Here is a 56,665-nt window from a genome sequence, read left to right as displayed (position 1 = left end):
CCTCTCGCTGACCCGCCGGCTGGACGGCTACCGCACCGCTCCGGCGGTCAGGCCGCTCACGAGATTGCGCTGCAGGAACACGCAGATGATGACGATCGGGATGATCGCCATCAACGCGGCGACCGCAATCGATCCCCATTCCGGCCCTGAGTCGGTCACGAACGAGCTGATCAGGATCGGGTAGGTCCGCGCGTTCTGGTTCGTGAAGATCAGGGCGAAGAAGAACTCGTTCCACGACAGGATCGAGCAGAACGCAGCCGCTGTCGCGACAGCGGGACGTACCAGCGGAACGGTGACGAACCACAACGCTCGCAATGGTCCTGCGCCGTCGACCGATGCCGCCTCCCGGATCTCGGTGGGCAGTTGCGCGATGGAGGGCGTGATCATCCAGATCGCGATCGGCAGATGGAAGGCCGTGTAGACGAGGATCAGCGCGAACACGGTGTCGATCAGCCCGAACTGGCGCAGCATGACGAAGAGCGGCACGACGACGGCGAACGCCGGCAGGAATCGCAGCAGCAGGAATCCGAGACCGATGTGGCGTCCGACGTCGCGCGGGAACCGGTGCACGTTGAGCGCATAGGCGGCGGGTACGGCGAGCAGCACCGTCAACACGGTCGAGACCGCGGTCGCGATGATGCTGTTCCCGAAGAACCTCAGCGTCGAGGCGTCCGTGAAGAAGTGCACGAAGTTGTCGAGCGTCGGGTTCAACGGGATCACCTGCGGCGGGAAGACGAGGATGTCGCTGTTCGACTTGAACGCCGTGCTGATGACCCAGACGATCGGCAGGAGTGTCATCGCGAGGAGGATGAGGATGGCGATCGTGCGAACGATCGCGAGTGAGATCCGGGCGCGAGCGGTCATTGTCCGGCCTTCCTTTCTGCGCGGCGCATGATGGCGAGGTAGACGAGGGCGAACAGTACGAGCGCCACGGTGAAGACCACGGCGAGTGCGGAAGCATAGCCCTGCTGGAACTCCGCGAATCCCCGCTTGTAGAGGAAGATGCCGACGGTTGTCGTGGCATTGCCGGGTCCGCCGGAGGTGAGTGTGTAAGGCACGTCGAACGCCTTCACCGCGTCGATGGTGCGCAGCAGGATCGCGACGAGGGTGACGGGGAGCATCAGCGGGAGCGTGATGTTCCAGAAGGCGCGCACGGAGCCTGCGCCGTCGAGCCGGGCGGCCTCCTTGATGTCGTCGGGGATGGCGAGCAGGCCGGCTGAGATCATCATGAACACGAAGGGCATCCAGGCCCAGATGTCGACGAAGATCAGCACGCCGAGAGCGCGGCTCGGGTCGCCTGTCCAGTCCATCTCAGGGGTGCCGAGGATCGCGTTGACCCAGCCGTACTGCGGATTGAACAGGAAGCGCCAGACGATGCCGACGACAACGGGGCAGAGTGCCATGGGGATCGCGATGACCACTCGCAGCACGTGACCCATCCGCGAGATCGGGCCGTGCAGCAGGAGTGCGAACGTCCAGGCGAGCACGACCTCGACGGCCACTCCCACGACGGTGAAGACCAGGGTGACGATGACCGAGTCCCAGAACAGCTTGTCTCCGAAGAGCCGCACGTAGTTCTCGAGGCCGATGAAGTCTCCGGTGCCCGCAGCGTTCAGGTTCGTGAGGCTGTAGGTGATGGTGCGCACGATGGGGTAGCCGGCGAAGGCGATGAGCAGCGCGAGGCTCGGTGCGAGCATCCAGAAATAGGCGGTCGGACGCAGTCGCCGTCGCTTTCGCGCAGTTGGGGGAAGGGTGCGGCCGGAGCCGCCAGGGGGTACCTGGCGGCTCCGGGTCTCGATGGTTGTTGTCATGACGATCAGCGCATTCCTGACTCGAGTGTGCTCTTCGAGCTACTGGTTGACGAGTTCTTCGTACCTGTCGGCCATCTCCTGCGCGGCGTCGTCCGCGCTGCCCGCCTGACCCGCGAGGAACCGCGAGACGGTTTCGTCCATCATGCCGTTGATCTGGGCCGCAGTCGCGCCGCGTGCCTTGCCGATCGAGCTCGACAGCGCATCGAGGATGCCCTCGGTCTGCCAAGCGGACTTCACCTCGTCGTTGTCGTACGTCGCTTGTTGCACAGCGGGCTTGCCGTACTCCGTGTAGCAGCCGAGGTCGGCGTCTTCGGAGGTGAGATACGTGGCGAGTTCGTACGCGGCATCCTGGTGCTTCGAGGTGTTGTTGACGGCGAGTCCCCAGCCTCCGGCCTCGCCGTGCCCGCCGGGCACGGTCGTCGCGCCGATCTTGCCGAAGACCTTGTTGCTGTCGCCTTCGGTGTCGACCAGTCCGAGCACGGTCGTGGGCATGAGCTCCGCCATCGCGACGGTGCCGCCGGCGAGCTGCGCCGAGACCTCGGCGAAGGTCGCTGCGAGCGCCCCCGGAGGCGAGTAGACGGTCGCGTCGTCCTTGAGTTGCTGCAGGGCCTTCGCTGCGGCGGTCACGTCCATCTCGCTGCCGGGTTCGCCGAGCGCTTCACCGCCCAGGCCGTAATAGCGGTTGTCGAACATCGTCTGCGCGTGCGATGAGGCCGCCTTCACAGAGATACCGTAGACCCCGGGATAGTCGGGGTTGTTCGTGAAGAACTTCTCGATGTCGGCCACGTCGTCCCAGGTCTTGGGCGGCTCGAGGCCGGCCTGCTCGAACAGGTCGGTGCGATAGAAGAGCGTCTCGGCCTGTGCAGTGAACGGGATCGCGTACTGCTCGCCGTTGAAGACATAGGTGTCCGTCGAGGCGGGCAGGATGCCACCGAGCGCGTCGGCATCCGCCGCGACCTTGTCGGTGATCGGAACCATGAACGGCGCGAACTCGCCCGTCCACTGGTAGGCGATCATCGTCAGGTCGTAGGTGTCGGATCCGCTTGAGAGGGTCGTGAGCAGTTTGTCGTGGTATCCAGAGAAGCCTTCGGATTGGATGTTGACCTTGATGCCGGTCTCCTCCGTGAACTTGTCGATGTAGTCCGTCACACACGGGGTGTAGACATCGGTGTCGAGGAAGAGGGTGTTGAGGGTGATGTCCTCGTTGCTGTCGCTCGAGCCGTCGCCGCTGTCGCCGGAGGCGCAGCCGGTGAGGGCGACGGTCCCGACCGCGAGGGCGGCGAGAGCCGGCAGAGCTCGGCGGGTTGTCTTGTTCATGGTGTCTCCTGTCTTCGTTGACGCGAGGGGTGGTGGATCGGTCGTCAGACGGCGGTGGCCGCCGTGCGTGCTCCGAGTGACTTCGACTCGGCGAAGCGCCGATAGTCGGCGATGTTGTCTTTCGTATAGAAGGCGACGGGGGGATAGATCGCGTTGTTCGCGAGGTTGGCAGGATCCATGCCGAATGCGCGAAGCGACTCGAGCGTTCCGGTGCGGGCGATCGTGTTCGCGAGCAGGGCCGTGTAGTAGCCGAAGTAGTACTCCTGGATCCACACGGAACTTGCGACGGCGCCGCTCTCGACGAGGTCCACCGTCTCGGGCAGCATGTCGAATCCGACGATGGTGAGGTCGGTTCGTCCGGAGAGCTCCGCAGCTCTCGCCTGCACGATCGGGTGGTAGCCGTAGACACCGTACATGCCGACAGCTTCGGGGTTCTCTCTGAGGAGCCGCTGGGCGATCTCGAGCGAGAGCGCGACGTCTTCCCCGTCGCTCTCGCCCACGGCCACCCGGTGGCCGTGCTCGTTCATGGACTCCAGAAAGCCGGCGAGCTTGGCGCCTGCTCCGGGGGCGTGATTGGAGCCGGTCTGCGCGATGACGGTCGACCCGGCGGGGATGCGATCGGAGAGGAAGTCCCCGACCTCGCGGCCGACCCGGTGGATCGAGGGCATGCCGACGAAGGTCAGCCGGCCGCTCTGCGGCGCGTCGAGATCGAAGGCCACGACCGGCACTCCTCGGCGACCGGCTTCGGCGACGATGTCGCCGAAGCCGGTCGCCTGCGTGCCGACGAAGGCAAGGAGGTCGACGCCGTCATCGAGCTGCTGCCGCATGAGACCGATCTGCGCGGCGACATCTTCACTCGGCGGGGCGTCGATCCGCAACTCGAGACCCAGCGCCTCCGCGGCGTCTCGCCATCCGGCGTTCACCATGTCCCAATAGGCGTGCTGGTTCTTCTCGGTGATCCCGATGCGAACCGTGCGGTCGAAGGGAATGGGCATGATCAGGCCGCCTTGCGCGTCGCGCGCACCTTGTCGAGATCGAGCCCGTCGATGCCGAGTCCCGGCTTGTCGTTGACGAAGGCCGCACCGTCCTCGATCCAGACGCCGCCCGTCGTGACGACGTCCTGCTCGAGCAGGAGGTGGCAGCAGACGCCGGTGTAGAGCGGACGTTTCGATGCGAGCGCGAGGTGCGCGACGGCTGTGTTCGCGACGCGCATCTCGTTGATCTCGTCGACGATGTAGGTGATGTTGGCGGCCTCGGCCATCTTGATCATCTGTAGGCAGCGCTGGATGCCGCCGACCCGGCTGATCTTGAGGCTCACGATGTCTGCCGCACGCGCGTCGATGATGTTCCGCAGATCGGAGACGGTGCGGATGCCGTCGTCGAGCATCAGCGGGATACGGGTCGCCCGGCGGATCTCGGCCGCTCCGGCGAGGTCGTAGCCGTCGATCGGCTGCTCGAGGATGAGGTTGCGCGGGAAGGTCTTCCGGCGCTCGAGCACACCGGCGATGTCGAGTGTCTGGTTGACGCTCCAGCCCTGGTTGACGTCGATGCTCAGCACGACGTCTTCGGGGATGTTGTCGAGGATCGAGTTGACGAGCGCGATGTCGTAGTCGGTGTCGCCGCTCATCTTCTGCTTGAAGGCGCGGTAGCCCTGACCCATGAGCGCGAGCAGGTCGGAGGTCGTGTCCTCGTAGGTCGCGGGGGTGATGTGCGTGCGCACGGATTCGTGCACGCGTCCGCCGAGCAGTTGGTAGACGGGCACGCCGATGATCTTGCCGGCGAGATCGTGGAAGGCTATGTCGAGGCCGGCCTTCGCCGCGATGTTCCCGACGGGGGAGTATCGGTCGATCTCGATGTTGAGGCGGTTGATCTGCAGAGGATCGCGGCCGATCAGGTGAGGCTTGAGGTACTCGATGCCCTCGATGGTCTGCCAGGCCGTCTCGCCGTAGACGCCCGGCGAGTGGGCGGCCTCGCCGATTCCGACGAGGCCGGTGTCGGTGTGGACCTCCACGATGACGTTCGTCTGCTCGGGCGACTTCGGATAGAAGCGCTTGTCGGCCTGGTATTCGGGCCGATAGTTGATCTCGACCGGGGTGGTGACGATGTCGGTGATTCGCATGAATGCCTCCGCGTTGAGGGAACTGTGACGCGGACCAGTTAACGTTAACTCTCGGTCGGTGTCAACCGTTTCGCACATGGATATTTTGTTGTTACGTTAACGTTATCGTTCCTGTGGTCATGCTGAGGTTCACCGTGTCGGCGATGAATCGAATCACGCGCTCTGGGCTCAGTGCGCGTAAGGCCCCGTGCTCGATCGGACGACGAGTTCGGCGGGCAGGGCTGTCACCTGGGCGGGTACCCGGGTGCCGGATTCGATGAGGTGCTGGGTGAACTCGAAGGCTCGACGGCCGATGAACGCGAAGTCCTGATGCACGGTCGTGAGCGGCGGTGTGAAGAACTCGGAGCCGGGCTCGTCGTCGTAGCCGATCACGCTGAGATCATCCGGGATCCGCCGTCCCCGCTCGCGTGCGGCGGCCATGAACCCGAGCGCCATCTGGTCGTTCGACAGGAAGACCGCGCTCACCTCCGGCTGGGAGAGGATGTGCTGCCCGGCCTCGTAGCCGCTCGTCGCGAGCCAGTCGCCTTGGAAGACCGGCGGGATCTCTCGACCGGACTCGGCGAGGGCCGCGTGCCAGCCTCTCACGCGCAGGTCGCTTCCCGTCCAGCCGTCCGGACCGGAGACATGCCACACTGTCGGGTGCCCGAGGTCGAGCAGATGCCTGGTCGCGCGCGCGGCGGCATCCACGTGGTCCATGCCCATCACGGGCATTCCGAGCTCCTCCGGGCCCCAGATGGCGACGACGGGGACATCGGTGGGCATCGACCGCAGGGCTGCTCCCGTCGAGCGGTGCGGTGAGATGACGATGATCGCCTCGATCGCGAGCTCGCGCAGTTCGGCGAGAGCGAGCTGGATGCTCTCCTCGTCGAGCACGTTGAGGGTCACGACGTTCACGGAGAATCCGGCCGCTCTGGCCGCCTGCTCGACCGAGAACAGCAGGCTCGCCGGTCCGTGGAACGATGTGGCGAAGCACACGACCCCGATCGAATGCGTCCGGCCGGTACGGAGGGCTCGCGCCACGACGTTCGGGCGATAGCCGATCTCATCGATGATCTTCTGGATGCGTTCCCGGGTCGCGTCTCCCACTCCCTCGCGACCGTTGATGACCCGCGAGACGGTCATGTATGACACGCCGGCGGCCTCGGCGACCGCTGCGATCCCGGGCTCCCTGCGCGTGCTGCGTCCTGTTGCCCCGTTCATGCTCGCCACCCTATCGATCGTTCGTCAATGATAACGTTAACGCAGTTTCATGATGTGGCCACGGGCCGAATCCCTCCGATATCGGCGTGTGCGGGCATCCGAGCCGCACTTGATGGCCGCAGTCAGTGCCGGCCGCCGTGCAGCGCTCTCGCGATCGCCAGCGCCGTCATCTGCACGGCCGGTGCGAAGAGTTCCGCTTGCGAGTGCGCTCTCGCTCCGGTGACCGAGATCGCGGCGATCGGCTCATCGCGTGGCGACAGGATCGGCGCCGCCACGCAGAAGAGACCCAGCTGAGACTCCTCCAGGTCGTAGGCGATGCGCAGCCTGCGCACCGTCGCGAGTTCGGTGAGCAGGGTCTGCGGATCGCTGATCGTGCGCGGCGTGAGCGCCGGAAGCTCGCCCTCGAGCACCGCTCCCACGGTCGCCGCATCGCTGAATGCCAGGATGGCCTTGCCCAGCCCGGTCGCGTGTAGGCTCAAGCGTCCACCCAGCCGCGAGTGCGGAACGCGCAACGATCGTGTGGAGATCTTCTCGACGTAGACGATGTCGCTGCCCTCGCGCACCGCAAGGTTCACGGTGAGCTTGGTCACCTCGTTGAGATTGTGGGCATAGGGCAGAGCCACGTCTCGAAGGCTCGCGGGACTTGACACTCGTGCGCCGAGCTCGAAGAGCTTTACGCCCAGGCGCATTCCCGAGCGGCCCTGTTCGAGCGCGCCCCACTCCATCAGCTCCTGTACGAGGCGGTGGGTCGTCGAGCGCGGCACGCCGCTCACCCGGGCGAGCTCGCGGATGCTGAGCTCGTCGCGATCCGCTGTGAAGGAGTCGAGCAGCACGAAGGCTCGCCGGAGCGAGGAGTAACTGTCCTGCGGGATGGGACGGGGCATGGCCTCGAGCATAGACGGCCTGGCAGCATGACCGCATGCTGAGCGAAGACGCACGATGAACCCGCCCGCAAGCGGCGCATCGCCGACGGTGCGCGTGAGCGCCTCGGAGGAGCGTGCCGTCATCGAGAACGTACTCATCGCCGCGGGCGCGGTAGCGACGGATGCCGCAGTGCAGGCGGAGATGCTGGTCGAAGGCGATCTGCGCGGACACGCCTCTCACGGTGTCCGGCGACTGCCGGTGCTCGTCGAGCGCCTTCGAGCGGGCCTCATCGTGAGTGGCGTCGACGCTGAGCACGAATGGACCGCTCCAGGCGCACTCGCCGTCGACGGTCGGCGCGGTTTCGGTCCGGTCGTCGCCCGGAAGGCCGTCGATATGGTGCTCGACCGTGCTCGCACTCAGGGCATCGCTCTCGCCTCGATCCGAAACTCCGGCCATGTCGGTATGCTCGCGCCCTACGTCGAGAGTATGGGCGCCGCCGGATGCATCGGCATCGCCTCGACCATCAGTGAGGCACTCGTGCATCCCTGGGGCGGCATCAGAGCCATGGTCGGCACGAACCCCCTCGGCATCGGGGTGCCGACCGGCGGTGAACCGCTCGTGCTCGACATGTCGACCGGCGCCGTGTCGATGGGCAAGATCATCGACCATGCGGCCCGGGGCGAGGCGATCCCGCTCGGCTGGGCCGTCGACTCCGACGGACGGCAGACCACCGATGCCGCAGCCGCGGTGTCGGGCGCGATCTCGCCGTTCGGAGGCGCAAAGGGCTATGCGCTCGGCATCGCCCTCGAGGCGCTCGTGGCATTGCTCAGCGGAAGCTCTCTCGGAACGGACGTCATGGGAACCCTCGACACCGTGCACCCGCCGACGAAGGGCGATGTGTTCATCGCGATCTCGGTCGAGGCGCTGGGTCTGCAGCCCCGCCTGCCTGCGATCGCCGCGTATCTCGACGTGGTGCGGGGAAGCGGCCGGGCGGCCGAGGACGGTGGCGTGCCCGCCGTCTCCGTTCCCGGAGACCGGGCCCGCCAGGTTCGCGAGCGCCATCTGCGCGAGGGCGTGCCGATCTCGGCGGAGCTGTGGCAGCGAATTCTGATGTTGGAGAGAGGAAGCGCATGAGCGAGTCGACCGGAGTTCTGAGACTGCCCGAGGCCGTGCAGTTCGGGCGGGGCGCACGGGCCGGCATCCCGGTCGCGGTCGCCCGCTTCGGGCGCCGTGCCTTCGTGGTCGTCGACCCGTTCCTCGCCGGAACCGCGCCCTTCGCCGAGACGTTGAGCGGTCTGGACGCCGCGGGCGTGACCGCCTTCGTCTACACGGGAGTCGTGCCGGAGCTGCCGCTCGACGGCATCGACGCAGCGGTCGCCGTCGCTCGCGGGTTCGGCCCGGATGTCGTGCTCGGCTACGGAGGCGGCAGCGCGCTCGACCTCGCGAAGCTCGTCTCGCTGCTGCTCGTGCACCCCGGCCCGCTGTCGCGATACTACGGGGAGAACGCGGTGCCGTCGCCGATCCTGCCTGTCGTCGCCGTGCCCACGACCGCGGGCACGGGCTCCGAGGTCACCCCCGTCGCTGTCGTCTCCGATCCGGAGCGGGAACTGAAGGTCGGGGTGTCCGATGCAGCACTCGTTCCGAGGGTGGCGATCGTCGACCCGGAGCTCACGGTGGGTGCCCCACCGACCGTGACCGCGGCGTCCGGGATCGATGCCCTCGTGCACGCCGTCGAATCGTTCACAGCCGCCGAGCGCGCGCCGGAGTGGGGATCGACGCTGCCGATCTTCGTGGGTCGCAACCGTCTGAGCTCGGTGCTCGCACTCGATGCCGTGCGGGCTCTCGGCAGCTGGCTGCCCCGCGCGGTCGCCGACGGCTCCGACGTCGAGGCGCGTGAGCAGTGCGCTTACGGCAGCCTGCTCGCCGGCATGGCGTTCGGAAGCGGAGGCACCCACCTCTCCCACGCACTCCAGTACCCGATCGGCGCGATCACGCACACCCCGCACGGCGTCGGCACGGGCATGATGCTCCCCTACGTGCTGCAGGCGCTGCGGGTGGCGAGCGAACCCCAGCTGGCTCAGATCGGCGAAGCACTCGGCGTCCGAGCGGATGCACAGGCCGCGATCGACAGGATCGCCCTGATCGTCGCGACCATCGGCATCCCGCGCACCCTGGCCGACATCGGCATCACCCGAGACCAGCTGCCCCGGATCGCCGAGCTGGCCCGGGGCGTGACACGTCTCGCCGGCAACGCGGCGCTCCCGCCGACACGAGAGCTCCTGCTCTCGATCCTCGAGGCCGCCTACACCGGCGACCGTTCCTCCCTCAGCTAAGGACCATCCCATGGACTACCTCTCCGATCTCCACATCGACGGCACCTGGCGCGCGGGCGCCGGCGGTGCGACCTTCCCAGTGCTCGATCCCTCTGACGGCAGCGAGCTCGCCCGATTCGCGATCGCGACCGAGGCCGACTGCCTCGCCGCGGTGGAGGCCGCCGACGCCGCCTTCGACGGGTGGGCCGCAACCCCGCCGCGTGTGCGGGGCGAGGTGCTGCGCCGCGCCTACGAGATCCTCACCGAGGAACGGGAGATCTTCGCCGAGATCATCGTGCGCGAGAACGGCAAGGCGTTCTCCGACGCGCTCGGTGAGGCCGACTATGCGAAGGAGTTCTTCCGTTGGTTCTCGGAGGAGGCCGTGCGCATCGGGGGAGACTTCCGCCTCTCGCCCAGCGGCGACAAGCGCATCGTCGTGACCCGGCAGCCCATCGGTGTGTCCGTGCTCGTGACCCCGTGGAACTTCCCGGCCGCCATGGCCACCCGGAAGATCGCACCCGCGCTCGCCGCCGGATGCACGACGGTGCTGAAGCCCGCGAGAGAGACCCCGCTCACCGCCGCGTACATTGTCGGGGCGCTCGAGCGCGCGGGTGCGCCGCGGGGCGTCGTGAATCTCGTCACCCCTGTACCCACCGGTCCCGCGGTCGCCGCCATGATCGCACACCCCGCAGTGCGCAAGCTCTCGTTCACGGGGTCGACCGAGGTCGGCCGGGTGCTGCTGCACGAGGCGGCCGACACGGTCGTGAGCGCCTCGATGGAGCTGGGCGGCAATGCACCGTTCCTCGTGCTCGAGGGAGCGGATGTCGACCTCGCCGTCGAGGGCGCGCTCGTCGCGAAGATGCGCAACGGCGGTTCGGCCTGCACGGCGGCGAACCGCTTCTACGTGCACGACTCGCTGCACGACGAGTTCGCGGAGAAGCTCGCCGTCGCGCTCGGTCGGTTCACGGTCGGGCCGGGGATCGATCGCGCCAACACTCTCGGCGCCCTTGTCTCGCTCGAGGAGCGTGACAAGGTCGCCGACCTCGTCACGACGGCTGTCGCCGAGGGTGCCACCGTCATCCTCGGCGGCGAGAGGATCGGCGGCGGCGCGTTCTACCCGGCGACTGTGCTCGTCGACGTGGAGCACGGCTCGACGATCAATCAGACCGAGATCTTCGGTCCTGTCTCCGCACTCGTGCGGTTCAGCACGGTCGACGAGGCGGTGCGGATGGCCAACGACACGATCTACGGGCTCATCGGCTATGTCTTCGGTCGCGAAGACGAGGCGCTGCGCGTCGCGCTACGAGTGGATGCCGGAATGGTCGCCGTGAACCGCGGAGTGCTGAGCGATCCGGCCGCCCCGTTCGGCGGCACGAAGCAGAGCGGGCTCGGGCGCGAGGGAAGCTCGGAGGGAATCCTCGAATACCTCGAGGAGAAGTACATCGGACTGGCTCCGTGACTCCTCCTCCGCTCGCCGGGCCGCCTCCTGCGGATGTGCCGCGCCAGGCCGGACCCCTGCGGATCGGCCTGCTCGGCGCGGGTATGATCGCGAGCTTCGACTGGGGCATCCTGCCGGGGTTTCACCACCTCCAGGGCGCCGCGGAGCTGACCGCGATCGCCGCGCCGAGCGACGCGCATACCGGGGCGCTCGCCGCGGAGTACGGCATCCCCCACGTCTACCGCTCGGTCGACGAGATGCTCGAGGCGGATACGGTCGACGCGGTCGTGAACATCACACCGATCGCCGCACACGCGGAGACATCGCTCAAGATCCTCTCAGCGGGCAAGCACCTGATCTCGGAGAAGCCGCTCGCGAGCACACTCGCCGAAGCGGATGAGCTCATCGACACAGCCCGCGCCGCAGGCGTGATGATCGTCTGTTCGCCGCCGCGGATGCTCGAGCCGGCCCGCGTCCGAGCCCGCGAGCTCGTGAGACAGGGCGCGATCGGCACCGTCGCCTTCGCGCGGGTGCGCAGCTCGCACGCCGGCCCCGCATGGCAGGCGTGGCCCGCCGACCCCTCGTGGTTCTATGCTGCGGATGCGGGACCGCTGATGGACATGGGGCCGTACGGTATCCAGGAGATCACCGGCATCCTGGGCCCAGCCCGGGCGGTCATGGCGATGTCCGGGCGCACCTCGGAGACCAGGACGGTGGCCGGTGGCCCGTTCGCGGGCTCGATCGTGCCGGTCGAGGCGGACGACAACACCCTGCTGCTGCTCGACTTCGGCGGAGGTGCTTTCGCGATGGTCGATTGCACCTTCAACCTTCGGGCGGCGACCTCACCCGACGTCGAGATCTTCGGTCACGCGGGGACGATCGTGCTCGGCAATGATCGGGTCGCCTCCGAGGTGCCCGCTCTGCAGCTCTACCGAGTGTCGGACGACGGGGTGAACGGCGAGTGGCGGGATGCCACCGGCCCGGGGTATCGGCGAGACGTCGATCGAATTCGGGCGGTGCGGCGGGCCATCCTGGTGCAGCATCTCCTCGACTGCCTCGTAAGCGGCGCGCCTCCCGTGCTGTCGGCCGAGCACGCCCGTCACACCCTCGAGATCATCCTCGCCGCCAAACGCTCCGCCGCGACGGGGCGGAGGGTGGAGCTCGCGACCTCGTTCTGAGCTCGTCACCGCGGATCGCGAGCGTCGGGTAGAGCGAACCTCGTCAACCTCGTCACCGAGCCGCGAGGGTTGTGAAGGCCGTGAGAGAGTGGAGCATGGCCCCATCGTCACCTCGCCGACGGCTCGAACGCGCCGTGCGCCGAAACGAGATCGTCGAAGCCGCCACCGCCCTCATCGCCGCACGAGGCTATCGCGGTCTCACTCTCGCCCAGTTCGCGGATTCGTGCGGCATGACGGTTGCGGGGATGCTCCACCACTTCGCCTCCCGCGAAGAGCTCCTCGTCGCGGTGCTCGACAATCGTGACCGTGTCGATGCGGCGGTGACCGGCTTTCCCCGCGACCTCCACGCGTCGCCTCTCGAGGCGCGCGCGGCCCTCGATGCGATCGTCGCGCACAACATCGAGCAGCGGGGCATCATCAGCCTCTACACGATCCTGGGTGCCGAGTCCCTCGATCCGAGCCATCCTGCAAGCGAGTACTTCGCCGCGCGCCTGGCCGAGTCGGTGTCGATCGTCGCCTCGTTGGTGAGTTCCTGGCATCCGAATCCCGAGTCGTTCGCGATTCAGACGATCGCCTTTATGGACGGCCTGCAGCTCAACTGGCTGCGCGACCCGTCGATCGACTTCGCGGGGGAGTGGGCGCGTTTCGCGGACCGGATTTTCGTCGAGGTGTCGTAGCCGCGGCTGCCGAGGTCGACCGATGTCGGGAGCGGCCGGCGAGGATGTCTGCGGACACGGCCGAGGGGCGGAACGCTCGCTGGCGCCCGCCCCTCGGTCGATGGCGGTGACTGCACCGCCATCCGTTCGACTACTCGGCTATGCGCGTCGTCGTCTGATGCTCATCGCGGTCACGGCCGCGATGCCGAGACCGAGCAGCAGCCCGGCCGCAGCCAGCAGGCCGTCGGTCGGAGCCCCGGTGGCCGGCAGCCTCTTCGCGGGGTCGACCGCAACGACCTCGTCCACGGGAACGACGACCTCATCGTCGGGCTCGGGTGCGAGAACCGCGATGCCGTCCCAGCCGACGAGGGTGCCGTTGGTGCGGAGCACGGCGATCTTGTGCTCGCCGACCACCGTGTCGGCCGGAACCGTCACGGTCAGAGTTCCTTCGGCCGAGACGACCGAGCGATCGAGCGGGACGGCCTCGGAGAAGAGCTGCGTCTCGAGTGTCTGACCGGCCAGCTCGGTGCCCACGGTCACGACGATCGACTCGCCCTGCACGACGGAGTCGGGAACCGTCACGGCACCTCGGGCGTCCTCGGTCAGATCGGCGTCGGTGACGGGCTCGCTGCACACGAAGTCCGTCCAGCCGGCCGCCATCCCGAGGCTTCCGAGCATGTGCTGCAGCAGGAGCGGCTCGCTCCAGAACGAGCCGGAGTGGCCGAGCGCGGTGTAGACGGAACGACCGCCGTCATAGGGCTGGCACCAGGCGATCGGGTGATCGCCCATTCCCGTGGAACCCGTGTAGCCGCCGGGCTGATAGCTCGACTCGTCGAGCGAGAGCAGCACCCGCACGTCGTCGCGGGGGTTCGTCTGGAAGTTGTACCACTCGTCGGTGCGTATCCACGGCTGCGGCAGTCCCTCGGTCGCGGGTGTGTCCGTCACCTCGACGTTGACGGTCGCCTCCTGGAACTGCGCCGCACCGGAGCCGGGCGCCGGCGGGTGGTCTTGGAAGTATGCGCCGACGAGCTCGCCGTACCACGGCCAGTCGTACTCGGTGTCGGAGGCGGAGTGCACCCCGAGGTATCCGCCGCCGGCCTGGATGTAGCGCTCGAACGCGCCCTGCTGGGTCTCGTCGAGGATGTCGCCCGTCGTGCAGAGGAACACGACCGCGTCGTAGTCGGCGAGGGCGTCGTCGGTGAACACCGAGGCGTCCTCGGTCGCGTCGACCGCGAAACCGTTCTCCTCGCCGAGGGCCGAGATCGCGGCGGTGCCGCTCGCGATGCATTCGGTGTGACGGAAGGCGGCGGTCTTCGAGAAGACGAGCACGGATGGCTCTGCGCTGTCGGCCGCGTAGGCCGGGGCCGCGGCGACGGCACCGCCGATCACCATAAGGGCTGCTGCCGCGAGAGCGGCGGGATAGAAGGTCTTCATTGATCATCTCCGCATCGACAGGCGTCCCCCATGGACGCCCCGAGTTTGTTGTCTAATACAACTGATTCACCGTTCGCTTGTCAATGATTTCTTAGATAAGAGCACGAATAGCCACAATTTGGGATGCACGGGCCGGCTGAGTCGGAGTTCAGGCAACAACAAATTCGCGTCACCGGCCCGCTTCCGGCTGTTGTCCGGTGACCCGCTGAGGATCGTCGCTTCCGAGCAGAGCCACGAGACTGTTCGCGGCGTCGCGCCCGGCCCGGTTCGCGCCGATCGTCGACGCCGAGGGACCGTAGCCGATGAGGTGCACCCGCGGCTCACCGGCGACCATCGTCTTGTCCATGACGATGCCGCCGCCGGGGCCGCGGAGCTTCAGCGGGGCGAGATGGTCGAGCGCGGCGCGGAAGCCGGTGGCCCAGAGGATGACGTCGGCGTGCAGGAAACCGCCGTCGGCCAGCCGCACCCCGTCGCGTTCGATGCGCGAGAACATCGGACGCCGGTCGAACACCCCGCGAGCCGCCGCCGCGCGCAGCACGGGCGACCAGATCAGACCCGTGACCGCGACGACGCTCTGCGGGGGCAGGCCGAGACGCACGCGCTCCTCCACGCGGGCGACGGCGTCGTGCCCGGCCTGCGAGTCGAACTCCTCGTCGCGCCACTCCGGCTCCCGCCGTGTGAACCAGCTCGTCGCGGTGACGTGCGAGATCTCCTCGAGCAACTGCACGGCCGAGATGCCACCGCCCACGACCACAACGTGCTCGCCGGCGAACTCCTCGGCGGAGACGTAGTCCGCGACGTGCAGCTGGCGCCCGGCGAAGTCGGATCGGCCGGGGTAGCTGGGCCAGAACGGCTTCGTCCAGGTGCCCGTCGCGTTGATCACGGCACGAGCCGACCAGGTGCCCGCGTCGGTCTCGATGAGCAGCCGGCCGTGAGGATCGTCGTCCTCCCGCCGTACCGCCGTCACCACGACCGGCCGCAGCACGGGCAGCTCGAGCTGCTGCTCGTACGAGGCGAAGTAGCGCGGCAGCATCTGCGAGCTGGGCTCGTTCGGGTCGATCTGCGGCTTCGCGATCCCGGGCAGGTCGTGGATGCCGTTGACCGTCGCCATCCGCAGCGAGTTCCAGCGATGCTGCCACGCGCCGCCCGGCCCGCGCTCGGCGTCGAGCACGATGTAGCTCAATGGCGGCGTGCTGAGCGGGTCCGCGGCATCCGCGGCATCCGCGGCGTCCGTGGCCGGGACGAACCCGCGCCGGCGCAGGTGGAACGCTGCGGAGAGCCCGGCCTGCCCGGCCCCGACCACCACGACGTCGGCGAGGCGGGTCGTGGCGCGTGCGGCTGCGGCGGGCCCGGCACGCTCGGCGGAGACGGCTGGCTCGGCGGATACGGCGGATACGGCGGATACGGCGGGCACAGCGGACGCGGCAGGCACAGCGGCGGTATCGGCGGCGGGCACGGTCGCGGCGTTCCGGGGGATGGTCGCCGCGCTCTCGCTCACTCCGGTGTCAACGCACGGGATGCCTGCAGCCTTCCCGAGGCCGGGTCGCGGTGCTCCTCGCCGCCCGTCGTCCTCTGCTCCCGTCTCTGCTCCTCTCTCATCCTGTTCCCCGGGGTGTGCTGCGAGTAGCGTGGGCGCATGGCAAGCGAAGCGATCGTCCTGCCCGTCGAGGGCCCGCACGGCCCGCGCGAGATGCGGATCTCGAGCCCGGGGCGCGTGCTCTGGCCCGAGCCCGGGATCACCAAGCTCGATCTCGCGAACTACATGGTTGCGGTCGGCGAGGCCTTCGTCGCGGCCAACGGCGATCGTCCGGTGTCGCTGCAGCGCTTCCCCGGCGGGATCGACGGCGAGCAGTTCTTCTCGAAGAACCCGCCGAAGGGCGCACCGGAGTTCGTGCGATCGGTGATGGTCGTCTACCCGAGCGGGCGCACGCATCCGCAGCTCGTGATCGACGAGCCGGCCGCCGCGGTCTGGGCCGTGCAGATGAACACCGTCGTCTTCCACCCCTGGCCGTCGCGGGCGGAGGACTCCGACAACCCCGACCAGCTGCGCATCGACCTCGACCCGCAGCCGGGCACCGACTTCGACGACGCGATCCCCGCGGCGCTCGAGCTGCGCTCGGTGCTGGCCGAGGCCGGGCTCGACGCGTTCGTGAAGACCTCGGGCAACCGCGGCATCCACGTCTTCGCGCCGATCGAGCCGACGCACGAGTTCCTCGACGTGCGGCATGCCGTGATCGCCGCGGCTCGCGAGCTCGAACGACGGATGCCGCAGAAGGTCACGACCGCGTGGTGGAAGGAGGAGCGCGGCACCCGTGTCTTCGTCGACTTCAACCAGGCGAACCGCGACCGCACGATGGCCGGCGCCTACAGCCCGCGAGCTCTCGCCCACGCGTCCGTCTCCTGCCCCATCGAGTGGGACGAGCTCGAGGGCACCGACCCCCGCAGCCACACGATAGAGACCGTTCCCGAGCGGCTCAGAACGGTCGGCGACCCCTGGGCGCGGATGCATTCCACATCCGGCATACTCGACGTGCTGCTCGGCTGGTGGGAGCGGGATGTCGCGGCCGGCCTCGGCGAGCTGCCCTTCCCTCCCGACTTCCCGAAGATGCCGGGGGAGCCTCCGCGCGTGCAGCCCAGCCGCGCCCGCAAGCCGGACGCGAGCTGAGCCCCCAGAGCCTCCTGCCTGCCGGTGCCGGAACGCGCGGTGTCGCGCTAGCCGATGCGGCGGAAGCGGTGGGCCCTGACGTCCTCGCCGACGACCGACCACGGATGCGGCTGCGAGCGTTCGAGCAGCTCGACGAGCTCGGGGTCCACCTCGTAGTACTCGTAGACGCCGCCCGACTCGAAGCTCACCGTGAGCGTGCGGGTGCGCGGATCGTAGGATGCCCCGTCCAGGGCGTCGGAGTCGATGGGGTCGAGCGCCATCAGACGAGCACCCGTGTGAGGTCGTAGGCGGCGGGGAGCTCGAGCTGCTCGAAGGTGCACGAGCGCGGCTCGCGGTCGGGGCGCCAGCGGAAGAACTGCGCGGTGTGCCGGAAACGCGAGCCCTCCATCTGGTCGTAGCGCACCTCGGCGACGAGGCTCGGCCGCAGCGGCACATAGGAGACGTCTTTGCCGGAGGAGAACCGGTTGCGCTCCGTCTCGGCGACCACGATCTCGCCGGCCTCGTCCCTGAGCACGAAGGGCTCGAGCTCGTCGACGAGCTCGAGGCGGCGGGCGTCGCTGAACGCCGAGGCGCCGCCCACGTTGCGCAGCTCGCCCTCCGCGTCGTAGAGCCCGAGCAGTATCGAGCCGACGCCGCGACCGCTCGTGTGCACGCGATAGCCGCGCACGACGACATCCGCTGTCCTGTGATGCTTCACCTTGAGCATCACGCGTTTGCCGGGGGAGTAGGCGGCGTCGAGGCGTTTGGCGACGACCCCGTCGAGCCCGGCGCCCTCGAACTCGACGAGCCAGCGGCGGGCGAGCCCGACATCCGTGGTGGTCTGCGTGAGGTGGAGGGGCGCGGGGAGCCCGGCGACCAGGGTCTCGAGCGCTGCGCGGCGCTGCCCGAAGGGGCGGTCGAGAAGGCTCTCGTCGCCCTGCGAGAGCAGGTCGAAGGCCACGAACGAGGCCGGCGTCTGCTGCGAGAGGGTGCGGATGCGGCTGGCCGCCGGGTGGATGCGCTGCGAGAGCGCCTCCCAGTCGAGTCGTTCGCCGCCCGCGTTCGCCGTGCGCACGACGATCTCGCCGTCGAGCACGCACGGTTGGGGCAGCAGTCGGCTGAAGGCGTCCACGAGCTCGGGGAAGTACCGGGTGAGCATCGTGGAGCCCCGGCTGCTGATCTCGACGGTCTCGCCGTCGGCGTAGACGATGGCGCGGAAGCCGTCCCACTTGGGCTCGTAGCTCAGGCCACCGGGAACGCCGTCCGGCTCGGGCACGACGTCGACCGCCTTCGCGAGCATGGGGGTGATCGGAGTTGCGGCCGAGAGTTCCATCCCTCGATCATCGCGCCTGCGGCGTGCCGGCGACAGGGGTGGCGCTCGGCGGCGACATCCCACACGGCCCCATCGACGGATGCGCAGGCGAGGGGGCGCATCAGCACCCTCCTGCCGTTCGCCCAGCGCGCCGGCGAGGTCGGCCTGGACGCGTTCGCTCTGGGCGAACAGACCAGCCCGCTGTTCATCCCGTGGTCACCTACCCCTGCTGGAGGCGTCATCCTGTCCTCCACAATTGGGTGCGCGCGGTAGTTATCCACAGGTATTTGTGCTGATCACAGAGGAAAACGGATGTCGGTGGCTGCTGATTCACTGGACGCATGTCGATCGAGAGCCTCGCCCCGCCGCCCGGTGCCGCCACGGGATCGGTGACCGATACGGATGTCGCGGCGCCCGATGCCGTTCTGCGCCCGGTGGCGATCGACGAGCTGGTCGCGCAAACGGAGGAGCTCGTCGCGGTGTGGGTCGACGCCTTTTTCGCGTCGGCATCCGCAACCGCCGATGGAGCGGCATTGTCGATGACGGATGAGGGCCTTCTGAGGGTGGTGGCTGCGGTCGCGTCGTTGCGACGGATGGTGGACGCCGTGTCGGTGAGGGTGGCCGGGGAGGTTGCCGAGCGCTCCCGTGCGGAGCTGGGCGCGGAGGGTGTGGCGCGGCGACTGGGCGCGTCGACCGTTGCGGGTCTGCTGGGTCAGCGGTGGGGGATGTCGCGGTCCACGGCATCCCGGTTCGTCGAGGTCGCAGGCGCGGCGTCCGGCGGCCGGTCGTTGACCGGAGAGGTGCTGCCGCCTCGGTTCGAGGCGTTCGCTCGGGCGATGGCGGCCGGCGCCCTGGGGGTCGAGCACGCCGCGGTGATCGCGAAGGTGCTGGCGGAGACGGGTCCGGTCGCCGATCCGGGGCAGTTGGCCGCGGCCGAGCGTGTTCTCGTGGAGGAGACGTCGGCGCTGACGGTTGAGGAGACACGATCGTTTGCTCGGATGGTGCGCGATCGACTCGATCAGGATGGCGCCGAACCCCGAGAGGAACGGCAGCTGCGGCGTCGGCGGTGCCGGCTGACGATGCTCTCCGACGGCATGATGCGGTTGGAGGCGTTCCTCGACCCGCTGTCGGCCGGGATCGTGAAGACCGGCATCGACACCCTCATCGCCCACCACATCCGCGCGGCCCGCTTCGAGGGCGAGCCCACCGGTGCGAGCCGTGCGAGCACCCCGGTCGATCACGCCGACCCCGGCGACATCGACGGGCATGCAGACATCTCCGATGCCGATGCCGGGGCGCTCAGCGGTGTGGCCAGGGGCGATGCGGCCCGGATGGGCGAGCATCGAAGCCTGGACCAGCTGCGCGCCGACGCGCTCGTCGACGTGTTCCGGCACGCCGCATCCTGCACCTGCCCCGGCGACCAGCCGGCGATCACCGTGATCGTGCGGATGACCCTCGACCAGCTCCGGGGCGAAGCAGGCACGGCGTCCATCGACGGCGTCGACGAGACCATCACCGCCGCTCGCGCTCGTGAACTGCTCGGGGCGGCGGGCATCATCCCCGAAGTCCTCGGCAGCCGCGGTGAGACCTTCGACCTCGGACGCACCCGGCGCCTGTTCAGCGCAGCGCAACGCCTGGCCCTCGCCGGCCGCGACGGCGGATGCTCCTTTCCGCGGTGCAGACGCCCGCCCGCGTTCACCGAAGCCCACCACATCCGCTGGTGGGCGAGAGACCACGGCGACACCAGCCTCGACAACGGCACGCTGCTCTGCTCGGAGCATCACCATCTCGTCCACCGCGACGGCTGGCATCTCGAACTCCGGGGCGACCGCGTCTGGTACGTCCCACCCCCGCACATCGATCCCGCGCGGACCCCCATCCCCGGCGGTCGACCACGCCCGAACCTCGCACAACCGCCGCCATAAAAGAGCTGCAGCGTCTGCGTGGGAGATCCTGCGTCAGGACTCTGCGTCAGGTGACCCTGCGTCGGAAACCCCTGCGTCAGACGATGAGACTCGTGCGCAGCGTGACGAGGTGGTTTCTGCTCGACGTCGCCGCGTGATCGCTCCGGTGGTGACGGATGGCGGTCAGGACGATGGTGTGGTCGTCGTGGTCTGTGCGCTGCACCTCGGCGCTCGGGCCGATGCGCACGAGGTCGATCATCGCCCTGCGCATCCGGGGCAGGAACGAGTCGAACAGCTCGTTCAACAGCGGGTTGTGCGCAGACGCGATCACCGAGCGGTGGAACTCCATGTCGATGTCGACGTAGTCCTCGACCGATGCCTCCACGGAGGCTCGATTGCGGGCTTCGAGGAGTGTCTCCATCGCACGGAGATCCGAGCGGGTGCGCCGATCGGCTGCGAGCCTGGCGGCCTCCGTCTCGATCGCGATACGTCCCTCGATGACCTCGGCGATCTTCGCCCGGCGCACGGCCGTCTCCCAGTTGTCCACGGGAGACAGCGAGCGCACGAAGATCCCGACGCCGGGCCTGAACTCGAGCACGCCCGAGCCGGCCAGCTCGAGCATCGCCTTTCGCATGCTGGGTGCACTCACACCGAACTGCATGGCGAGTGTCGTCTCGCCGGGCAGACGCTGGCCGCGGCGCCACTCGCCGGTTCCGATGCGAGCGAGAAGCGCTTCAGCGACGTGTTCCGGTCGAGGATGCCGGTGGACGAGGTTCATCGGGAGTCCGCCCTTCGGCTCGGCTGACGAGTGGTGCGCGCTAAGCGTAGTCGACGAAGCGGAACGGCCGGTTACCGCTCAGGGACCAGCTCAGGGACCAGCTCACGGACCGGCTCAGGGACCAGCTCAGGGACTACTCGTCCCGGTCGGGCGTCCGCGTGACAGCTGCCCCGGTGGCGCGGGGAACGGCCGCCCTGCGTGGCCGGATCGCGAGGAGCAGGGCAGCGGCGGCGAGAAGAGCGGCGGCGGTCCAGAGTGCGGCGGCGGGGTCGGCTCCCGTAGCGGCGAGCCTCGCGGCATCCGCTGTCGGGCTCGTCGGGCTCGGAGCCGGCGCGACGGTGGTGGGCTCGGAGGGTGCGCCGCTCGGCTCCTCCTCGCCCACTCCGCCGCCCTGATCGGCGAAGGCCGTCCGGATCGCCGCGGTGACCTGGCCGGCGAGGAAGGCGACCCCCGCCGGGTTCGGGTGGAGCACACCGAGTTTCAGGTCGATGTCGGGGTCAGGCGTCGGGGTTCCCGTGTGCGGAGTGTTGGGCACGTGCGGGATGAGGCTGATGCCGTTGACGAAGGCGTCCGCAGCGCTTGCGCAGGCGCTGTGCGACTCGGTCAGCGGAAGCGTCGACAGGTAGGTGGCGCCGTGGGCCTGCGCCTGTTCGCGGATCGCGGCATCCAGTCTCGCCTCCGTCTGATGCAGGTAGGCGGTGTCGGCCGGGGTGAAGGGGAAGGCGTTCTCGGGGAACGGCGGCACACCCGTGCCGAGTGCGGAGCTGAAGCATCCCGCGGCCGGGATGTTCTCGATGTCGGGCGAGATCGCGGGGTAGCCGATCACGAAGACCTCCGCGTTCGGCGCCTTCTGCGCGATGAGCGCAAAGGTGTTCGCGAGGGCCGGTGCGACGGTGGTCTCGAGCTTGTACGCGAGCTGGTCGATGAACTGGTCGGGGTTGAAGTAGTCCTTGCAGTCGGAGTAGACCCCGCCGCCACCGAGCACGGGGCCGGTGGGGCTCAGCGCGACGCAGAAGGCCGCGACATCCGCGAAGCCGAGGTCGTTGCCGCCGATCGTCACCGTGACGATGTCGGTGTCGGCGCTCAAGGAGTCCGATTGCACGGGAGCGGTGCCCGCCCCGGTGATCGTCGTCTGCGGAGTGTCGATGATGTTCGCCGTGACGGCGCCGCTGCACGTGACGTCGGTGAGCCCGAGGCCGAACTCCGCGGCGACGAGGTGCGGGTAGTTCTCGTCGGCCTGGAAGCATCCGGGGGCGGGGAGCTCGCTGTACGGGGTGAGACCGAAGCCGGCCGAGTACGAGTCGCCGAGTGCCACGTAGTCGAGCCCGCTCAGATCCGGGAGGGTCGGGGCGGGGTCGCTCGCCTCGAGAGCGTTCGTCCCGGAGACGGATGCCGCGACCGCGGGTGCCGCCGCGGCGGGGCTCGTCGTCACGACCGCTGCGCTCGCCATCGTCGGCGCCATCGTCGGCGCCATCGTCGGCGCCATCGTCGTCGGCAGCACGGCGGCGACGAGCGCGAGCCCGATCACAGCGAGGCTGCGGATGCCGCGGCTCACCGCTGACGCCGCGGGATCGTGGAGGGCGGACCCGGACGCGAGAACTCTCTGCTTCGGCACATCGACAGGCTATCGGCGGTGGGCGGCACGGGGAAGATCCCTGTGCTGTGCTGTGCAGCCCGCCTGCGCTGATGCTGATGCGACGCGTGCGGTGACCGTTACTGGCCGGCGAACTCCGGGCAGTAGGATTCCGCCGCGGCCACGGCGATCACGTGATCGTTGTAGCCGGGCGAGGGCTCGCCCTCGCTGTCGTAGCCGATGACGTCGATCGTCGAGCTCGACTGGCCTTCGCCGTAGAGGTTGCAGGCGGTCCATCCGGCATCGATGAGATCGGAGTCGACCGCGGTGTCCATGCCGATGAGCCCCTCGCGCACGGCGCCGAGGTACACGCTGTCGGGCGAGGGCTGGGCGACGGGCGGCGGCGGGGGAGTCAGCGGCACCGAGATGATCGCCCCGTCGCTGTTCTTCGTGCCGGGAACGCCTTCCTCGCCGGCCGGCGCCTGCCCCGCCTCGCCGCCTCCGCCGTTCTCCGATGCCGGAGCGTCGGGAGCCGCCGTTGGCTTCGGGGTCTTCGTGCCGGGGGTGGGGGTGCTGCTCGGCGTCGCCCGCGACGTCGCCGTCGTGCGCGTCTGCTCGGCGGTGGGGGTTCCCGCGGAGCATCCCACGAGTGCGAGAAGCGTGAGGGACGCCGCGGCCACGGCGGTCGCCACGCGCGCGCCCTGCGCACGCCGTGCTCGCGCGCGCGGCGTCGGGGTGTGCGGCGCCTGCGCGTGCGGGGCCTGTGCGTGCGACGTCTTCGCCTCTGCGGAAATCACTGCTCGTCCGTGAACCATCCGGAAATTATGGCAGAACACGCACTGTGATATGTCACACCTGCAGAATTCTCGGGGAATTTCGAGGTGCGGGCGGAGCCGGTCGCGGCGTCGGTCGTGCGGTCTAGGCTGTGAAACGCGAGCCGTCACGCGAGAACGCTGCAGAACCGCTCGATACAACCGCTCGATACAACCGCTCGACAAGAGCGCTCGACAGAACCGCTCGATCGCGAAAGGGTGCGAAGGATGCCGGAGCCCGAGAACATCGTCATCGTGGGGGCCGCGCTGGCAGGCGCCTCCGCGGCCAAGACCCTGCGCGAGGAGGGCTACCGCGGTCGCATCAGGCTGATCGGGGCCGAGGAGCACAGCCCGTACATCCGCCCGCCGCTGTCGAAGGACTACCTGAGCGGGGAGGCGGAGCGCTCCTCGGTCTTCGTCGAAGACGAGCGCTGGTACGCCGACAACGACGTCGAGCTGCTGACCGGCACGAGGGTCGCGAGCATCGCGCCCGCGGAGCACGCCGTCACGCTCGAGAGCGGCGAACGGCTCGACTACGACAGGCTGCTGCTGGCGACCGGATCGTCGCCGCGGTCCGTCGAGCTGCCCGGCGTCGAGCTCGAGGGCGTGCACTACTTGCGCACGCTCGACGACTCCGAGGCCCTGCGCCGCTCGCTCGCCGACGGCGGCAAGCGGCTCGTGCTCATCGGCTCCGGCTGGATCGGCATGGAGGTCGCGGCGACCGCGCGCACGCTCGGCAACGAGGTCGTTGTGCTCGAGCGCGGTCGCTTCCCGCTCGCCGCGGCGCTCGGAGACGAGCTCGGCCGGATGTTCGCCGATCTGCATGCCGAGAACGGCGTGCAGATCCGTCCGTCCACCGTCGCCGACGGCATCGTGGGCGAGGGAGGGCGGGTGACCGGCGTCTCCGTGGGAGACGAGGTGATCCCCGCCGACCTCGTGCTCGTGGGCATCGGGGCCACGCCGAACGTGAGTCTCGCGGCATCCGCCGGTATCGGGGTCGACAACGGCGTGCTCGTGGACGCCGCGCTGCGCACGAGCGCCCCCGACGTCTTCGCGGCGGGCGACATCGCCAACGCCTACCACCCGGTCGTCCGGATGCGCTTGCGCAGCGAGCACTGGGCGAATGCCCTGAACAGCGGGGCCGCGGCGGCGAAGTCGATGCTCGGGCACGATGTCTCGTACGACGCCATCCCGTATTTCTACACCGACCAGTTCGACCTGGGCATGGAGTACTCGGGCTACGGCCCGCTCGCGGCCGGTGCCGAGCTCGTGTACCGCGGAGACCGCGAGACGCGGGAGTTCATCGTCTTCTGGGTCGCCGACGGCAGAGTCGTCGCGGGCATGAACGTGAACGTGTGGGATGTGAACGAGGCCGTGCAGGGGATCATCCGGCGAGGCAACGCCGTGGATGCCGCGGCCCTCGCCGACGAGAGCGTTCCCCTCGAGAGCCTCTGAGCTCGCCGGGCTCTCTGGGCTTTCCGTGTTCTCCGAGTTCTCCGTGCGCCTGAGGCCCTCTCCGGCGGCGACAGCTCAGTGGAACAGGACGAGCTTGGCGATGACGAGCACGCTCATCAGCGCGAGCGTCACGACCGCGACGAGCACGAGCCGCCAGCCGCGCACACCTCTCAGGTAGATGCTGCCGGTCGCGATGGAGGTGAGCAGGAACGCCGCCGTCGCGACGGCGAAGAGCGTGGCGGTCTGCTGATCCACGCCGAGCACCACGAGCAGCAGCACGACCGCGAGCGGGAGGAACGCGGCGGAGAGGATGGGCGCGCTCACGGCCAGGTGGTGCCTGACGGTCGCGCCGAGGCTCGTCGAGCTGAGCTCCTCTCCTTTGGCGTGGGGCTGCGGACCGATCGTGTAGGCGAAGACGTGGGTCGCGAAGTAGACGAGGTTGGTGGTGACGACGATCACGATCACGGTCCACAGGGGTCTGTCGCCGATGCCGATGAGCGTCGCGGCGGCCACGAGGTAGCCGTACGCCCCGGCGCTCACGCGCTCCGCGGCATCCGCGCTCAGCTCGTGGTCGAAGACCCGCTTCCGTGTGCCCGTCACAGGGACACTCTGGCAGGGATGCCCGCGCGGCACATCCCCGGCAGGCCACGTCGCGGGCACATCCCCGTCATACCCGGATGCCGGCGCTGCGTCTCGTTAGCCCTGCGTCTCGCTACCCCTGCGCCTCGACCGAGACGTCGTGCCATGTCTCCCAGAGCGCGATCCTCGACGCGTAGTCTGCTTTCGCGATGGTCAGGGGGGTCTCTCCGAAGAAGATCCGCAGCGGCGGCTCCTCGGCATCGACGATCTTCAGCACGGCGGCGCCGGTCGCGCCGGGGTCGCCGCGCGTCGCGAGCGTCGCCTTGCGTCGTTCGGCCACGGCGGCGCGCACGCCCTCATAGGCGGGGTTCTCCGCAGCCCGGATCGCGGAGTCCCCGGCCCAGTCGGTGTCGAAACCGCCGGGCTCGATGAGCGTGACGTGGATGCCGAAGGGCGCGACCTCTGCGGCCAGCGCCTGCGAGAGACCCTCCAGCGCCCACTTCGAGGCGTGGTAGAGCGCGAGACCGGGGAACGCCGTGATGCCGCCGATCGACGACACCTGGATGATGTGCCCGCTGCCCTGCTCGCGCAGGAAGGGGAGTGCCGCCTGGGTCATCCAGAGCGCTCCGAAGACGTTCGTCTCGAGCTGCGCCCGCGCCTCCTGCTCGCTGACCTCCTCGACGAAGCCGAACAGGCCGTAGCCGGCGTTGTTGACGACGACGTCGAGGCGGCCGAAGTGCTCGTGGGCGCGAGCGACGGCGGCCTGTGCGGCGGAGCGGTCGGTGACATCCAGCTGGAGCGGCAGCACGGCGTCGCCGTAGCGGGAGACGAGCTCGGCGAGGCTGTCGACGTTGCGGGCGGTCGCGGCGACCCGGTCACCGCGATCGAGGGCGGCGATCGCCCACTCCCGCCCGAAGCCGCGGGAGGTTCCCGTGATGAACCAGACCTTCTCCGCCGCGGATGGCGTGCCCGTGCTGGTTTCGACCGCGTCCGTATCGACCGCGTCCGTATCGACCGTGTTCGTTTCGACCGTGTTCGACATGATGGTCCTTCCTTCGGAGAGGGGCTCCGGCGGGGGAGTCCACGGCTCGGCAACCGACGTGGCGACCAGCGTATTCCGTCTGCGCCCCGACACGCCCAGGTGTTCGAGCCCCATCCTCGGCCGGTGATCTGTGGAGCATCTATGCGTCTGCATGGAGGTTTCTCTCAGGTGGGCTTGTAAGGATGTACGCCGCAGTCGCCTACCCCCGCGGAAAACCTAGCCCGCAGGCCTGCCGCGCGAAGCCACCCGGGCTCCGCCAACCCGACATTGACCGTCACGCCACGTCATACGTGCAGAGTGCGTCGCAGAGCGCGCGCACTCCTCCTCCACTCGCGACCTCGTCGCGCAGTGGTCCACGGATGCCTGCACTCCACCATCGCGAGTGTTGCGTGTGGCTCGACCATTGGAATCCATGTTCACCGCATCACAGATCTTCACTCGTACAATCTTCACTCGCAAAATGCTCGTCCCCGTCGTCGCCGTCGCCGCGACCGGTTCCCTCCTCGTCGCGGGCCTCGTTGTGCACTCGACGGTCACGCGAGCGCAGAGCGTGGCCGCGACCACCGAGCTCGCCGAATCGACGGGTCTCCACTCCGAACAGCTGTCCGTCTACGCCGGCGTCGCCCGAGCGCACGTCGACAAGCGCGCCGAACAAACGCTTGACCAGGCGAATCAGATCATCGCTGCCGTTCACGACAAGGTGGATGCCACGCCCCTCGTGACCTCGGTCGCCTCCCTCGCCGACTATCGCAGCCTCGACGAGGCCACCGTCTCGGCGCTCTCGGCGCAGACCGAGGCGGCCGCGAGCAGCGTGCAGGCAGCCGCGGCGGAGGCCGATCGGGTCGCCGCCGAGGCCGCCGCAGCTGCTGCCGCCGCCGAGGCCGCGCGGGTCGCCAACACGCCCGCGGGGGCGAAGGCGACCGCCCGGCAGATGGCCGCCGACCGCTACGGCTGGGGCGACGGCGAGTTCTCCTGCCTGAGCCAGCTCTGGCAGAAGGAGTCGGGCTGGTCGTACACCTCGATGAACCGCAGCAGCGGGGCGACCGGCATCCCGCAGGCGCTTCCCGGCAGCAAGATGGCCTCGGCCGGCCCCGATTGGCAGACCAACGCGGCCACCCAGATCGCCTGGGGCCTCGACTACATCGCGCGCGGCTACGGATCGCCGTGCGGTGCGTGGTCGCACTCGACCTCCGTCGGCTGGTACTGAGCTGAGCTGAGCCGACCTGAGCCGAGCCGGGGCCGGGCTGCCGAGGCGAGAGCCCTCGTGCTCTGAGCCTCGTGCGCTGACAGCCCCGCTCAGCCGATCTTGGTGAGCGCCGTGAGCGACATCGTCGAGGACTGACCGTTCTGGCAGGTCTGGTAGAGCAGGTCGTAGCCGTGCGGGATGTCGGCGGTCGTCGCGACCGACTGGTCGAGCATCTTCACGATGCCCTCGACCCGGTAGGTTCCCGCGCGCACACCGGTGAGAGTGATGATCGTGCCCGCGTCGTCGGGGAAGTTCTTGCCGCCGCACGACCAGTGCTCGGCGATGGAGGGCGTTCCGTACTGCGCCGTGAGGTCGACCGATCCGCGGCACTCGTCGAGCTCGGGGATCCATCCCGCGGTCCACACGTCGTTCGTGTAGCGCTCGCGCAGGATGCGGTCCTGCTCCGACTGCCACGCGGCGACGGCCGTGTCGACGCTCGTGGTCGGCTCGCCGAGCAGCCGCGCGAGCGCCGTCAGCTCCGCGGCGGCGTCGAAGTCGAAGCCCGCGAGCTGCTCGGTGCGCTCGCGGTATCCGGAGCCCGCCGTGATGAAGACGTCGTCAGGGTCGGATGCCGCGACCGCGCGTGCCTGCGAGAGCTCGTCGTTCGCGGCGTCCACGAGCCCGCTCGCCGTGTCGACGGCCTGGGCGAGCGTCGTACGCGGCTGCTCGTCGAGCACACGGCCGTCGCTGTCGTCGAGCACGGCCTGGGCGTGCGCGAGCGTCTTCTCGCCCTCGTCGACGAGGATCGTGGCGCTGCTCTGCCGTTCCTGGAACCGCGCGAGCGCCACGTCGTACTCCGACTGCGCCGAGGCCCGGTAGGCCTGCACCGTCACCGAGCCGCCGACCACGACGACGGCCGCCGCGATCGCCGAGGCGATGAGCCAGCGCCGCCGGCGCGACGAGGCGCGGGCGCCCGCGAGCGCGGCGGCACGCGTGCCGGGCAGCTCGCCGGCCGTGCTCTCGTCGGTTCTGGTCTCGTCGCTCATGTCTCGTGGGTGCTCGTCAGCGCTCGTCGGTGTTCGTCAGTGCTCATCGGATGGGATGCCGTGCTCCCTCTAGTGTGACGTGTTCCCGGCGCAGGGAGAAGCCCGGGGGCGCATGCCGCGGTTGCGACATCCGCCCTCTGCCCGTTCGACGGAGTGCCTGTCGGCGCGCGAGTGCCTGTCGACGGACGAGCGTTCCAGGCGCGGTGCTCTGCGGCTACGCGACCGCGGGTGCCGTGCCCGGGCGGTCGAAGCGCGCGCCGGCGGGGTTGCTCGGCTGCAGGAAGAAGACGAGCAGGATGATCCAGCCGATCAGGGGCAGCAGCATCCAGAACAGGTGGAAGGCGCTGTGGTTCGAGTCGTGCAGACGGCGGGCGCCGACAGCCAGGGTGGGGAGCAGGATCGCGAGGCTCCAGAGGTAGGAGAGCCATTGCACGGTCTCGCGTGCGCCGTCGGGGAGCACCGAGGCGACGAGCTGCACGGCGACGTTGACGATCAGCACGAAGAGATACCACCACCAGTACTCGGAGCGGGTCGCGCGGCCGAAGAAGTCGACGTACTTGCGGAAGACGGTGGAGATGGCGGTGCCGAAGGTCACGATGTTGTCCTCTCTACGGTGAGATCAGCGTCGCGAGACCAGCGCGGGTGCCGATGCAACGGGATGTCGTCATCTGCGGCGCCGGTGCGTGCTGATGTCGGTGCGTGATGTCGTGTGCGATGCCACTGAACGTTCGTCCCCCCAACGAGGACGGTCCCACCATAGTGGCGGCGTGTGCGATTCAGGGGAGGTGTGAAGTGCCCTGTTCGCGGGTGACGCCGATGAGCTCGGCGATCTCGGCTCCGGCGGCGACGAGCGCGAGGGTGCGCTCGGCGATCGTGGTGAGCCGGGTGCGGAGGGCCTCGGCCGGGAGGTCGAGGTCGTCGAGGTCGTCGAGATCGGCGAGCTCGCGGATCGACCGGATGGTGCCCCGCACCTCGGGGATCCGGTAGCCGGCCGCGCGCAGTGCCGAGGTGATCCGGGCCTCGCGGATGGCCGCTGGAGGGTAGCGCCGTGCCGCGTGCGCGGTCACGCGCTCGGGCCGCACGAGTCCGGACTGCTCCCAGAAGCGGAGGGTCGAGGCGCGCACGCCGAGGGCGGCGGCGAGCTCGGTGATCGTCATGACGTCGTCGTCGGCCTGATCTCCCCGCCCGGTCTCGACGGTCTCCTCGCCCCTCGCCTCCGCCTGGATCAGACGCAGTGCGCGTTGCGCCGCGAGCGCGTCGTCGCGCTGCCGGGCCAGCGTCACGTGAAAAGAGCTGATCAGGGCCATCGCCTCGTCGAAGGGAAGGCCGCGCGCGTCTCGGAGGGCGCGCCGCGCTGCGACCGGGCCGATGGCCACGGCGAGACCGCGGTACGCGCGTGCGGCGAGCAGATGCGCGGTCGTGAACACCCGGTAGCCGTTCGGAGCCCTGTGGGCGGGCGGGATGACGCCGAGACGCTCGAGGTCGCGTATCTGCTGCACCGAGTAGCCCGACGCCGCGGCGACCGCCGCCGTCGTGAGTGGTGCGGATGTCACCCAACCCTCCATAAGCACTTCAATCTCACACTTGAACTATGAGTATGGGGCACAGAGGTGCGGAGCTGAAGGGCGTGGAACGGATGGACATCGATGCGGCGCAGACGAATCGGGACAGACTTCTCGAGACGATCCGGTCATTCGACGGGATCCTGGAGCTGGCGCCCGGCGAGGGCGGCGAGTTCCCGCGGCTCGCGTGGGGCGACTTCTTCTTCTACTACGCTCCCGACGGCGTGATCCCGACGGCCGTGCAGCCGTACGCGACGATCGTCACGAAGGACTACCCCGACGACAGGCTGTCGGAGCTCGATCCGGCCGGCCGGTGGCGGGTCAACATCCACGTCGGCAGCGCCTCCTTCACCGAGCTCGTCGGCGAGAGCCCGCGCGACGTCGGTGCCCGCGGCCTCGACGCCCCCGGGCGGGACTTCAGCGAGCCGGACGTGTTCCTGCCGCATCCGGTCTACGGATCGCTCGGCTGGATCGCGGTCGTGAACCCGGGCGCCCGCACGATGGCCGCGATCGTCGAGCTGCTCCGCGCGGCCCACGAGCAGGAGCGTCGGCGCGTCATCCGTCGGGCGCAGGCGCGTGCCGACGTCGCCGCCCGCGATGGTGCCGGGGACGCCGGGGTGGTCGACGACAGCGCAGCCGACGACAGCGCAGGGTGAGGCTTCCGATCGGGCTCAGTCGATCCTCACCGTCAGAACGGGCTCGACCCGCGCGAGCTCAGGGCCCAGCCCGATGTCGATGAGCCGCACCCGCCCGGCGAGACGGTTCGCGGGCTCGAGCAGCAGCCCGGCCTTGCAGCCGCCGAAGGTGACGGTCACGTCGGCCGGCAGCACGGTCGGATCGGGGACGCTCCCGTCGTCGGCGCCGATGCCGCTCGGCAGGTCGACCGCCACGACGGTCGGGCGCTGCGCGGCATCCGCGAGAGCCGGCAGGATCGCCGCGACGACCTCGCGCGCCCGCCCGCGCAGCGCGGGATCGGCGGTTGTGCCTGTGCCCAGGATGCCGTCGACGACGACGTCCGCACAGACGGCGAGCTCGCCGAGTCGAGCAGCGGACGCCGCGGGCTCGAGCACAGCGCCGGCGTCGAGTGCGGCGGCCAGCCCCTCGGCATGCAGCCGTGACCCGCACGGCACGATCGTCACCCGGGCTCCAGCGCTCGCGAGCAGGCCGCCGGCGTAGAGCGCGTCGCCGCCGTTGTTGCCCGAGCCCACGAGCAGCAGCACCCCGGCGCCGGCCACGCTCCCGGGCATGCTCCCCGTCTCCGCTGTCTCCGCTGCGATTCCCGCCGTGATCTCTGCCGTGATCTCTGCCGCGAGGGCCGCCGCCGCGAGCCGCATAAGCGGTTCCCCGGCGGCGAGGTGTGGGGCCTCGGCCGCGCGCACCTGCTCGGCCGAGTATCCGCGGAGGGTGCCGGCATCCGTCCGGATGAAGTCGGCCACCCGCTCGCCGATGAGCACGGCCGTCGCGGCGGGTCCGCGCGAGGGCGCCGTGGGCAGGATCGATGTGTCGGCGACCCGCAGTCCCTCGACGCCGTGCACGCGCCCGTACTGGTCGACGACCGCGAGGGGATCGTCGGCCCGGCCGAGGCGTGCACTGCCGCAGAGGTGGATCGAGGTGCCGAGGTTGCGCAGGATCCACCCGTCGAGCCGCTCGTCGCTGCCGAGGTCGGCCGGGTCGAGGCTCGTGAAGCCGTCGAAGAGCGGCTCGAAGGCGCGGGAGAGCAGGAGCCGGGCGGTCGTGCGCACGGCGTCGCGCATCATCCGCCGGTCGTCGTCGGTCGAGAGGTAGTGGTAGTCGATGACCGGCGGCGCGCTCGGGTCGGACGTGTCGAGGGTGATCCGCCCGCGGGAGGTCTCCGCCTGCACCGAGACGAGGAAGCCGAGGGGTGCGGGCCGGGAGCTCTCGGGCCGCCGGGCGGCCGGTTCGAGCAGCTCGGGCATGGGCACGAGCGATTGCAGGATCTCGGCGTACGGCAGATCGAGGCTCGCCGACATCCACCGGCCGGCCGGCGGCTCGCCGAGCTCGTGCGCGGGCTGCCATTCGACGACGACCTGAGGATGATCGCTGAACTCGGCGCCGACGCCGGGCAGCTCGGCGACCACGGCGATGCCGAGTCGTTCGAGGGGCTCTCGCGGCCCGATGCCCGAGAGCAGCAGCAGCTGCGGTGTCTTCACGCTGCCCGCGGCGAGCACGACCTCCGTCGCCTCGATGACCGAGTGGATGCCGCCGCGCTCCACCTCCACGCCGATCGCCCGTGCCGCGCTCGCTGTGCCCGCGCTCGCCCTGCCCGCTGCGCCTGCTGCGCTCGCCGCGTCGTCGAACAGCACCCGCCGAACGAGGGTGTCGCCCTCGACCACGAGGTTGGGCCGCTCGAGGGCCGGCAGGATGTAGGCGAGGCCCGTGTTCCAGCGCACTCCGTGCGAGACGTTGGTGGGAACGGGCCCGAAGCCCGGCCCGCCCTGACCGTTCTTGTCGGGCTCCTCGGCGAAGCCGAGCTCGGCGCAGGCGGCGCGGAACGCCGTCGCGGCCGGATGGTCGAGCGCGGCGCGGGTCACGATCATCGGCCCCGAGCCGCCGTGCGCCGCGGTCTCGCCGAACTGCAGATCGGTCTCGAGGCGACGATAGACCGGCAGCGCCCTCTCATACGCCCACTGCTCGTTGCCACCCGCCGACCAGCGCTCGAAGTCCTCGCGGGTGGCCCGCACGAAGGAGGCGCCGTTGATCGTGCTCGATCCGCCGAGGATACGGCCGCGGGCGATCGAGTACGGGCGGTCCGGGCGCAGCCGTGCGGGGAACGCCCAGTTGTCGGGGTGGTCGGGGCGGGCGCCCTGCACGGTGCCGGCGTCGAGCAGCTCGGGCGGAAAGGCATCCGGTGTTCTCGGAACGGGGCCGGCCTCGAGCAGCAGCACCGAGCGATCCGGGTCTTCGCTGAGGCGGGCCGCCAGAGGGGCGCCCGCAGCGCCGGCGCCCACGACGATGACGTCGTAGCGAGCGCCGTCGTAGTGAGCGCCGTCGTGGCGAGCGCCGTCGTCGAACCGCTGACGACTCATGGCCCGGGCGGGGAGGGCGGCGAGGCGGGCGGCAGGGAGTGCTCCTGCCGGTCGAACGCCGTGTCGAGCATGCGGAACGCCTCGCTGAGCAGCTGGATGAGGTCGGCGTCATCGTGTTTGAGCCACTGCTCGTAGGCCGAGAGCGAGACGGCCAGGAACGCCCAGGCCAGGGTCTGGGGGCGCAGGCTGTCGACCGGCACATCCAGCCGCCCGGCGACGTACTCCGCGAGAACCTGTCGCCAGGCCGTGTAGCGCAGGGTGGAGTGCGCCATGAGGCTCGGGACGTTGAGCAGCAGCTCCATCCGCTGACGGTGGTAGGGCACCTCTTCGAGCGGGAAGCGGTTGAACTCGATGACGGCCGTGCAGAGCGCGTCGACGACGGGCATGTCGGCGGGCAGCTCGCGCAGGAAGACGCGCATGCGGTCGAGGAGCGTCTCGAAGTCGCCCCAGGGCAGGTCGTTCTTCGAGGGGAAGTAGCGGAAGAAGGTGCGCCGCCCGATGCCCGCCGAGGCCGCGATGTCGTCGACGGTCGTGTTGTCGAAGCCGTGCTCGATGAAGAGCTGCAGGGCCACGTGACTGAGCTCGGCGTGGGAGGTCGAGGGCTGGCGGCCGATGCGCGCGAGAGGGGCCGCTCGCTGGGCGTCGTCTGGTTCGTCACTCGGCATTCTCGATCACCCCTTCCCTTCGGCACTGAGTGTCATTAGTATCGTCCACATCACGGATTAATCGCCACAGCAGCCGGTTTAGCCTTGAGGAGCGTTTTATGGATCCCATCACTGTCGCCTCCACCACCGACGAGCAGTCGGCCCTGGACAATACGCAGCTCATCGATGAAGCGGTCGGGGCCGAGGCGGTGATCGAAGCCGATTCGCTTGTCGAAGAGGTCTCGATCGACGGCATGTGCGGCGTCTACTGAGCCGTTGACGTGACCACGCTGGACACCGCCGCGGTCGGACTGGACCTCGACCGCGCGTGGGATCTGCATCCGCAGGTGTCCGTTCGACCCGAGCCGTTCGGCGCCCTGCTCTACCACTTCGGCACCCGAAAGCTGTCCTTTCTCAAAGACCGTCGGCTCCTGACGGTCGTCCGATCCCTGGCCGACGCGCCCACGGCCCGCGCCGCGTTCTCCGCGGCCGGCGTCGTCGACGCGGACGTCCCACGGTACCAGCGCGCCCTCGAGACGCTCGCGCGCTCCTCGATGATCGTCGAGCGGCCGGCGGTCGACGACGACCGCTCGCCGCACGATTCGACAGGCGAAGACTCGACGGGCGCCGCGCACGACTCGACAGGCACAACGCACGGAGACACCGCGCACTAAACACACCGAGCACCGACCGGAAGGCAACAGCTCACTCATGACGCTTCTGCAAGCCCCGCCCGCTCATCCGTCCCCGTCCGCTCCGACGCCCACGCAGACGGCGGCCACGGCGGACGCACCCGCGCCGACCCGCCTCGTCGACCTCTTCGAATACGGGCTCGACGCCCCCATCTGCCTCACCTGGGAGCTCACCTACGCGTGCAACCTCTCCTGTGTGCACTGCCTCTCGAGCTCGGGCCGGCGCGATCCGCGCGAGCTCACGACCGACGAGGCCAAGGGCGTCATCGACGAGCTCGAGCGCATGCAGGTCTTCTACGTGAACATCGGCGGCGGCGAGCCGACAGTGCGCTCAGACTTCTGGGAGCTCGTCGACTACGCCACCGCGCATCACGTCGGCGTGAAGTTCTCGACCAACGGTGTCAAGATCAGCCCCGAGGTCGCCCAGCGGCTCGCCTCGAGCGATTACGTCGACGTGCAGATCTCGCTCGACGGCGCGACCGCCGAGGTCAACGACTACGTGCGCGGCCCCGGCTCGTACGCGACGGCCATGCGCGCCATGCAGAACATGAAGGATGCCGGCTTCACGGGCTTCAAGATCTCGGTCGTCTGCACCCGGCAGAACATCGGCCAGCTCGACGAGTTCAAGGCGATCGCCGACCACTACGGCGCGCAGCTGCGGCTCACCCGCCTGCGGCCGTCCGGGCGCGGCGCGGATGTCTGGGACGAGCTGCATCCCCTGCCCGAGCAGCAGCGCGAGCTCTACGACTGGCTCGTCGCCAACGGCGAAGGCGTGCTCACGGGCGATTCCTTCTTCCACCTCTCGGCCTACGGCGAGGCGCTGCCCGGCCTCAACCTGTGCGGCGCCGGCCGCGTCGTCTGCCTCATCGACCCCATCGGCGACGTCTACGCGTGCCCCTTCGCGATCCACGAGGAGTTCCTCGCGGGCAATGTTCGCTCCGAGGGCGGTTTCCAGGAGGTCTGGCGCCACTCCGAGCTCTTCACGCGTCTCCGCCAGCCGCAGTCCGGCGGGGCGTGCACCTCGTGTCAGTTCTTCGACACCTGCAAGGGCGGCTGCATGGCCGCCAAGTTCTTCACCGGCCTGCCGCTCGACGGCCCCGACCCCGAGTGTGTGCAGGGATACGGAGAGGAGCTGCTGAAGAACCGCAAGGAGAAGCAGCTCCCCAAGCCGTCCGACGACCACTCGCACCGCACGACGCGGGCACCGCGGGCCGGGGGGAGCGTGTCAGGGATCAGTGCTGAGGGGATGCTGTCGAGCGCCTCGTCCGCGGGGTCTGGAACGGCGCCGTCGGGCATGGGCCCGGTGCGCCTCACGCTGAGCCGTCGCCGGGATCTCGAACGCCCGCCCGTCAGCGACTGCGACGAGAGCCCGCTCGCGGGCTTCGGCATCCTGCGTGCGCCCTCATCGCCGCAGTCATCGTCGCAGTCGCCGGCGGAGTCGTCGAGCGCCGGGTGTGGATGCGGTGGCACAGGAGCCTCAGGGCATGCAGGGGGTTCAGGAGGGGGTGCCTGCGGCTGTAGCTGAGGCTGTGATTCGCAACGCGGATCGACGTGAGAGCGCCTGGTCCGCTCGGAGCAGAGAGCCACGGATCGAGACATCCGATCCGCGTTGACGAGAATCGGAAGGAGCACGCAATGGGGCGTGTAGAGGGAAGAGTCGCATTCGTCACGGGGGCCGCCCGTGGCCAGGGTCGCAGTCACGCGATCCGTCTGGCGCAGGAGGGCGCCGACATCATCGCCGTCGACATCTGCAGTCAGATCGACAGTGTGCCGTTCCCGATGGGAACACCCGAGGATCTCGCCGAGACCGTTCGCCAGGTCGAGGCGCTCGACCGGCGGATCGTCGCGACGCAGGCCGACACCCGCGACTTCGGCGCCCTGCAGGCCGCACTCGACGCCGGCGTCGCCGAGCTCGGCCGACTCGACATCGTCGCCGCCAATGCGGGGATCGGGAGCTTCGGCCCTGCCGACGAGCTGCCGGAGGAGACCTGGCGCGACGTCGTCGACACCAACCTCACGGGGGTGTGGCACACGGCCAAGGCGGCCATCCCGCACCTGCGAGCCGGAGGCCGCGGGGGCTCGATGATCCTCACGAGCTCGGCCGCCGGGCTCATGGCCTACCCGAACATGGCGCACTACGTGGCGGCGAAGCACGGTGTCGTGGGGCTCATGCGCACTCTCGCTCTCGAGCTCGCGCCCGACATGATCCGGGTCAACAGCGTGCACCCCACGAGCGTGAACACGCCCATGATCCACAACCCCGCGACGTACGCGCTCTTCGCACCCGACCTCAGCGAGGAGGAGCGCACGCTCGAGACGCTCACGGCGCGGTTCGCGACCATGAACGCCCTGCCCATCCCGTGGGTGGAGGCGCTCGACATCTCGAACGCCGTGCTGTTCCTCGCCTCCGACGAGGCGCGGTACATCACGGGCGTGACCCTGCCGGTCGACGCCGGCACGCTCATCGCATAGCGCGACATCGCACGACCACCACGATACGAGCAACACGATACGAGGAGCAGGAAATGGGAAGACTGGACGGCAAAGTCGCCTTCATCACGGGCGCGGCCCGTGGCCAGGGTCGCAGCCATGCGATCCGTCTGGCGCAGGAGGGCGCCGGCATCATCGCGATCGACGCGTGCGAAGACCAGCCGAACGTGCCCTACCCGGGTGCGACGGAGGCCGATCTCGCCGAGACCGTTCGCCAGGTCGAGGCGCTCGACCGCCGGATCGTCGCGAAGAAGGCGGATGTCCGCGACTTCGGAGCCCTGAAAGCAGCCGTCGACGAGGGGGTCGCCGAGCTCGGCCGCCTCGACATCGTCTCGGCCAACGCCGGCATATCGGGCACCCCGCACGCCGCCGAGGACTTCGGCGACGAGGAGTGGAACGACATGCTCGACGTCAATCTCTCCGGGGTCTGGCGCACGGCCAAGGCCGCGATCCCGCACCTCAGGGCGGGAGGCCGCGGCGGCGCGATCGTGCTGACGAGCTCGGCCGCGGGGCTGCAGGCATACGCGAACGTCGCGCACTACGTCTCGGCGAAGCACGGCGTCGTGGGGCTCATGCGCACGCTCGCCCTCGAGCTCGCGCCCGACATGATCCGGGTGAACAGCATCCACCCGACGCAGGTCGACACCGACATGATCCAGAACGAGGCGATCTACCACCTCTTCCGGCCGGATCTCGAGCACCCGACGCGGGACGACTTCGCGCCGGCCTCGCAGAGCATGAACGCCCTGCCGATTCCGTGGGTCGAGCCCGTCGACATCTCCAACGCCCTGCTGTTCCTGGCCTCCGACGAGGCGCGCTACATCACGGGCGTCGCCCTGCCGGTCGATGCCGGCGCGGTCATCAAGTAGCGGCGTCGCCGACGCGCACGACGACCCCGGGGCTCATCACCCGACACCGGACAGGTCTCATCGACGCAGGATTCGTCAACAGGCAGGGCTCGTCAACAGCCAGGTTCATCAACAACCAGCTCATCAGCAAAAGAGGAGTACGACAATGGGAAGACTCGAGGGCAAGGTCGCCTTCATCACCGGCGCGGCCCGAGGGCAGGGCCGCAGCCATGCGCTGAGGATGGCGCAGGAGGGCGCTGACATCATCGCGATCGACATCGCGGCGCAGATGGACAGCGTGCCCTATCCGATGGCCACTCCGGAGGATCTCGCGGAGACGGTCCGGCAGGTCGAGGCGCTCGATCGGCGGATCGTCGCGACCCAGGCCGACGTGCGCGACTTCGGCGCGCTCCAGGCGGCGCTCGACACGGGCGTCGCGCAGCTCGGCCGGCTCGACATCGTGTCGGCGAACGCCGGGATCTTCAGCTTCGGCACGGCCGACGAGCTGAGCGAGGACGCCTGGAAGGACATGCTCGACGTCAACCTCACGGGTGTCTGGCACACGGCCAAGGCGGCCATCCCGCATCTCAAGGCGGGCGGACACGGCGGCTCGATCATCCTCACGAGCTCGGCCGCCGGGCTGATGGGCATGGCGAACATCGGGCACTACGTGGCGGCGAAGCACGGTGTCGTGGGGCTCATGCGCACGCTGGCGCTGGAGCTCGCGCCCGACATGATCCGGGTCAACAGCGTGCACCCCACCACGGTGAACACCGACATGATCCAGAACAGCGCGGCCTACGAGCTGTTCGCCCCGGATCTGCCGCCGGAGGAGCGCACCAAAGAGGTGCTGGGGCCGCGTTTCGCGACGATGAACGCTCTGCCGATCCAGTGGGTCGAGCCTGTCGACATCTCGAACGCGGTGCTGTGGCTCGCCTCCGACGAGTCGCGCTACGTCACGGGCGTCACCCTGCCGGTCGACGCGGGTGTGCTCATCAAATAGGTGCCCATCACGCAGGCGGAGCGGACAGAACCAGAGCGGACAGAACCAGAACAGCCGAGGAACACGAACGGAGGAGCAGGACATGGGAAGAGTCGAGGGCAAGGTCGCCTTCATCACCGGTGCGGCCCGGGGGCAGGGCCGTAGTCACGCGCTGAGGCTGGCGCAGGAGGGCGCCGACATCATCGCCGTCGACATCTGCGAGGAGATCCCGAGCATCGGCCGCTATTACCCCGGCGCCACCGAGGAGGATCTCGCGGAGACGGTCCGTCAGGTCGAGGCGCTCGACCGGCGCATCGTGGCGAGCAAGGCCGACGTGCGCGACTACGAGGGGCTGAAGGCGGCCCTCGACGACGGCGTCGCGCAACTGGGCCACGTCGACATCGTGAGCGCCAACGCGGGGGTCTTCGCCTTCGGCGACAAGACCCACCTCGTGTCGGAGCAGGACTGGCAGGACGTCATCGACATCAACGAGACCGGCGTCTGGCACACCTGCAAGGCCGTCATCCCGCACCTGATCGAGCAGGGAACGGGCGGCTCGATGATCCTCACGAGCTCGACGGCCGGCCTCAAGGGAACCCCGAACGTGGCGGCCTACACCGCGAGCAAGCACGCGGTCGTGGGCATCATGCGCACCCTCGCGCTCGAGCTCGCGCCTTACCGGGTGAGGGTGAACACGGTGCATCCGACCGGTGTGGCCACGAACATGATCCTCAACGAGGCGACGTTCCGCTTGTTCATGCCGGATGTCGAGCACCCCACCCAGGAGCAGGCCGCCGAGGTCTTCGCCTCGACGAACGCTCTGCCCATCCCGTGGGTCGAACCCGTCGACATCAGCAACGCCGTGCTGTTCCTGGCCTCCGACGAGGCCCGGTACGTCACGGGCACCGAGCTCAAGATCGACGCCGGCTACACGATCAAATAGCGCCGTCGGGGTGCACCGGTGCCGTCGCGGCACACCAAGAAGCACCGAGAACAAGAAGCACAGAGAAGCAGAGCAGTAGGAGCAGAGGAGAAGGATCATGGGAAGACTGGACGGCAAGGTCGCCTTCGTCACGGGCGCGGCCCGGGGTCAGGGCCGCAGCCACGCGCTGAGGATGGCGCAGGAGGGCGCTGACATCATCGCGATCGACATCGCCGCGCAGATGCGCACGGTTCCCTATCCGATGTCGACGCCCGACGACCTCGCGGAGACGGTGCGGCAGATCGAGGCGCTCGACCGGCGGATCGTCGCGACCCAGGCCGACGTGCGCGACTTCGGCGCGGTGAAGTCCGCCGTCGACGACGGCGTCGCACAGCTCGGACGCCTCGACATCGTGTCGGCGAACGCCGGCATCTTCAGCTTCGGCACCATGGAGGAGCTCGACGAGGATGCCTGGGACGAGATGATCGGCGTCAACCTCACGGGCGTCTGGCACGCGGCGAAAGCCGCGATCCCGCACCTCAAGGCGGGCGGGCGCGGAGGCTCGATCATCCTGACGAGCTCGACGGCGGGGTTGATGGCGATTCCGAACGTCGGGCACTACGTCGCGGCGAAGCACGGCGTCGTGGGGCTCATGCGCACTCTCGCTCTCGAGCTCGCGCCCGACATGATCCGGGTCAACAGCGTGCACCCCACGAGCGTCGACACCGACATGATCCACAACGACGCGACCTACGAGCTGTTCGCCCCCGATCTCGAGAAGTCGGCGCGCACGAAGGAGGTGCTCGGCTCGCGGTTCCAGGCGCTCAACGCCCTGCCGATCCAGTGGGTCGAGCCGGTCGACATCTCGAACGCGGTGCTGTGGCTCGCCTCCGACGAGTCGCGCTACGTCACGGGCGTGACGCTTCCCGTCGACGCGGGATCGCTCATCAAGTGAGCCTGGCAGAGGAGGAGCGCGAGACGGTGCCGCGCCCCGACATCACCGAGACCCAGAGGCGGGTCGCCGCCCACCTCGTCGGCCGCGAGCGCGAGCTCGAGCTCACGCTCGCGGCCGTCGCCTCCGGTCGCGACATCGTGCTGGAGGGGCCGCCGGGCACGAGCAAGACCACGATGCTCAAGGCCATCACCGAGGAATGGGGCATCCCGCTGATGTTCGTCGAGGGCAACGCCGACCTGACGCCGGCCAAGCTCGTGGGCCACCACAACCCGGCCCGGGTGCTGCGCGAGGACTACAGCGCCGACAACTTCGTCGCCGGCCCTCTCGTCGAGGCCATGCAGGAGGGCGGGTTCCTCTACATCGAGGAGTTCAACCGCGCGCCCGAAGACACCCTCAACACCCTCCTGACCGCGATGGCCGACCGCTCCATCGCGATCCCGCGGGTCGGCACGGTCGTCGCGAAGCCCACCTTCCGTGTCATCGCCTCGATGAACCCGTACGACAACGTCGGAACGACCCGGCTCTCCACGAGTGTGCACGACCGGCTCAACCGCCTGGCGATCGGCTATCAGGACGCGGCGGCCGAGGAGGGCATCGTCACCCTGCGCACGCGGGCGAGCGGAGCCCTGGGGGAGCGGCTCGTGCGCGACGCGGTCGCCGTCACCCGCGCGACACGCGTGCATCCCGACATCCGTCAGGGCAGCAGCGTGCGCGGCGCGATCGACCTGGTGCTCGTCGCCGAGCAGCTCGCCGCGCTGAGAGGGCTCGAGGATGCCGGCAGCGAGCCGTACGCGCCTCTCGTCTACGACGCCATGGTCGTCGCCCTCTCGGGCCGCATCCACCTCGACGAGGCCGCCGAGACGACGCCCGAGCAGGTGCTGCGCGAGATCTGGGAGGACCGCTTCATCCTGCAGCCCGCCGTCGCCGCCCCCGGCTGAAGGGAGGTCGAGGCCGACTCGCCCGTGCGACGCGAGGGGCGGCGCGAACGCGCGAGCAGGCCCGCGCAGCCCCTGCGTCGCACACCGAAAGAGCTCGAGGAGGAACCGACGGTGTTCGAGGCGTCACCGGGCGCGGGAGGCATGGCGTTGCGCGCCGACCCCGCCCGGCAGGCAGCGCGCGCGACGGCGAGGCCGGGGGTGACCGCCCCGGGGTTCACCGACGAGCGCGGTGAGCTCGTGGCATCCGACGCCGACGCGGTCTCTGCCGTCGACGCGACGGTGCGTGCCCGCGCCCGACAGATCGCCGCGCGCCTGGCGATGCCCCGCCCCCGCACCGACCACCTGGCCCGGCGGGGGGCCGGCAAGCTCGCGAGCCTGCCCTACCGCGGCGGCTCGGACGACATCGACCTCGACCGCACGATCGAGGTGCTCGCGGAGCGGCCGGTGCCCGAGGAGGAGGACATCATCGTGCGCGAGCGGGTTCTCACCAAGCGCTCGGTCGTGCTCGCCGTCGACGTCTCCGGCTCGATGAAGGGGGAGCGGGTGCAGACCGCGGCGGCGACCGTAGGCGCGCTCGCGGGCGAGCTGCAGCACGATGCGCTCGCCGTCGTCGCATTCTGGTCGGATGCCGCGATCCTGCTGCACCTCGGTCAGGAGATCAAGTCCATGGAGCTGCTCGACGCCATGCTGCGCATCCCCGCCCGCGGGCTCACGAACGTCGCGTTCCCGCTCGAGCTCGCGACGAGGGAGCTCGCCCGGGTGCCGGTGCGCGACGCCCGCGTCATCCTGCTCTCGGACTGCGTGCACAACGCCGGTCCCGACCCCCGCCCGCTCGCCGCGCGGCTGCCGCGGCTCGACGTGCTGCTCGACGTGAGCGGTGAGAAGGATGTCGAGCTCGGCGCCGAGCTCGCACGGAAGGGCCACGGCACGCTGCAGCTCATCCGCACCCACCGCGACGTCGCGCCGGCGTTGAGCGCCCTCTTCCGGGGCTGAGCGCGGAGGCGGGACCGGCGCATCCTGCTCGACGGATGACACGCACACACGCACAACCACAAGACCGAACGACTGACAAGAACGACTGACAAGAACGATCGACGAGAACGACCGACAAGGAGAAAAGTCACATGACCGGAAGACTCGAGGGCAAGGTCGCCTTCATCACAGGAGCCGCGCGTGGCCAGGGCCGCGCCCACGCCGTCAAGCTCGCGCAGGAGGGCGCCGACATCATCGCCATCGACCTCGCCGGCCCCATCCCGCTCGTGCCCTACGACTCGCCGACGATGGACGACCTGCGCGAGACCGTGCGGCTCGTCGAGGCGCTCGACCGTCGCATCATCGTCGAGCAGGGCGACGTGCGCGAGCTGGAGGCCATGCGCGCCTTCGTCGACAGCTCCGTCGCCGAGCTCGGCCGGCTCGACATCGTGGTCGCCAACGCGGGAATCTGCATCCCCGCGCGATGGGATGAGACGACTCCGGAGATGTTCCAGGTCACGATGGACACGAACGTCGTCGGCGTCTGGAACACCGTCATGGTGGGCGCGCCGCACCTCGTGACGGCGGGCGGCGGCTCGATCATCCTGACGAGCTCGTACGCGGGCAAGAAGATCCAGCCGTTTATGGTGCACTACACCGCGAGCAAGCACGCCGTGACGGGTATGACGCGTGCTTTCGCCGCCGAGCTCGGCAAGCACGGCATCCGGGTCAACAGCGTGCACCCCGGAGCGGTCAACACCCCGATGGGCTCGGGCGACATGGTGGGCGCGCTCACCCACGCCGCCGAGAGCAACCCCGCGCTCAACAACATGGGCACGCCGTTCCTGCCGACCTTCGCCGCCGAGCCGGAGGACATCGCGAACGCGGTCGCCTTCCTCGCCTCCGACGACGCGCGGCTCATCACCTCCGAGCACCTCAGCATCGACCAGGGCGCGCAGTACTTCTAAGCAGCGCTCAGAATTTCCGACCAGCACCCAGACGCGATTCCCCGACAGTGCCCAGCTTATTTGGCACCGAGTGCCATTAGAATGAGAGCTGACCGGCACGCCGACGAGAACATGACAGAGAGGTAAGTCCAATGGCGAGAAACGCATGGTTCGAGACGGTCGCAGAGGCCCAGCGCCGGGCCAGGAAGCGGCTGCCGTCATCGGTGTACGGCGCGCTCGTCGCCGGCTCCGAGAAGGGCCTCACCTACGACGACAACATGGCGGCGTTCTCGGAGCTGGGGTTCGCCCCGCACGTCGCCGGGCACCAGGCCGCACGCGACCTCACGACGAGCGTCATGGGCATCCCGATCTCGCTGCCCGTTCTCATCTCGCCCACCGGGGTGCAGGCCGTGCACCCCGACGGCGAGGTGGCGGTGGCCCGGGCATCCGCCAACCGCGGCACGATCATGGGGCTGAGCTCGTTCGCGAGCAAGCCCGTCGAAGACGTCGCTGCGGCGAACCCGAACACCTTCTTCCAGATGTACTGGACGGGCACCCGCGACGCGATGGTGCAGCGGATGGAGCGCGCCCGCGCCGCGGGAGCGAAAGGCCTCATCGCCACGCTCGACTGGTCGTTCTCCAACGGGCGCGACTGGGGCAGCCCGACGATCCCCGACACGATGAACCTCAAGACGATGGTGACCTTCGCCCCCAACGTGCTGCCGCACCCGAAGTGGCTCTGGACCTTCGCGAAGGCCGGCCGCCTTCCCGACCTCACGACGCCCAACCTCACCGCACCCGGCGGCCAGGCGCCCACCTTCTTCGGCGCCTACTACGAATGGATGCAGACGCCCCCGCCCACCTGGGAGGACGTCGCCTGGCTGCGAGAGGCCTGGGGCGGCCCGTTTATGCTCAAGGGTGTCACCCGGGTCGATGATGCGCGGCGTGCCGTGGACGCCGGTGTCACGGCCATCTCCGTCTCCAACCACGGCGGCAACAACCTCGACGGCACCCCGGCGACCATCCGGGTGCTCCCCTCGGTGGTCGAGGCGATCAACGGGCAGATCGAGGTGCTGCTCGACGGCGGGGTGCGCCGGGGCAGCGACGTCGCCAAGGCGCTCGCGCTCGGTGCTCGGGCGGTCATGATCGGCCGCGCCTACCTCTGGGGCCTCGCGGCGAACGGCCAGGCCGGCGTCGAGAACGTGCTCGACATCCTGCGCGGCGGTCTCGACTCGGCCGTGCTGGGCCTCGGCCACTCCTCGATCGCCGAGCTCTCCCCGGCCGATCTCGTGATCCAGCCCGGGTTCACCCGCACGCTCGGCGCGGGCAGCCCGTCGGAGCCCGTCGCGACGTCGCCCTCCGCGAGCCCGACCCGCACCCGCACGGCGGCGAAGGCCGCGCCCACGAGAGCCACCGGGAAGGCCGCCTCCGGGAAGGCCGCCGCCGCGAAGACTGCCACCGCGAAGGGCGCCGGGGCGACGGCCCAGAGCACCGCCGCGAAGACGATGACGACGAACTCGACCCCGCCCGCAGTCGCCGCGACGGAGAAGTGAGGCCCGGGCGCGCGCACGCAGCGCGTGCGGGAGGAGCGCGTGCGAGAGGATGGTGACGCGACATCCGCGACGATGAAGCGACGATGAAGACGGAGAAGCGATGACCGCCACGAGCCTCGCCCGGAGCACCTGGCCGGTCGTCTCCCGAGGTGCCGTCGTGCTCGTGCCGACCGGGTCGGTCGAGCAGCACGGCCCGCACCTCCCGCTCGAGACCGACGGAATCGTCGCGACGGCGGTCGCCGAGAGGGCGGCCGAGCGGCTGCGGCTCGCCGATCCCGGCACGGCCGTGCTCGTGGCCCCGACGGTGCCGTACGGCGCGAGCGGCGAGCACCAGTCCTTTCCGGGCACCGTGTCGATCGGCCACGACGCCCTGCGCAGGATGCTCGTGGAGCTCGTGCGCTCCCTGCACGAGTGGGCGGGCCGGGTCGTGTTCGTCAACGGCCACGGCGGCAACGTGCCGTCGCTCACGGGCGCCGTCACGCAGCTGATCGCCGAAGGCCACGATCTGGCCTGGGCTCCGTGCGGGGTTCCGCACGGAGACGCCCACGCGGGGCGCACCGAGACCTCGCTGCTGCTGCATCTCGTGCCCTCGTCGGTCGAGCTCGATCGCGCCGAGCCGGGTAACGACACGCCTCTCGCCGAGCTCATGGGGCAGCTGACGGCGGGCGGGGTCGCCTCCGTCTCGCCCAACGGGATCCTCGGCGATCCGAGCGGTGCGAGCGCGGAGGAGGGCGAGGCGATCCTCGAGGCCATGGTCGCGAGCGCGGTCCGCCGTATCGAGGCGGGCCGGGTCGACGGGCGCGGGTGCCTGCGCGATCCGGAGCAGGCCGCTCAGGGCCAGACTCCCCAGGGGCTGCAGGACGGGGCGATCGGATGACCCTTCCCCGAGGTTTCGTCGTGAGGCTCAACCGGCACGCCCGCGTGCACGACGACGGCCGGTCCATCCTCGGCGGTGCGCCCACCCGCATGATCTACCTGACCGAGGCCGCTGCGGGCATGCTCGTCGACCGCACGGTGAGGGTCACGAGCGCGGGGACAGCCGCCCTCGCCGACCGCCTGCTCGAGCTCGGGATGGCAGACCCGCTCGTCGAGGAGCTCCCGCCCTTCGCCGGTGCGGGCGAGATGCGCGGCGAGGGAGCAGGTGGCGGGGCGGGCCAGGAGGCACTGCTCAGCTATGTCATCCCGGTGCGCGATCGCCCGCTCGCGCTCGACCGGCTGCTCGCGAGCATCCGGGCTGCGCAGCCGTGGTCCGGTGGCGACATCGGGACAGCGGGCGAGGACGCGCACAGCGCCGGTGCCGGGCACGCCGAGATCATCGTCGTCGACGACTGCTCCGACGATCCGCAGGCGATCGCAGACGTCGCCTGGGAGCACGACGCGAGGCTCGTGCGGCTGCCGGCCAACCTCGGCCCGGGCGGCGCGCGCAACGCGGGCCTCGCGGTCGTGGCGACGCCCTTCGTGGCCTTCGCCGACTCCGACGTGGTCGTGGACGCCCAGACCGTGCCCATCCTGCTGAAGCATTTCGCCGACCCGAAGGTCGCCATGGCCGCTCCCCGCATCGTGGGGCTCGCCGACGTGCGGCAGACGAACTGGATCGGCCGCTACGAAGACGCCCGCTCCTCGCTCGATCTCGGCAGCGACCCGGCGACCGTGCGCCCGCGCTCGCCCGTCTCGTGGGCGTCCACCGCTTTCGCCGTGGCCCGCGTCGACGCTCTCCGCGAGGGCGAGGGCTTCGACGCCGGGATGCGCGTGGGCGAAGACGTCGACCTCGTCTGGCGGCTCGTCGACCGGGGTTGGCGGGTTCGCTACGAGCCGGCCGCCCGCGCCGGACATGAGCACCGGGTGAGCTTCGGCGACTGGATCTCGCGCAAGGCGATCTACGGCACGGCCGCCCAACCGCTCGCGGAGCGGCATCCGCACGACATCGCGCCCGCCGTGCTCGCCCCCTGGAGCGTGGGCGTCGTCGCGGCCCTGCTCGCGCAACGCCGGTGGTCGGTGCCCGTGGCGCTCGCGATCTCACTCGTGACCGCGGGACGGATCGCCTGGAAGCTGCGCAGGAACCGGCATCCGCTGCGTCTCGGCGTGTGGCTCACGGCGAACGGGGTCGGTGGCGCCCTCGGGCAGGCGATGTCGCTTATGCTGCGGCACTGGTGGCCGATCGCCGCGATCGCCGCGGTGTTCTCGAGACGGGCCCGTCGGGCGGTCGCCGTGGCCGCGGTCGCCGACGTGGCTCTGCGCTACCGGCAGAACGAGGCGAAGCTCGACCCCGTGCGCTTCGGGGTCGCCCGCCGCCTCGACGACCTCGCCTACGGCGCCGGCGTCTGGTTCTCGGCGATCCGGGGCCGGTCGATCGCCGCTCTCAAGCCCGACCTGCGCCGCCACCGCTAGCCCGCCGGCGCGCCGGCCCGCCGGCCCGCCGGCGGGTCACGGCGCACGCTGTTCGTCGCGGCGCACTCGCGAACGTGCGCCGCGACGATTACAGTGCGCCGCGAGGGCAGGATGAACAGCTCAGCGGGTGAGGAGGGCCGCGCGCTCGGGGTGCGCCTCGAACCAGTCGCCGACGTACCAGCACATGGGCACGATGCGGTAGTCGGTCGTCGTCTCGACGTCATCGACGGCGAAGGCGACGAGCTCGCCCGCGTAGCCGTGACCGCGGAACGGAGGGTTGGTGAAACTCCGCAGGAACGAGATGGCGCCGGCGTTGATCGTGTAGTCGAGCACACCGACGAGCTGGCCGCCGATACGCATGGCGTAGCGGCTGGCGTCGGGCTCGTGGGTGAACTCGTGCGCAGAGCCGCGGGCTGAGCTGCGTGAGGTCTCGGTGGTCACCGTTCAAGCCTACGTCCGGTTGTCCGAGAGCGGGCTCGGAGCCGGGCGCTGCTCAGAGGTCGGTCATGCTCAGAGGTCGGTCATGCTCAGAGGTCGGTCACGCTCAGAGGTTGATCATGTGGCCGGTGAGGCCGTGGAAGCCCTCCTGCAGCGCCTCGCTCAGCGTGGGGTGGGTGTGCACGTTGCGCGCGAGCTCGGTCGCGGTGAGGTCCCATTTCTGGGCGAGGGTGAGCTCGGGCAGCAGCTCCGAGACATCCGGGCCGATGAGGTGGCCGCCGAGAAGCTCGCCGTACTGCGCGTCGGCGATGAGCTTCACGAAGCCGGTGGTCTCGCCGAGGCCGTGCGCCTTGCCGTTGGCCATGAACGGGAAGGTGGCCACGCGGATGTCGCGGCCCTCGTCGCGCGCCTGCTGCTCGGTGAGGCCGAAGCTCGCGACCTGCGGCTGGCAGAACGTCGCGCGCGGCATCATCCGGTAGTCGCCGAGCGGCATGGTCTCGGCGCCACCGATCGTCTCCGCCGCCACGACGCCCTGCGCCTCGGCGACGTGCGCGAGCTGGAGCTTCGCCGTGACATCCCCGATCGCGTAGATGTGCGGCACGTTGGTGCGCATGTAGTCGTCGATGCCGATCGCGCCGCGCTCGGTGAGGGCGACGCCCGTCGTCTCGAGGCCGAAGCCCTCGACCCGGGGCGCGAAGCCCACCGACATGAGCACGCGGGCGGTCTCGATGCTCGACCGCGTGCCGTCTGCCGCGGTGTACGTCACGGTCACGGAGGAGCCGTTGTCGACGACCGTCTCGACCCTGGTCGAGGTGAGGATCGGGATGCCGATCTTCTTGTACGCCTTCGTGATCTCCTTCGACACGTCCGCGTCCTCGTTGGGGAGCGCACGGTCGAGGTACTCGATGATCGTGACGTCGACGCCGTAGTTGCGCAGCACGTAGGCGAACTCCATGCCGATCGCGCCGGCTCCGACGATGACGATCGAGGAGGGCAGCTCGCGGTCGAGGATCTGGGTCTCGAAGGTGACGACGTTGTCGCTCAGCTCGACGCCCGGCAGCAGACGCACGGTCGAGCCGGTCGCGATGATCGCGTTCGCGAAGGTGATGCGCTCGGTCCGACCGTCGGCGAGGGCCACGTCGAGGGTGTGCGGGTCGACGAAGGTGCCCCGGCCGTCGTACTCGGTGACCTTGTTCTTGCGCATGAGGAAGTGCACGCCCTTGACGCGCCCGTCGGCGACCTGGCGGCTGCGGTCCATGGCGACGCCGAAGTCGAAGCTCACCTCGCCCCGGATGCCGAACAGCTCCGCCTGGTGGGTGAAGATGTGGGCGAGCTCCGCGTTGCGCAGGAGGGCTTTGGAGGGGATGCATCCGACGTTGAGGCAGACCCCGCCCCAGTACTTCTCCTCGACGACGGCGACCGAGAGGCCGAGCTGGGCGGCGCGCACGGCGGCGACGTAACCGCCGGGACCGGCTCCGAGGATGACGACATCGTAGGCAGCAGACATAACCAGAACTCCTTGGCATCGGACGACATCAGCCACATTACCCCCGAGTGCGAGAGGGTTCGTGCGGCCCCGGGTGCGGCATCCGCCCGACCGCCGACGGCGTGCTCCTCCCTGCACGGCGGGGGCTCGAGGTGCTCGATTGCACAATGTGACGTTCTCATTTCGTGTTGTGCCCGGGGGCGCGGAAGGATCGGAGGAAAAGAGGAGCGCAATGACGAAGCAGATCTCGTTCAACCTTTTCGAGATGAACACGGTGGGTCACATCTCTCACGGACTGTGGGTGCACCCGTCGAACACGAGGCACCAGTTCAACGACCTCGACTTCTGGATCGCAGAGGCGAAACTGCTCGAAGAGGGGCTCTTCGACTCCGTCTTCCTCGCCGACGTCATCGGCACCTACGACGGCTACCGGGCGGGCCCCGAGACGGCGCTGCGCGAGGCCGTGCAGATCCCGAGCAACGACCCGCTGCTCGTGATCCCGGCGATGGCCTCCGTCACGAGCAAGCTCGGCTTCGCGGCCACCTTCTCGACCACCTACGAGCCGCCGTTCGCGTTCGCGCGCCGGGCGAGCACCCTCGACCACCTCACGAAGGGCCGCTTCGGCTGGAACATCGTGACCTCCTACCTGCCCAACGCCGCCCGCAACTTCAGCCTCGACGACGAGGTGGCCCACGACGACCGCTACGCGATCGCGGAGGAGTACCTCGACGTGCTCTACAAGCTGTGGGAGGGCTCGTGGGACGACGACGCGGTCGTGCGCGACCGCGACAACCACGTCTACACCGACCCCTCGAAAGTGCGCTACATCAACCACGTCGGCGAGCACTACAAGGTCGCGGGCCCCCACCTGAGCGAGCCGTCTCTGCAGCGCACCCCGGTGCTCTTCCAGGCGGGCAGCAGCGCGCGCGGCAAGGCCTTCGCGGCCCGTCACGCCGAGGGCGTCTTCGTCGGCGGCACGACACTCGAGTCCTACGCCAAGAACATCGCCGACATCCGGCAGCTCGCCGAGGAGAACGGCCGCGGTCGCGACCACGTCAAGACCTTCGCGAGCGCCGTGATCGTCGTCGACAAAGACCGCGAGTCGGCCCTCGCCAAGGCCGAGGAGTACAAGCGGCTCTCGCGTGCTGAAGGCTACCTGGCGCACGCGGGCGGCGGCGGCATCGACCTCGCCGCCTACCCGAAAGACGCGCTCATCGCCGACATCCTCGCCGCCGAGAATCGCGCCGGCCGCGACAACTCGCCCGAGAACCGCCGCTACGCGCCCGGCGCGACCGTGGGCGAGGCGCTCGAGAGGCTCACGAACTTCGACCAGAGCGCCTTCTACGTGGCCGGCTCGCCCACCGAGGTCGCCGACGCGATCGAGAACTGGGTCGCGACGACCGATCTCGACGGGTTCAACCTGCGTCAGTTCCTCACACCGGGATCCGCGGAGGACTTCATCGAATACGTCATCCCCGAGCTGCAGAGGCGCGGGCTGTACCGCACGGCCTACGGCGAGTCGACCCTGCGCGAGCGGCTCTTCGGTGCCGGTCAGCAGCGGCTCTTCGATGAGCACCCCGGTGCTCGTTACCGCGGCGGCGCGCACCTGAACGACGCGGCACTCCCGAACGACGCGGCGCAGGATGCCGCGGCCGCCGAGCTGGGCGAGCGGGCGAGTTGAGCGGCGGCGGCCCGAGCGACGCGCAGCTCGCCGAACGTTTCGGCCCCGTCTTCGAGCGGATCGCGGCGGGAGCGGTCGAGCGCGAGCGTTCGCGGAGACTTCCCTACGACGAGATCGGCTGGCTGAAGGAGGCGGGCTTCGGTGCCCTGCGCGTCCCTGTCGAGTACGGGGGCATCGGTGCGAGCATGTCGCAGACGGTGGCGCTGCTCATCGAGCTCGGGGCGGCCGACTCCAACCTGCCGCAGGCTCTGCGCGGGCACTTCGCCTTCGTCGAGGGGCGTCGCCGCACCCGCGACGAGGCCTCCCGCGCCGAATGGTTCCGGCTCATCTCCGCCGGTGCGCTCGTGGGCAACGCGCAGGCCGAACGTGGGCCGGAGACCGGCACCACGGCGGTGCTCGTCGCGAACGGCGACGGCAGCCTCGCCCTGAGCGGCACGAAGTACTACAGCACGGGCACGATCTACGCCGACTGGGTGATCACGGCCGCGAAGCTCGGCGACGAGCTGCTCTCGGTCGTCGCGTCGACCACCGCCGAGGGCGTCACGCGCCTCGACGACTGGGACGGCTTCGGCCAGCGGATGACGGGCAGCGGCACGACCGTCTTCGACTCCGTGCGGGTGGAGCCGGCCCACGTCATCCGCCTGGGCGACGACGAGGCGCACGAGCATGCCAGCATCCTCGCGCTCTTCCAGACGGTGCTCATGGCGGCGCTCGCGGGCATTGCGCGCGCCGTGCTGCGCGACGCCGTCGACTTCGTGCGGCCGCGAACGCGATCGTTCGGGGTCATGGGCGCCTCGACCCCGCGCACCGACCCGCTCGTGCAGGGCGTCGTCGGGCGGTTGTCGAGCCTCGCCTTCTCGGCGGAATCGCTCGTGCTCGCCGTGGCGGCGCGCCTCGACGCGATCGACGCGGCCCGGGCGCTCACGTTCGAGGGCGGGCAGGGCTCGGCGCCGGTTGCGGAGCTGGACTCCGTGCCGGATTCCGTGCCGGCCGCGCAGGGCTCGGCCGCGCTGCACACGGCCGCCCAGATCGCCGCGTTCCAGGCCCAGCAGATCGTTCTGCCGACGGTGCTCGAGGCGACGACCCTGCTCTTCGAGGTGGGCGGCGCCTCCGCGACGAGCGAGGAGCGGGCCCTCGACCGGCACTGGCGCAACGCGCGCACGATCGCGACCCACAACCCCGCGATCTACCGCGAGCAGCAGCTCGGCGACTACGAGCTCAACGGCACCCTCCCGGTCGCCGGCTGGGTCAAGGAGACCCTCGCCCGTCGCGCCGCCGATGCGGCAGGCGCCGCGCCTGACGCGTGACGCTGGCGCGAGAGGCCGACGCGTGACGCTGGCGCTGGCGTGTGACGCTGACGCTGGCGCGTAACGCTGACGCTGACGCTGACGCTGACGCTGACGCTGACGCTGACGCTGACGCTGACGCTGGCCCTTGTGCGTGACGCGGACGCGTGACGGTGACGGTGACGCTGACGCGTGACGCTGGCGCGTGACGCTGACGCGTGGCGCTGACGCGTGAGGCAGTGTTGCCCGTCGCCCCTGCCTGACGACGCTGCCCGCGCCTGACGCTGCCCGCGCCTGACGCTGCCCGCGCCTGATGCTGCGCGGCTGAGCTGCTCGCGCCTGACGCTGCGCGCTTGAGCTGCTCGCACCCGACACCGCATTCGAGTCGAGCGCTGCATCGCCGTAACGTCGCGGCACGTGAAAGTCCCGCCGGCCCGTCGAATTTCGGGGGCCGGCGGGACTTTCACGTGCCGCGAGTCTGCTGTGGCGGGCAGATCGGCCGGAGCGGCGGCGGAATCTGCGCGTTGAGTGAGCTGTCGGCATCCGCTGCTCTGCATCGTCACCGTGCAGTCCGTTACCGCGTCGACACCTCTACTGCGTCGACACATCGCGTCCGCTGGGGCTTTCCACCTGCCCGGATCAGTATCGCTCAGCCGGCTCTTCTCAGTGCTTCGACGGCACGCACACGCAGCTCGCCATTCGCAGCCTTTCCGGGGCGCGGCAGGCTGCTGGACGTCAACTTGTCGGGCGCCAGGGATTGCTGGGCGTCAGGGATTTGCTAGACGTCAGGGAGTTGCTAGACGTCAGGGCGGCGGTAACTCAGACTGTTGCTCAGCGGCGCAGGGCCTTGCGCGCCAGCCAGTTGCCGAGGAACTGCACGACCTGCACGAGGATCACGATCACGACGACCACGACGAAGGTGATCTCCCAGTTGAAGCGGGCGTAGCCGTACTGGATCGCGAAGTCGCCGAGCCCGCGTCCGCCGATCGAGCCGGCGATGGCCGACATGTCGACGATCGCGATGAACACGAAGGTGTAGCCGAGGATGAGCGGCCCGAGCGCCTCGGGGATCAGCAGGGTCAGGATGATCCGCCACGGCCCCGCACCGGCGGCCCGAGCGGCCTCGATGGTGCCCGGATCGATCGTCACGAGGTTCTGCTCGACGATGCGCGCGATGCCGAAGGTGGCGCCGACGACCATCGTGAAGATGGCCGCGTTGGAGCCGATCGTCGTGCCCACGACGGCGAGCGTCACAGGCCCGAGGGCGGCGATGAGGATGATGAACGGGATGGGCCGGAAGATGTTGACGATCACGTTGAGCACGTTGAACACGACGACGTTCTGCAGGATGCTGCCCTTGCGCGTCGTGTAGAGGAACACACCCAGCACGAGGCCGAGCAGCCCGCCGAGCAACAGGGTCGCCGTGACCATGTAGAGGGTTATCCACAGATTCTCGAAGAGCAGTGGGAGCATCTGCCCCCAGTCCGTCGTGACGGTGTGCGCCGGCCCGGTCAGGGCGGTCACTGCGGTCAGGGCGCTCATGAGCGGACCTCCTCGACGGTCGTCACGGTTCTCAACTGGGCCAAGAAGGCGTCGATGCCGTCATCCGGCCCGTTGAGCTCGAGGGTGAGGCTGCCGAAGGAGCGCTCCTGGATGGCGCCGATGCCGCCGTAGACGACCTCGAACCGTACCCCGTGCTCCGTGAAGGCGTGGGTGAGGATGTCGCCGATGCGAACCGACTCGTGGATCTCGACGTTCACGATCCGGCCGCTGTGCACCTTCTGCAGCCGGTCGAGGTCGGTGTGGCTGGGCTGGTTGCGGATGACGGTGCTGATGAACCGGCGCGCCGTGTCGGTCTGCGGGTCGGAGAAGATGTCGAAGACCGCGCCCTGCTCGACGATCTTGCCCTTCTCGAGCACGGCGACGCGGTCGGCGATGGAGCGCACGACATCCATCTCGTGCGTGATGACGATGATCGTCACGCCGAGCTCCCGATTGACCTTCTGCAGCAGGCGCAGCACCTCCTGCGTCGTCTCCGGGTCGAGGGCGCTCGTCGACTCGTCGGCGAGGAGGAGCTTCGGCGAGGTGGCGAGGGCGCGTGCCACGCCCACCCGCTGCTTCTGGCCGCCCGAGAGCTGGTCGGGGTAGTCGTGCGCGCGGTCGAGCAGCCCGACGAAGTCGAGGAGCTCGGCGACGCGCCGGTCGCGGGCCTCCTTCTTCCAGCCGGCGACGCGAAGCGGGTAGGCGACGTTGCCGGCCACGGTGCGCGAGCGGAAGAGGTTGAACTGTTGGAAGATCATGCCGATGCCGAGGCGCACCTTCCGCAGCTCGGATTCGCGCATGGCCCCGATGTCGTTGCCGTCGACGATGAGACGGCCGCCCGTGATGCGCTCGAGCCCGTTGACGAGGCGCACGAGGGTGCTCTTGCCGGCGCCGGAGTAGCCGATGACACCGAAGATCTCGCCCTCCTCGATCGACAGGTCGATGCCGTCGATCGCCGTGACGGTCTGCTGTTTGGTCTCGAACGTCTTCGAGACGCCTTCGAATTGCACGATTGTTGGCACGATTTCACTTCTGTCGGTCGTGGGGGTCAGACGGTGCTGCCGGTGGTACTGGTGGTGCGGTTGGTTCTGGTGGCGCTGATGCTGCTGTGGGCGGTTCATCACGATGCGCTGCCGGACCGATGTGGGTCCGGCAGCGCATCGTGCGAGCTGGTGCCGGCGGCCAGGGTGGTGCTGGGCCGGCGGGGGAGTGCGACTACTCGGCGGCGGCGACTTCCTTCTGGATGTCGGCCAGGAGTCCGCGCAGCTCTTCACCGGTGTAGCCGTCGACGATCACCGCGGTGCCGTTCGACGAGGCGACGACCGCCTCGAGCACCTCGGGGTCGTGGTACAGCTCGGCGATCTTCGCGAACGTCGGGTTGTCGACCTCGTCGGCACGCGAGACGATCAGGTTGATGTACGGCTGCGCGCCGGGGGAGCTGGGGTCGTCGGCGAAGATCGCGGTCTTCGGGTCGATCCCGGCATCCTGCACGTAGTTGTTGTTGATGACCGAGCCGTCGACCGAGGGCAGCGAGAGGGCCGTCTGCGCGGCATCCACCGTGGCGACGGTCACCCGCGAGTTGGCGGTGTCGATGTCGGCCGGGGTCGGCGCGAACTTGTCGCCCGTGAGAGTGATGAGGCCGGCCGCTTCGAGCACGAAGAGCGCACGAGCCTGGTTCGACGGGTCGTTGGGGATCGCGATGGTTCCGCCCTGGGGGATCTCGTCGACCGAGGTCCACTTCTGCGAGTAGAGGCCCAGCGGCACGATGAGCGTCGAGGCGATCGGCTGCAGGTCGTTGTCGGTGTCGACGTTGTACTGCGCGAGGAAGCGCAGGTGCTGGAACATGTTCAGGTCGATCTGGCCCTCCTGCAGAGCGGGGTTGGGCTGCTGGTAGTCGGTGAAGTTGACCGTCTCGATCGTGATGCCTTCGGCGGCGGCCTTCTCCTTGAGGAGGTCCCAGTAGGGCTGGCTCGCGTCGGAGGTGCCGATCTTCACGACCACGGGCGCAGCACTGCCATCGGCCTCAGCGGCGGGCTTCGCAGCGGTGAGGTTGACGACGATGAGCACCACGGCGACGATGATCACAACGACGCCGATGAGGATGCCGGTGATCAGGCCGGCCCGGCCCTTCTTCTTCTCGGGGAGTCGCGGCGGGAGCTGCGGCGCCGTGCCGGGGGTGTTGTCAGACATGCTGCCTCTTTCGTTCACGCTGTGGGTGCCGGATGCCGGTGCTGCACCGGCCCGGCGGGTGCTGGTCATGACAGCGCTGTGTGGGGGCAGCACTGTGCGGTCATGCCAGCTTCGGGGCTCCCTGTGCGTGCGCCAAACAAGGTTCCGAACTGTGACCCTCCATGACGAAACATTGCAGTCACGGTCGTCTGAGGATGAAGCGATGCCGCCGATGCACTAGGTTTGGCGGCCTCGGGTGGGGTGTGGCCGTGCCCTTTCATGCGGGTGGGCTGGGCGATCGCGGAGTGATCAGGCCTGCCAGACTGTCAGAGCAGCAGGGCATTCAGATCGGCGAGGCGTTCAGAGCAAGGTCTCTCGTGTCTCACGCTAATGCCCGGCTGGCTCCGGCCGGCAGGTTGATCATGGTCCAACGCATCGGGTCGGGGCGAGCGGTCGCTCACGT

General features: G+C 69.5%; 53 protein-coding genes (1 of these 53 cut by a window edge). 27 read left to right on the top strand and 26 right to left on the bottom strand.

Annotated elements, in window-relative coordinates:
* Positions 1-11 carry the 3' end of an IclR family transcriptional regulator gene (locus CLV54_RS16560; RefSeq protein ID WP_157803047.1) on the top strand. It extends 754 nt beyond the left edge of the window, so the window shows 11 of its 765 coding nt (coding positions 755-765); its start codon lies off the left edge, out of view; the stop codon is at positions 9-11.
* Positions 12-27: 16 nt separating this feature from the next.
* Here the strand turns inward: CLV54_RS16560 and CLV54_RS16555 are convergent, their stop codons facing one another.
* The 7 genes from CLV54_RS16555 to CLV54_RS16525 form a co-directional block, all read right to left on the bottom strand.
* Positions 28-864: a carbohydrate ABC transporter permease gene (locus tag CLV54_RS16555; protein ID WP_100346108.1), complete on the bottom strand. Its 837-nt coding sequence runs from the start codon at positions 862-864 to the stop codon at positions 28-30.
* A complete protein-coding gene (locus CLV54_RS16550; protein WP_157803046.1) occupies positions 861-1,697 on the bottom strand; it encodes a carbohydrate ABC transporter permease in 837 nt (278 codons plus the stop codon). Before CLV54_RS16550 ends, CLV54_RS16555 begins: the two co-directional genes overlap by 4 nt.
* A gap of 153 nt (positions 1,698-1,850) precedes the next feature.
* Positions 1,851-3,128, bottom strand: coding sequence for an extracellular solute-binding protein (locus CLV54_RS16545; protein WP_100346106.1), 1,278 nt, complete (start codon positions 3,126-3,128; stop codon positions 1,851-1,853).
* A gap of 44 nt (positions 3,129-3,172) precedes the next feature.
* Complete coding sequence (locus CLV54_RS16540) at positions 3,173-4,123, bottom strand: substrate-binding domain-containing protein (protein ID WP_100346105.1); 951 nt, start codon at positions 4,121-4,123, stop codon at positions 3,173-3,175.
* Positions 4,124-4,125: 2 nt separating this feature from the next.
* Positions 4,126-5,247 carry a mandelate racemase/muconate lactonizing enzyme family protein gene (locus CLV54_RS16535; protein WP_170062021.1) on the bottom strand — a complete coding sequence of 374 codons (1,122 nt, stop codon included), beginning with the start codon at positions 5,245-5,247 and terminating at the stop codon, positions 4,126-4,128.
* A gap of 168 nt (positions 5,248-5,415) precedes the next feature.
* On the bottom strand, positions 5,416-6,447 hold the full coding sequence (locus CLV54_RS16530; RefSeq protein ID WP_157803045.1) for a LacI family DNA-binding transcriptional regulator: 1,032 nt from the start codon (positions 6,445-6,447) through the stop codon (positions 5,416-5,418).
* 122 nt (positions 6,448-6,569) lie between these two features.
* On the bottom strand, positions 6,570-7,331 hold the full coding sequence (locus CLV54_RS16525; protein WP_170062020.1) for an IclR family transcriptional regulator: 762 nt from the start codon (positions 7,329-7,331) through the stop codon (positions 6,570-6,572).
* A 55-nt stretch (positions 7,332-7,386) separates the two neighbouring features.
* On the opposite strand from CLV54_RS16525, the gene CLV54_RS16520 reads away from it, so the two are divergent.
* The 5 genes from CLV54_RS16520 to CLV54_RS16500 all read left to right on the top strand — a co-directional run bounded on the left by CLV54_RS16520 (position 7,387) and on the right by CLV54_RS16500 (position 12,916).
* Positions 7,387-8,445, top strand: a complete 1,059-nt coding sequence (locus CLV54_RS16520) for an Ldh family oxidoreductase (RefSeq protein ID WP_100346101.1) — start codon at positions 7,387-7,389, stop codon at positions 8,443-8,445.
* Positions 8,442-9,644, top strand: a complete 1,203-nt coding sequence (locus tag CLV54_RS16515) for an iron-containing alcohol dehydrogenase (RefSeq protein ID WP_100346100.1) — start codon at positions 8,442-8,444, stop codon at positions 9,642-9,644. Before CLV54_RS16520 ends, CLV54_RS16515 begins: the two co-directional genes overlap by 4 nt.
* 10 nt (positions 9,645-9,654) lie before the next feature.
* Positions 9,655-11,082, top strand: a complete 1,428-nt coding sequence (locus CLV54_RS16510) for an NAD-dependent succinate-semialdehyde dehydrogenase (protein ID WP_100346099.1) — start codon at positions 9,655-9,657, stop codon at positions 11,080-11,082.
* Positions 11,079-12,239: a Gfo/Idh/MocA family protein gene (locus CLV54_RS16505; RefSeq protein ID WP_211294590.1), complete on the top strand. Its 1,161-nt coding sequence runs from the start codon at positions 11,079-11,081 to the stop codon at positions 12,237-12,239. Before CLV54_RS16510 ends, CLV54_RS16505 begins: the two co-directional genes overlap by 4 nt.
* 95 nt (positions 12,240-12,334) lie before the next feature.
* A complete protein-coding gene (locus CLV54_RS16500) occupies positions 12,335-12,916 on the top strand; it encodes a TetR/AcrR family transcriptional regulator (protein WP_100346098.1) in 582 nt (193 codons plus the stop codon).
* A gap of 138 nt (positions 12,917-13,054) precedes the next feature.
* Here the strand turns inward: CLV54_RS16500 and CLV54_RS17840 are convergent, their stop codons facing one another.
* Complete coding sequence (locus tag CLV54_RS17840; protein ID WP_211294589.1) at positions 13,055-14,329, bottom strand: ThuA domain-containing protein; 1,275 nt, start codon at positions 14,327-14,329, stop codon at positions 13,055-13,057.
* A 169-nt stretch (positions 14,330-14,498) separates the two neighbouring features.
* Positions 14,499-15,635: an NAD(P)-binding domain-containing protein gene (locus CLV54_RS16490; RefSeq protein WP_100346161.1), complete on the bottom strand. Its 1,137-nt coding sequence runs from the start codon at positions 15,633-15,635 to the stop codon at positions 14,499-14,501.
* Positions 15,636-15,965: 330 nt separating this feature from the next.
* Here CLV54_RS16490 and ligD point away from each other — a divergent pair, with 330 nt between their 5' ends.
* Positions 15,966-16,994 (top strand): non-homologous end-joining DNA ligase, encoded by a 1,029-nt coding sequence (gene ligD, locus CLV54_RS16485; RefSeq protein WP_100346097.1) that lies wholly within the window; start codon positions 15,966-15,968, stop codon positions 16,992-16,994.
* A 47-nt stretch (positions 16,995-17,041) separates the two neighbouring features.
* Here ligD and CLV54_RS16480 read toward each other — a convergent pair whose 3' ends face one another.
* Both CLV54_RS16480 and CLV54_RS16475 read right to left on the bottom strand, forming a co-directional pair.
* Entirely contained in the window at positions 17,042-17,254 is a 213-nt protein-coding gene (locus CLV54_RS16480; protein ID WP_100346096.1) for a KTSC domain-containing protein, read from the bottom strand.
* Positions 17,254-18,306: an ATP-dependent DNA ligase gene (locus tag CLV54_RS16475; protein ID WP_100346095.1), complete on the bottom strand. Its 1,053-nt coding sequence runs from the start codon at positions 18,304-18,306 to the stop codon at positions 17,254-17,256. The genes CLV54_RS16480 and CLV54_RS16475 overlap by 1 nt, the downstream gene beginning before the upstream one ends.
* Before the next feature lie 320 nt (positions 18,307-18,626).
* On the opposite strand from CLV54_RS16475, the gene CLV54_RS16470 reads away from it, so the two are divergent.
* The gene (locus tag CLV54_RS16470; protein WP_100346094.1) at positions 18,627-20,210 is read left to right on the top strand and encodes an HNH endonuclease signature motif containing protein; all 1,584 of its coding nucleotides are present in this window, start codon (positions 18,627-18,629) and stop codon (positions 20,208-20,210) included.
* 76 nt (positions 20,211-20,286) lie between these two features.
* On the opposite strand, the gene CLV54_RS16465 is transcribed toward CLV54_RS16470, so the two are convergent.
* The 3 genes from CLV54_RS16465 to CLV54_RS16455 all read right to left on the bottom strand — a co-directional run bounded on the left by CLV54_RS16465 (position 20,287) and on the right by CLV54_RS16455 (position 23,337).
* Entirely contained in the window at positions 20,287-20,967 is a 681-nt protein-coding gene (locus CLV54_RS16465) for a FadR/GntR family transcriptional regulator (RefSeq protein ID WP_100346093.1), read from the bottom strand.
* Positions 20,968-21,100: 133 nt separating this feature from the next.
* Positions 21,101-22,582: an SGNH/GDSL hydrolase family protein gene (locus CLV54_RS16460; RefSeq protein WP_157803044.1), complete on the bottom strand. Its 1,482-nt coding sequence runs from the start codon at positions 22,580-22,582 to the stop codon at positions 21,101-21,103.
* A gap of 98 nt (positions 22,583-22,680) precedes the next feature.
* On the bottom strand, positions 22,681-23,337 hold the full coding sequence (locus tag CLV54_RS16455) for a DUF732 domain-containing protein (RefSeq protein ID WP_157803043.1): 657 nt from the start codon (positions 23,335-23,337) through the stop codon (positions 22,681-22,683).
* Between the two features lie 243 nt (positions 23,338-23,580).
* On the opposite strand from CLV54_RS16455, the gene CLV54_RS16450 reads away from it, so the two are divergent.
* A complete protein-coding gene (locus tag CLV54_RS16450; protein ID WP_100346090.1) occupies positions 23,581-24,807 on the top strand; it encodes an NAD(P)/FAD-dependent oxidoreductase in 1,227 nt (408 codons plus the stop codon).
* 75 nt (positions 24,808-24,882) lie between these two features.
* On the opposite strand, the gene CLV54_RS16445 is transcribed toward CLV54_RS16450, so the two are convergent.
* Positions 24,883-25,407, bottom strand: a complete 525-nt coding sequence (locus CLV54_RS16445) for a hypothetical protein (protein ID WP_100346089.1) — start codon at positions 25,405-25,407, stop codon at positions 24,883-24,885.
* Positions 25,408-25,519: 112 nt separating this feature from the next.
* The gene (locus tag CLV54_RS16440; protein ID WP_100346088.1) at positions 25,520-26,428 is read right to left on the bottom strand and encodes an SDR family oxidoreductase; all 909 of its coding nucleotides are present in this window, start codon (positions 26,426-26,428) and stop codon (positions 25,520-25,522) included.
* A 460-nt stretch (positions 26,429-26,888) separates the two neighbouring features.
* Between CLV54_RS16440 and CLV54_RS17625 the strand changes: the two genes are divergently transcribed.
* Positions 26,889-27,635 carry an aggregation-promoting factor C-terminal-like domain-containing protein gene (locus CLV54_RS17625; RefSeq protein WP_157803042.1) on the top strand — a complete coding sequence of 249 codons (747 nt, stop codon included), beginning with the start codon at positions 26,889-26,891 and terminating at the stop codon, positions 27,633-27,635.
* 89 nt (positions 27,636-27,724) lie between these two features.
* On the opposite strand, the gene CLV54_RS16430 is transcribed toward CLV54_RS17625, so the two are convergent.
* From CLV54_RS16430 to CLV54_RS16420, 3 genes are all read right to left on the bottom strand, one after another.
* Positions 27,725-28,660, bottom strand: coding sequence for a hypothetical protein (locus CLV54_RS16430; RefSeq protein ID WP_100346087.1), 936 nt, complete (start codon positions 28,658-28,660; stop codon positions 27,725-27,727).
* 214 nt (positions 28,661-28,874) lie between these two features.
* Complete coding sequence (locus CLV54_RS16425; protein ID WP_100346086.1) at positions 28,875-29,255, bottom strand: DUF805 domain-containing protein; 381 nt, start codon at positions 29,253-29,255, stop codon at positions 28,875-28,877.
* 181 nt (positions 29,256-29,436) lie between these two features.
* Complete coding sequence (locus CLV54_RS16420; protein ID WP_245861788.1) at positions 29,437-30,213, bottom strand: MerR family transcriptional regulator; 777 nt, start codon at positions 30,211-30,213, stop codon at positions 29,437-29,439.
* Between the two features lie 83 nt (positions 30,214-30,296).
* Between CLV54_RS16420 and CLV54_RS16415 the strand changes: the two genes are divergently transcribed.
* On the top strand, positions 30,297-30,878 hold the full coding sequence (locus CLV54_RS16415) for a DUF6194 family protein (RefSeq protein WP_211294588.1): 582 nt from the start codon (positions 30,297-30,299) through the stop codon (positions 30,876-30,878).
* 15 nt (positions 30,879-30,893) lie between these two features.
* On the opposite strand, the gene mftG is transcribed toward CLV54_RS16415, so the two are convergent.
* Positions 30,894-33,269, bottom strand: a complete 2,376-nt coding sequence (gene mftG, locus CLV54_RS16410) for a mycofactocin dehydrogenase MftG (protein ID WP_100346084.1) — start codon at positions 33,267-33,269, stop codon at positions 30,894-30,896.
* Positions 33,266-33,934, bottom strand: a complete 669-nt coding sequence (gene mftR / locus CLV54_RS16405) for a mycofactocin system transcriptional regulator (RefSeq protein WP_100346083.1) — start codon at positions 33,932-33,934, stop codon at positions 33,266-33,268. Before mftR ends, mftG begins: the two co-directional genes overlap by 4 nt.
* A gap of 98 nt (positions 33,935-34,032) precedes the next feature.
* On the opposite strand from mftR, the gene mftA reads away from it, so the two are divergent.
* The 14 genes from mftA to mftF all read left to right on the top strand — a co-directional run bounded on the left by mftA (position 34,033) and on the right by mftF (position 47,600).
* A complete protein-coding gene (gene mftA, locus CLV54_RS18050; RefSeq protein WP_100346082.1) occupies positions 34,033-34,185 on the top strand; it encodes a mycofactocin precursor MftA in 153 nt (50 codons plus the stop codon).
* 9 nt (positions 34,186-34,194) lie between these two features.
* Positions 34,195-34,587, top strand: coding sequence for a mycofactocin biosynthesis chaperone MftB (mftB, locus tag CLV54_RS16395; protein ID WP_245861787.1), 393 nt, complete (start codon positions 34,195-34,197; stop codon positions 34,585-34,587).
* Between the two features lie 37 nt (positions 34,588-34,624).
* Complete coding sequence (gene mftC, locus CLV54_RS16390) at positions 34,625-36,130, top strand: mycofactocin radical SAM maturase (RefSeq protein WP_100346081.1); 1,506 nt, start codon at positions 34,625-34,627, stop codon at positions 36,128-36,130.
* A gap of 110 nt (positions 36,131-36,240) precedes the next feature.
* Complete coding sequence (locus CLV54_RS16385; RefSeq protein ID WP_100346080.1) at positions 36,241-37,077, top strand: mycofactocin-coupled SDR family oxidoreductase; 837 nt, start codon at positions 36,241-36,243, stop codon at positions 37,075-37,077.
* 53 nt (positions 37,078-37,130) lie between these two features.
* On the top strand, positions 37,131-37,964 hold the full coding sequence (locus tag CLV54_RS16380) for a mycofactocin-coupled SDR family oxidoreductase (RefSeq protein ID WP_100346079.1): 834 nt from the start codon (positions 37,131-37,133) through the stop codon (positions 37,962-37,964).
* Positions 37,965-38,109: 145 nt separating this feature from the next.
* Positions 38,110-38,946 (top strand): mycofactocin-coupled SDR family oxidoreductase, encoded by an 837-nt coding sequence (locus CLV54_RS16375; RefSeq protein WP_100346078.1) that lies wholly within the window; start codon positions 38,110-38,112, stop codon positions 38,944-38,946.
* 82 nt (positions 38,947-39,028) lie between these two features.
* A complete protein-coding gene (locus tag CLV54_RS16370; protein WP_100346077.1) occupies positions 39,029-39,868 on the top strand; it encodes a mycofactocin-coupled SDR family oxidoreductase in 840 nt (279 codons plus the stop codon).
* Positions 39,869-39,965: 97 nt separating this feature from the next.
* Entirely contained in the window at positions 39,966-40,802 is an 837-nt protein-coding gene (locus CLV54_RS16365) for a mycofactocin-coupled SDR family oxidoreductase (protein WP_100346076.1), read from the top strand.
* On the top strand, positions 40,799-41,740 hold the full coding sequence (locus CLV54_RS16360) for an AAA family ATPase (RefSeq protein ID WP_211294587.1): 942 nt from the start codon (positions 40,799-40,801) through the stop codon (positions 41,738-41,740). Before CLV54_RS16365 ends, CLV54_RS16360 begins: the two co-directional genes overlap by 4 nt.
* Before the next feature lie 111 nt (positions 41,741-41,851).
* Positions 41,852-42,733 (top strand): vWA domain-containing protein, encoded by an 882-nt coding sequence (locus CLV54_RS16355; protein ID WP_211294586.1) that lies wholly within the window; start codon positions 41,852-41,854, stop codon positions 42,731-42,733.
* 131 nt (positions 42,734-42,864) lie between these two features.
* Positions 42,865-43,680 (top strand): mycofactocin-coupled SDR family oxidoreductase, encoded by an 816-nt coding sequence (locus CLV54_RS16350; RefSeq protein ID WP_100346075.1) that lies wholly within the window; start codon positions 42,865-42,867, stop codon positions 43,678-43,680.
* 131 nt (positions 43,681-43,811) lie between these two features.
* The gene (gene mftD, locus CLV54_RS16345; RefSeq protein ID WP_100346074.1) at positions 43,812-45,212 is read left to right on the top strand and encodes a pre-mycofactocin synthase MftD; all 1,401 of its coding nucleotides are present in this window, start codon (positions 43,812-43,814) and stop codon (positions 45,210-45,212) included.
* A gap of 100 nt (positions 45,213-45,312) precedes the next feature.
* Entirely contained in the window at positions 45,313-46,089 is a 777-nt protein-coding gene (mftE, locus tag CLV54_RS16340; RefSeq protein WP_100346073.1) for a mycofactocin biosynthesis peptidyl-dipeptidase MftE, read from the top strand.
* Positions 46,086-47,600: a mycofactocin biosynthesis glycosyltransferase MftF gene (gene mftF / locus CLV54_RS16335; RefSeq protein ID WP_100346072.1), complete on the top strand. Its 1,515-nt coding sequence runs from the start codon at positions 46,086-46,088 to the stop codon at positions 47,598-47,600. Before mftE ends, mftF begins: the two co-directional genes overlap by 4 nt.
* 120 nt (positions 47,601-47,720) lie before the next feature.
* Here the strand turns inward: mftF and CLV54_RS16330 are convergent, their stop codons facing one another.
* Together CLV54_RS16330 and lpdA are read right to left on the bottom strand one after the other, a co-directional pair.
* Complete coding sequence (locus tag CLV54_RS16330; protein WP_342745301.1) at positions 47,721-48,041, bottom strand: GNAT family N-acetyltransferase; 321 nt, start codon at positions 48,039-48,041, stop codon at positions 47,721-47,723.
* A 103-nt stretch (positions 48,042-48,144) separates the two neighbouring features.
* Positions 48,145-49,545, bottom strand: a complete 1,401-nt coding sequence (lpdA, locus tag CLV54_RS16325) for a dihydrolipoyl dehydrogenase (RefSeq protein WP_100346071.1) — start codon at positions 49,543-49,545, stop codon at positions 48,145-48,147.
* Between the two features lie 211 nt (positions 49,546-49,756).
* Between lpdA and CLV54_RS16320 the strand changes: the two genes are divergently transcribed.
* Positions 49,757-51,205: an NtaA/DmoA family FMN-dependent monooxygenase gene (locus tag CLV54_RS16320; RefSeq protein WP_100346070.1), complete on the top strand. Its 1,449-nt coding sequence runs from the start codon at positions 49,757-49,759 to the stop codon at positions 51,203-51,205.
* Complete coding sequence (locus tag CLV54_RS16315; protein WP_100346069.1) at positions 51,202-52,512, top strand: acyl-CoA dehydrogenase family protein; 1,311 nt, start codon at positions 51,202-51,204, stop codon at positions 52,510-52,512. Before CLV54_RS16320 ends, CLV54_RS16315 begins: the two co-directional genes overlap by 4 nt.
* An 810-nt stretch (positions 52,513-53,322) precedes the next feature.
* On the opposite strand, the gene CLV54_RS16310 is transcribed toward CLV54_RS16315, so the two are convergent.
* The 3 genes from CLV54_RS16310 to CLV54_RS16300 all read right to left on the bottom strand — a co-directional run bounded on the left by CLV54_RS16310 (position 53,323) and on the right by CLV54_RS16300 (position 56,223).
* Complete coding sequence (locus CLV54_RS16310) at positions 53,323-53,964, bottom strand: methionine ABC transporter permease (protein WP_245861789.1); 642 nt, start codon at positions 53,962-53,964, stop codon at positions 53,323-53,325.
* Positions 53,965-54,029: 65 nt separating this feature from the next.
* Positions 54,030-55,055 carry a methionine ABC transporter ATP-binding protein gene (locus CLV54_RS16305; RefSeq protein WP_245861786.1) on the bottom strand — a complete coding sequence of 342 codons (1,026 nt, stop codon included), beginning with the start codon at positions 55,053-55,055 and terminating at the stop codon, positions 54,030-54,032.
* A 193-nt stretch (positions 55,056-55,248) separates the two neighbouring features.
* Positions 55,249-56,223: a MetQ/NlpA family ABC transporter substrate-binding protein gene (locus tag CLV54_RS16300; RefSeq protein ID WP_100346067.1), complete on the bottom strand. Its 975-nt coding sequence runs from the start codon at positions 56,221-56,223 to the stop codon at positions 55,249-55,251.
* Positions 56,224-56,665 lie beyond the last annotated feature (442 nt).

Source organism: Compostimonas suwonensis (assembly GCF_002797855.1).
In the GTDB taxonomy this organism is placed as follows: domain Bacteria; phylum Actinomycetota; class Actinomycetes; order Actinomycetales; family Microbacteriaceae; genus Compostimonas; species Compostimonas suwonensis.
This window is presented reverse-complemented; position numbering and strand designations above follow the sequence as displayed.

What these genes read in the sequence shown, in the direction of transcription:
- CLV54_RS16555 (WP_100346108.1), bottom strand. Translation starts at nt 864, where the DNA reads ATGACCGCTCGCGCCCGGATCTCACTCGCGATCGTTCGCACGATCGCC.
- CLV54_RS16550 (WP_157803046.1), bottom strand. Translation starts at nt 1,697, where the DNA reads ATGCTCGCACCGAGCCTCGCGCTGCTCATCGCCTTCGCCGGCTACCCC.
- CLV54_RS16545 (WP_100346106.1), bottom strand. Translation starts at nt 3,128, where the DNA reads ATGAACAAGACAACCCGCCGAGCTCTGCCGGCTCTCGCCGCCCTCGCG.
- CLV54_RS16540 (WP_100346105.1), bottom strand. Translation starts at nt 4,123, where the DNA reads ATGCCCATTCCCTTCGACCGCACGGTTCGCATCGGGATCACCGAGAAG.
- CLV54_RS16535 (WP_170062021.1), bottom strand. Translation starts at nt 5,247, where the DNA reads ATGCGAATCACCGACATCGTCACCACCCCGGTCGAGATCAACTATCGG.
- CLV54_RS16530 (WP_157803045.1), bottom strand. Translation starts at nt 6,447, where the DNA reads ATGAACGGGGCAACAGGACGCAGCACGCGCAGGGAGCCCGGGATCGCA.
- CLV54_RS16525 (WP_170062020.1), bottom strand. Translation starts at nt 7,331, where the DNA reads ATGCCCCGTCCCATCCCGCAGGACAGTTACTCCTCGCTCCGGCGAGCC.
- CLV54_RS16520 (WP_100346101.1), top strand. Translation starts at nt 7,387, where the DNA reads ATGAACCCGCCCGCAAGCGGCGCATCGCCGACGGTGCGCGTGAGCGCC.
- CLV54_RS16515 (WP_100346100.1), top strand. Translation starts at nt 8,442, where the DNA reads ATGAGCGAGTCGACCGGAGTTCTGAGACTGCCCGAGGCCGTGCAGTTC.
- CLV54_RS16510 (WP_100346099.1), top strand. Translation starts at nt 9,655, where the DNA reads ATGGACTACCTCTCCGATCTCCACATCGACGGCACCTGGCGCGCGGGC.
- CLV54_RS16500 (WP_100346098.1), top strand. Translation starts at nt 12,335, where the DNA reads ATGGCCCCATCGTCACCTCGCCGACGGCTCGAACGCGCCGTGCGCCGA.
- CLV54_RS17840 (WP_211294589.1), bottom strand. Translation starts at nt 14,329, where the DNA reads ATGAAGACCTTCTATCCCGCCGCTCTCGCGGCAGCAGCCCTTATGGTG.
- ligD (WP_100346097.1), top strand. Translation starts at nt 15,966, where the DNA reads ATGGCAAGCGAAGCGATCGTCCTGCCCGTCGAGGGCCCGCACGGCCCG.
- CLV54_RS16480 (WP_100346096.1), bottom strand. Translation starts at nt 17,254, where the DNA reads ATGGCGCTCGACCCCATCGACTCCGACGCCCTGGACGGGGCATCCTAC.
- CLV54_RS16475 (WP_100346095.1), bottom strand. Translation starts at nt 18,306, where the DNA reads ATGGAACTCTCGGCCGCAACTCCGATCACCCCCATGCTCGCGAAGGCG.
- CLV54_RS16470 (WP_100346094.1), top strand. Translation starts at nt 18,627, where the DNA reads ATGTCGATCGAGAGCCTCGCCCCGCCGCCCGGTGCCGCCACGGGATCG.
- CLV54_RS16465 (WP_100346093.1), bottom strand. Translation starts at nt 20,967, where the DNA reads ATGAACCTCGTCCACCGGCATCCTCGACCGGAACACGTCGCTGAAGCG.
- CLV54_RS16450 (WP_100346090.1), top strand. Translation starts at nt 23,581, where the DNA reads ATGCCGGAGCCCGAGAACATCGTCATCGTGGGGGCCGCGCTGGCAGGC.
- CLV54_RS16440 (WP_100346088.1), bottom strand. Translation starts at nt 26,428, where the DNA reads ATGTCGAACACGGTCGAAACGAACACGGTCGATACGGACGCGGTCGAT.
- CLV54_RS17625 (WP_157803042.1), top strand. Translation starts at nt 26,889, where the DNA reads ATGCTCGTCCCCGTCGTCGCCGTCGCCGCGACCGGTTCCCTCCTCGTC.
- CLV54_RS16430 (WP_100346087.1), bottom strand. Translation starts at nt 28,660, where the DNA reads ATGAGCGACGAGACCAGAACCGACGAGAGCACGGCCGGCGAGCTGCCC.
- CLV54_RS16415 (WP_211294588.1), top strand. Translation starts at nt 30,297, where the DNA reads ATGGACATCGATGCGGCGCAGACGAATCGGGACAGACTTCTCGAGACG.
- mftG (WP_100346084.1), bottom strand. Translation starts at nt 33,269, where the DNA reads ATGAGTCGTCAGCGGTTCGACGACGGCGCTCGCCACGACGGCGCTCAC.
- mftR (WP_100346083.1), bottom strand. Translation starts at nt 33,934, where the DNA reads ATGCCGAGTGACGAACCAGACGACGCCCAGCGAGCGGCCCCTCTCGCG.
- mftA (WP_100346082.1), top strand. Translation starts at nt 34,033, where the DNA reads ATGGATCCCATCACTGTCGCCTCCACCACCGACGAGCAGTCGGCCCTG.
- mftC (WP_100346081.1), top strand. Translation starts at nt 34,625, where the DNA reads ATGACGCTTCTGCAAGCCCCGCCCGCTCATCCGTCCCCGTCCGCTCCG.
- CLV54_RS16385 (WP_100346080.1), top strand. Translation starts at nt 36,241, where the DNA reads ATGGGGCGTGTAGAGGGAAGAGTCGCATTCGTCACGGGGGCCGCCCGT.
- CLV54_RS16380 (WP_100346079.1), top strand. Translation starts at nt 37,131, where the DNA reads ATGGGAAGACTGGACGGCAAAGTCGCCTTCATCACGGGCGCGGCCCGT.
- CLV54_RS16375 (WP_100346078.1), top strand. Translation starts at nt 38,110, where the DNA reads ATGGGAAGACTCGAGGGCAAGGTCGCCTTCATCACCGGCGCGGCCCGA.
- CLV54_RS16370 (WP_100346077.1), top strand. Translation starts at nt 39,029, where the DNA reads ATGGGAAGAGTCGAGGGCAAGGTCGCCTTCATCACCGGTGCGGCCCGG.
- CLV54_RS16365 (WP_100346076.1), top strand. Translation starts at nt 39,966, where the DNA reads ATGGGAAGACTGGACGGCAAGGTCGCCTTCGTCACGGGCGCGGCCCGG.
- CLV54_RS16350 (WP_100346075.1), top strand. Translation starts at nt 42,865, where the DNA reads ATGACCGGAAGACTCGAGGGCAAGGTCGCCTTCATCACAGGAGCCGCG.
- mftD (WP_100346074.1), top strand. Translation starts at nt 43,812, where the DNA reads ATGGCGAGAAACGCATGGTTCGAGACGGTCGCAGAGGCCCAGCGCCGG.
- mftE (WP_100346073.1), top strand. Translation starts at nt 45,313, where the DNA reads ATGACCGCCACGAGCCTCGCCCGGAGCACCTGGCCGGTCGTCTCCCGA.
- mftF (WP_100346072.1), top strand. Translation starts at nt 46,086, where the DNA reads ATGACCCTTCCCCGAGGTTTCGTCGTGAGGCTCAACCGGCACGCCCGC.
- lpdA (WP_100346071.1), bottom strand. Translation starts at nt 49,545, where the DNA reads ATGTCTGCTGCCTACGATGTCGTCATCCTCGGAGCCGGTCCCGGCGGT.
- CLV54_RS16320 (WP_100346070.1), top strand. Translation starts at nt 49,757, where the DNA reads ATGACGAAGCAGATCTCGTTCAACCTTTTCGAGATGAACACGGTGGGT.
- CLV54_RS16310 (WP_245861789.1), bottom strand. Translation starts at nt 53,964, where the DNA reads ATGCTCCCACTGCTCTTCGAGAATCTGTGGATAACCCTCTACATGGTC.
- CLV54_RS16300 (WP_100346067.1), bottom strand. Translation starts at nt 56,223, where the DNA reads ATGTCTGACAACACCCCCGGCACGGCGCCGCAGCTCCCGCCGCGACTC.